This is a genomic window from Pseudomonas sp. Pseusp15 (genome assembly GCF_059492165.1).
On sequence record NZ_CP168523.1, the window covers coordinates 6,299,732 to 6,340,275 of the forward strand.

Consider the following 40,544-nt stretch of genomic DNA (forward strand, 5'->3'; position numbering starts at 1 on the left):
CCCCACGAACAGTTTGTTGCCGCGTCGCCAGAGGGGGAGGGCGTGGTGCTGGCGGATCAGTTTTTCGCTGACCAGCCCCTTGGGCTGGGTGTCTTTTTCCAGGCAGTTGAGGTCCAGCAGGGCCATGCCGAAATGCTCCGAAGCCACCTCGGCGACCTGCCAGCTTTTCAGCAGTTTGTTTTGCACCAGATAACTGACCAGTGAGACTCGATCGCGTTGGGCTTGCTGATATGCCTGTTGCGCACTTTGATCAGTGATCAGCTCGGCCAGCACCAATTGCTTGGCCAGACCGCTAAGGGCAATGTCATTCATTGGGATTCCGGACGCAGGCGGTTAATGACTTATAGCCTAGTCAAACAGTGGAACCAAACCAGCCGAGGTGAGGTGACAAAAAATGTCAGAAACTGCGGAATCTGGGAGTAGGAAAGGTCTTTGTCGTGATCCCGAGCCCAGTCTGCAGGGGCGCATACGACTTGGCATGACCTGTGCTGCACCCTGTACAGATCATGAGATTTCGACTCATGCATGGAGCCTGTCTATGAAAAATCAAAATGGTTTTACCCTGATCGAACTGCTGATCGTGGTGGCGATCATCGGGATTCTGGCGACGTTTGCGTTGCCGCAGTATTCGAAGTACCAATCACGGGCGAAGGTCACCGCTGCGCTTGCGGAAATCTCGGCACTGAAGGTGCCTTTCGAAGACATTATGAATCAGGGCACAGATCCTACCCTCGCTTTGATCGGCGGTACGGCGACTACAGGTAACTGCACGATTACGGCATCGGGTACCACCGCTACCGGTGTGGGCACTATTGCCTGCACGATCCTCAATGCTCCAGGGCCTGTGCTCAGCAAGACCATTACGCTTTCGCGTACCCTTGCCGGTGGCTGGACATGTGGCACCACGGTTGCGCCGGAGTACAGTCCAAAAGGCTGCACCGCCAGCGGTACCTGATTCACTTTGCCAGGCATACCCAGTGCCCCGTTCTCACGACACGGGGCATTTTTTTGCTCGTCATTTGGGGGCGATCCGATAATTCAGAAAACCCCCGACAATTCATGCCCTTAGGCAGGCCTGCGCTAAAACCCGCAACTTGCATGTAGATAATGTCGCACTCATGCATTTTGCATGATTTCGAAAAATGTAATTTTTATTAAGTTGTTGATTTATAGGTATTTATTTTTAGGTCGCTAGTTGGCACAGCGTTCGCACTCTCTCTGGTAACCCTGCTGACAAGACGACACGCAGCAGATTTTCCAGAAGAACAGGAGTTACTCGTATGAAAAAGTTCGCTATCGCTGCCGCTACTGCTACCGCGCTGACCCTGACGATGGCCAACGCTGCATTCGCCCAGACCAGCCATACCACCCAGGCTCCCATGACGCTGGCCGCCGGTGAAGTGACCAAAGCCAAGGAAGCTACTTCCGATACCTGGATCACGACCAAAGTCAAAGCAGACCTGGTGACCGAAAAAGGCATCCCGGGTACCGACATCAAAGTTGAAACCAACAAAGGCGTCGTGTCGCTGTCGTCCACAGTTGCGCTGACTGAAGCTCAGAAAACCACCGCCGTGGCCATCGCCAAGAAAATCAAAGGCGTCAAAGCGGTGTCCGCTGACGGCCTGAAAACCGAGTAAGGCAAGGCTTCTCGCCTGGACCGGGAGAAGATGCGGCAGGCGGGCCAGGTCATACGTCTGTCGCTTTTTGAGAGTTCATGCGAAAGGCCATATGGACGTGGCCGTTACAGGCCCCGACATTCGTGTCGGGGCCTGTTCTATTGGGAGCAACGCAAAAAACTGTGGGCGCGAGTTCAGTTACCGCGTTTGCTGGTGATTTGAACCAATCGGTTTCCTTCAAAGCGCAGGTACTGGTACATCCCGCTGTTGGGCCCGTAGGTCCATTCTTCGACCTGAAACTCTTCCCGTCGATTGGCGCTGCGCTTGTAGCCAAGCAGGTCGCGGGCGACGGGCTCTCCGCATTTTTGCAGCACTTCGCTGGACCTGTCCCCGACGCTGATCAATTGACTGCCGCAGCGCAGGGTATCGGCCGCCGCGGCTTGGCCGGCAGCCAATACCAGGGCCAGGCTTATAAGCCATTGCGCGCCCATCACTCGGCATCCAGATGCAAGGCCGTCACCACGCGGCCATCACTTTCGGCCTCACCGAGGTTGGCGTCGATGAAGTACACGCGGTCATCGGCCAGCTGCCCTTTGTCCACCAGGTAGTCCTTGATGCTGCTGGCCCGTTCCTGGCCCAGCTGACGCAACAGAACCTCGCTGGAGCTCCAGAAACCGATCACGCTTTCACGCATTTTTTTGTTGCGTTCTTCCTTGCCCAGATCCTTCCATTCCGCGGGCGGCTGGATCTTGAGGCGTGTGCGGTAGATTCCTTCGAGCAGCGGGCCTTTCTCGCTGTCCGGCACTTCCAGCATGGTGGCCTGGGCCGGCACCTTGTCACCGCGGCGCTGGAGCATTTTGTAGTAGTTGTACTGGTATTCCCGTTCCAGGCGTTGCTCGGCGAGCAGCGGGCCGTCGCTGCTCTTGGCGGCAGTGCCTTCGATTTCAAGACGCAGGGCCGGACGCTCCTTGAGTGCCTGGGACAATTTGATCAGTGTCGCTTCGGCTTCCTTGCTCAAGTCACTTGAACCTGGTGCAAACGCCACGGTGCCCAAGTCCTCTGAACCACCGCCGCTGACCAGCCCGCCAATCATTTTGAACGGTGCCGCGGCCGCCTTCACGATCAGATTGCGCAGGGTCTGCCAGATGATCGGCATGATGCTGAACTGCGGGTTGTTCAGGTCGCCGCTCACCGGCAGTTCGATGGAAATCTTGCCGTCGACATCCTTGAGCAAGGCAATCGCCAGTTTCAGCGGCAGGCTTACTGCATCCGGACTGTCGACTTTTTCACCCAGTTGCAGCTGCTCGACCACCACTTTGTTTTCGGCCAGGAGCTGACCGTTGGTGATCTTGTAATGCAGATCCAGATTGAGCCGGCCCTTGCGGATGCGGTAACCGGCGAACTTGCCGGAATAGGGCGTCAGGGTCGTCAGTTCTACCCGTCTGAAACTGGTAGCGATGTCCAGGCTGGCCATTGGGTCGAACGGGTTGACCGAGCCCTTGATGGTCACCGGCGCATAGCGGTCGACCTTGCCTTTGACGTCGACGTTGGCCGGTTTTACATGGCGGCTGTCGATGGTGCCGATGTTCCCGTTCAGTTGTTGGACGGCCGTGGCGAAGTTCGGCGTCAGGCTGAAGTCGGCGAAGTTTGCCGAACCGTCATTGATGGCAATGCCGCCGATGTGGATGCCCAGCGGTTTTTCTTTTCCGGCTGCCGGTTTGGCCGCGGCGGTCTTGGCGCCGGAGTCGGCCGGTTGCGGGATCAGCAGGTCATCGATGTTGGTGGTGCGGTCATCGTTGATCATGAAACGCGCATAGGGCTGGAACAGATTGACCTTGTCGATCGACAGGCTGTCGCCGTGCTGATAGTTCAGGCCTTCGAGCGCCAACTGTTGCCACTTGAGGAAGTCTCGGGTTTTCAGAGTGTCGAGGGTATGCAACTGGTCGATCTGGGCTTTGCCTGTGACGCTGAACGCCAGCGGCTCGGTGCTTTTCAAGTCGACCGCCAGATCACTGCCCAGCATGCCGCTACGCAGTTCGAGGCGAATGAACGGATTGATGTAGGACTGGGCGACGCGCAGGTCGATATCCCTGGTCTGCACGTTCAGTTTGGCGCTGATCGGGGCCAGATTGACCGTGCCGTCCGCCATGATCTTGCCTTGCTTGCCCACGCCCGTGTCGAGCTTGAGATTGAAAGGGGAGCCGTTGAGGCTGTCGAAATTCTGCAGGTCCAGGTTCAGCGGGCCGAGCTCCAGCGCTACGGCGGGTTGTGCCTTGCGGTCGGCCAGGTGCACCTGATAATTACGCAGTTGCACGTCTTTGAGCAGCACCTGCCAGGGCTTGCTCGGCGCAGTCGGTTCGGGCTTCGGTGAATCGGCTGCCGCGGGTGTGCTGGTGGGTTCGGCGTTGGCTTTGGCCGCCTGTTTGGATGGCTGGCTGGCGAACAGTTTTTGCCAATCGAGTTGCCCATCGGCTTCGAGGGCTGCCCAGGTTTCCAGTTTCTGGCTGCGGATCTTGCCGACCACCACTTGCTGCTTGGCCAGGTCCACGGTGGTGTCGCTGATGTCCAGACGTTCGAGCTTCGCCAGCGGTCGGCCGTCCGGCGCCTTGATGGCGAAAGGCGCGACGCTGACGGCGACGTTGTCCAGCAGCAGTTCGGTGCCTTTGTTCAGATTGAGTTTGTAGTCGGTGCTCAGGTTCAGGACGCCGTTTTCCAGGACCAGTGGCACAGCATCGCGCACATAGGGCCAGAAGGATTTCATCTTGCCATCGGTGATTCTCAGCTTACCTTCAGAGGCGATCGGGCTCAGGCTGAAATTGCCGGTCCAGTCGATCTGCCCGCCGGCCGGGCCGACCGCGACCAGGGTCATGTCGGCGTTGTCGTCGGGCAGGGTGCTGAGGTTCTTCAGCTCGAAATCGAGTTTGTCGTAGAGGAACTCGATGGGCTCGCTGGGCCGGGCATCTACGAAATGCAGGTAGCCGCCGGCCAGTTTGATCCGCTCCACGCGCAGCGGGAAGGGTTTGGCGTTCGGGTCGACCGGGGTCGGTTCGCTGGCGGGGATTTTGAACAGCCCGAGAAGATTGAGCTGGCCGTCCTTGCCGAAGAGTATTTCGGTCTTGGGTTTGTCCAGTTCGATATCCGACAGATGCAGCGCCTTGGTCCACAGGCTGTCGATCTGCAGGTTGGCGTACAGGCGTTCGAAGCCCACTTGTTCCTTGCCCGGCTCGCCGATGATCAGGCCCCAAAGGGTTACTTCAAGGCTGAACGGGTTGAGTTCGATCCGCGAAATCGTCGCGGGCGTCGTGGCGTAGTTGGCCAATTGCTGGTTGGCAACCCGCAACGCGATGCCCGGCAAAATCAGAAACCCCAGCAGGCTGTAAAGGGCCAGGGCTGTTAACAGGGCGCCGATAGCGCGGATCAATCCTTTGGGCATGTGTGGCTTCATCTGTCGGAATCGGAGTGCCTTGGAGTATGGCATGCGTTTGCGGTTCCGAAGCAATCACGCTTTATAGGATTTGTCTGATAACGGGTGTGGATTGTCAGAGCTGCAGGATCAGCGTTTTCAGCGGTGGCTGTTGATCCATTGACGGGAAATCGCCGCCCGGTTTCATCACTGTCCATTCGCGAACCGGACGACCAGCCTTCTCTGCGCAGCGCAAAACCTGTTCACGCCAATCGTCCATGCTGACCTTCGCCAGGTTGTTGCAGCAGATCAGCACGCCGTTGTCGGCGGTGGTCAGCAGCGCCGGTTTGAGCAGGCTCTGGTAGTCGCGCAACAGGTCGACCGTGCCGAAAGCACTCTTGGCCCAGGCCGGTGGATCGAGCAGCACCAGATCGTATTGACGCGGCTCCAGGCGCTGATAGCTCGGCAGTTTTTGCCCACGACGCTGGCTGATCGGCAGGCCGGCCAATTGACGAATCGCCGGGAAGTAATCGGACTGGATGAACTCCATGGTCGGCAATTGCGGGTTAAGCAGACCGTTCTCGCGGCCGACCGCCAGGTTACCTTCGGCAAAGTCCAGGTTGCACACCTCGCTGGCACCACCGGCCGCAGCGCAGAGACCGACGCCACAGGTGTAGGCAAACAGGTTCAGCACACTTTTGTTTTTGCTGTGCGCCTTGACCCAGCCGCGGGCATTGCGCAGGTCGAGAAACAGCAACGGATCCTGGCCGGCATGGCGCCCGCGAACCCGGTAGTTCAGCCCCCATTCGTGGCCGATCAAGTCTTGCAGGGCGGCCTCGTCGGCGCGGTACACAGTGTCTTCGCGGTCGATGCGCGAGTTGCCGCGGGAGCGGTCGTTGTAGACCAGCAGGCTATCGAGGCCCAGCTGTTGATTGACGATTTCGTGCAATTGCAGCAGGGCGTCACGCTCCAGTGACTGATGAAAGCTTTGCACCAGCAGTTGCGGGCCATAGCGGTCGATGGTCAAGCCGCCGGCACCTTCCTGGCTGCCGTGGAACAGGCGATAGCAATCGGTGCCTTGATGATGCAGCTCGGCGAGCAGGTCCTGGCGACGATCAAGGGCGGCGCACAGCGCCTGATTCAAGGAAGACATGCTGGGCGCCTTGCTGGAGGGAATTGGGGGCGCGGGAGTTTAACAGCTCTGGGCTTTGAGTTTGGGTGGCAAATGCGAGGGATGTGGTGACTGTGCCGCCGTCTTCGCGAGCAAGCCCGCTCCCACAGCGGATTTAGGTGAGGCACAATTTTCGTGTTCACTGAAGATCACCTATCGGAGCGGGCTTGCTTGCGCAACCCGCCGAATGGCTCGGCCAAACGGCGGTTGCGCGAGCGATCTACGAGTTCAGGCGTTTGTCGATCAAGCCCTGCACCACGCTCGGGTCGGCGAGGGTCGAGGTGTCGCCGAGGCTGTCCAGTTCGTTGCAGGCGATCTTGCGCAGGATCCGTCGCATGATCTTGCCCGAACGGGTTTTCGGCAGGGCCGGGGCCCACTGGATCAAGTCCGGTTTGGCGAAGCTGCCGATTTCCTGGCTGACATGGGCCAGCAGTTCTTTCTTCAGATCGTCGTTGGGGTCGACGCCGTTCATGGGTGTAACGAAGGCGTAGATCCCCTGGCCTTTGATGTCATGGGGGTAACCGACCACGGCGGCCTCGGCAATGCTGTCGTGCAGCACCAGCGCGCTCTCCACTTCGGCGGTGCCGATGCGGTGCCCGGAGACGTTGATCACGTCGTCGATGCGCCCGGTGATCCAGTAATCGCCGTCCTCGTCGCGGCGCGCGCCATCGCCGGTGAAGTAGTAGCCGGGGTAGGGTTTGAAGTAGGTTTCGACCATCCGTTTCGGATCGCCGTAGACGCTGCGGATCTGCCCCGGCCAGCTGGACTTGATCGCCAGCACGCCACTGCCGGCGCCTTTTATTTCCTTGCCTTGTTCATCGAGTAACACCGGTTGTACGCCGAACATCGGTTGGGTGGCGCAACCGGGTTTGACCCGTTGGGTGCTGACCAGCGGGCTGAGCATGATGCCGCCGGTTTCGGTCTGCCACCAGGTATCGACAATCGGGCAGCGTTGCTCGCCGACCGTATTGAAATACCACTCCCAGGCTTCCGGGTTAATCGGCTCACCGACAGTACCGAGTAAGCGCAGGCTCTCGCGGGATGTTTCCTTCAACGGCCCGGAACCTTCACGCATCAACGCGCGCAGGGCGGTCGGGGCGGTGTAGAAGATGTTCACGTGGTGCTTGTCGATCACCTGCCAGAAGCGCGAGGTGCTGGGGTAGCTCGGTACGCCTTCGAAGATCAGCGTGGTCGCGCCATTGGCCAGCGGCCCATAGACAATGTAGCTGTGGCCGGTGACCCAGCCGACATCGGCGGTGCACCAGAAGACTTCACCGTCGCGATAGTCGAGCACGTATTTGAAGGTCATTGCCGCTTGCAGCAGGTAGCCGCCGGTGGTGTGCAGCACGCCTTTGGGTTTGCCGGTGCTGCCGGAGGTGTAGAGGATAAACAGCGGGTCTTCGGCGTCCATCGGCTCTGGCGGGCAATCGTCACCGACATCGCGCAGGGCCTGGTGATACCAGAGGTCGCGGTCTTCAACCCAATTCACCTGGTTTTGGGTGTGCTCGACCACGATCACACTGCTGACGTGCGGACAACTTTGCAGGGCCTTGTCGACGTTCTGTTTGAGCGGCACGAATTTACCGCCGCGCACGCCTTCATCGGCGGTGATTACGGTGCGGCAGTCGGCGTCGAGGATCCGGTCACGCAGTGAGTCCGGGGAGAATCCGCCGAACACCACCGAATGAATCGCGCCGATCCGCGCACAGGCGAGCATGGCGTAGGCGGCTTCGGGGATCATCGGCATGTAGATGCACACGCGGTCGCCTTTCTTCACGCCACGGCTTTTGAGCACGTTGGCCAGTCGACAGACGTTGTGATGGAGTTTTTTGTAGGTGATCTGGATGGATTCGGCGGGGTCATCGCCTTCCCAGATGATCGCGGTTTGATCGCCACGCTTTTCCAGATGACGATCGATGCAGTTGTAACTGACGTTTAACTTTCCGCCGGCAAACCAGCTTGCGTCACCGGTTTTCAGGTCGTACCGCTGAACGGTCTGCCACGGCGTGCTCCAGTCGAGGAATCGTGTGGCCTGTTCGGCCCAGAAGGTGCTGGGATGTTCAATGGATTCACGGTACAGGCGCTTATAGTCGTCCTGACTCAACTGTGCAGCCCGGCGGACGGCATCGGCTTTGGGGAACGTGCTGATATCGAACATGACGGTTCCTTATTCTTGTTTTGCGACAAGAGGGGAGCTGCGCGACCCTCGTAGGGGCTGCCGAAGGCTGCGATCTTTTGATCTTGTTTTTACAACCAGGATCAAAAGATCGCAGCCTTCGGCCGCTCCTACAGTGATAGCGCACGCCACCGATTTTGCAGTAAACCCGGTGCCGTGGAACTGTCGGTGCTGCAAGTTGAAGGGGCGGGTAAACCGCCCCTTCAGCCTATCACCCGCGGTGACGACCGCGGAAGTAGTTGATCAGGCCTTGGGTGGAAGCATCGTCGGCCGGGGTTTCTTCGCTGCCGACCAGGCGGTTGTAGACGCCTTTGCCCAGCTCTTTACCCAACTCCACACCCCACTGGTCGAAGGCATTGATGCCCCAGACCACGCTTTGCACGAAGACTTTGTGTTCGTACAACGCTACCAGTGCGCCAAGACGCCGCGGGCTGATGCGTTCGAGCACCAGGGTGTTGCTCGGACGGTTGCCCGGGATCACCTTGTGTGCGGCCAGTTTTTGCACTTCATCCTCGGCCATACCCTTGTCACGCAGTTCGGCTTCAGCCTCGGTGCGGGTCTTGCCGAGCATCAATGCCTGGCTTTGCGACAGGCAGTTGGCGTACAGCCACTGGTGGTGGTCGGACACCGGGTTGAAACTGACGATCGGCACGATGAAGTCGGCCGGGATCAGTTGGGTGCCCTGGTGCAGCAACTGGTGGTAAGCATGCTGACCGTTGCAGCCAACGCCGCCCCAGATTACCGGGCCGGTATCGGTGGACACTGGCGTGCCGTCCTGGCGCACGCTCTTGCCGTTGGATTCCATGTCCAGCTGTTGCAAGTGCTTGGTGATGTTGCGCAGGTAGTGGTCGTACGGCAGGATCGCGTGGCTCTGCGCGCCCCAGAAGTTGCCGTACCAGACGCCGAGCAACGCCAGCAGTACCGGCATGTTCTGTTCGAATGGCGCGCTCTGGAAATGCTGGTCCATGGTGTATGCACCGGACAGCAGTTCCTTGAAGTTCGACATGCCGATGGCCAGGGCAATTGGCAAACCGATGGCCGACCACAGCGAGTAACGGCCGCCGACCCAGTCCCACATCGGGAAGATGTTCTCTTCACGAATACCGAATGCCACGGCCGCCGCGTTGTTGCTGGAGACGGCGATGAAGTGACGGTACAGCTCGGCTTCCGAACCGCCCTGAGCCAGGTACCAGGCGCGGGCGGCCTGGGCGTTTTTCAGGGTTTCGAGGGTGTTGAAGGATTTCGACGAGACGATGAACAGCGTGGTCTCGGCGCGCAGCTTCATGGTCAGTTCGTGGAATTCACTGCCGTCGATGTTCGCCAGGTAATGGCAACGCACGCCTTTCTGGGCGTAGGACAGCAGCGCTTCGGACACCAGCTCGGGGCCGAGGAACGAGCCACCGATGCCAATGTTCACAACGTCGGTGATCGGCTTCTCGGTGTAACCGCGCCACAGACCGTCGTGGATACGGCCCACGAGATCGGTGATCTGGTTCAGCACTTTGTGCACGTCGGGCATCACGTTGACGCCGTTGACCGACAGCTTGTCGCCCACCGGACGGCGCAGTGCGGTGTGCAGGGCCGGGCGTCCTTCGGAAGCGTTGACGATTTCGCCCGAGAACAGCGCTTTGATCGCGCCCTTGAGGTCGACTTCGTTGGCCAGGCCCACCAGCAGATTGCGGGTCTCGGCGTTGATCAGGTTCTTCGAGTAGTCGAGAAACAGGCCGCAGCTGCTGAGGGTGAATTGATTAAAACGCTGCGGATCGGCATTAAAGGCTTCGCGCATGCTGAAATCCTGCATGGCTTGGCGGTGGTCATTCAGCGCTTGCCAAGCGGGCAGAGCGGTAACGTCGTGAGGAGTGCGGTAATACGCCATCGCTGCGGTTTTCCTTTTACTTGAACGGCCTTTTGAACACTAAAAATCCCGGAGCGCTGTGGGTGGGCGTCCGGTCAACTGCGTCGACACGATTTCTGGCGCAGGGCGAATACAGTAAACCTCGCGCTGCAATCTGTCTTGACTTTGTCTGACCTGCTCCCGGTACTTTTTTAACATTTAACCAGGAGCGGTCCGACAAACGGAAAGCTGGCAGGGGGGGCGGTCCGGTCAGGCGACCTGAACCGGAATGGCATTGCTGGTGTGGCTCAGTTCGTTGCCCGGCGCCATGTAGAGCATGCGCGGCTTGAAGTTGAGCAGTTCGGCTTCGCTGTAGTGGGCGTAAGCGCAGATGATCACGCGGTCGCCGACCTTGGCCTTGTGGGCCGCGGCACCGTTGACCGAGATCATGCGCGAACCTTCTTCGCCACGAATCGCGTAGGTGGTGAAGCGTTCGCCGTTGTCGATGTTGTAGATCTGGATCTGTTCGTACTCACGGATGCCGGACAGGTCCAGCCATTCGCCGTCGATGGCGCAAGAGCCTTCGTAATCGAGTACAGCATGGGTGACTTCGGCGCGATGCAGCTTGGCCTTGAGCATGATGGCGTGCATGAGTGTTTCCCCGGGTCGGAATCGAACGGGGGGCAGTTTGCCCGAAGGCTTTGTGGGCGGCAATACAGTCTGGAAACGACGCAGATCTAATGTGGGAGCGGGCCTGTGGCGAGGGGGCTTGTCGGAACGCCGCACCGCCCCGTTGGGCTGCGAAGCAGCCCCAAAATCTCTGATGTACCAAAGATCTTGTGAGTGCTATGCACTCAAACGGGGGCAAGCCCCCTCGCCACAGGTTCGCTCCCACAGGGTTTTGCAGTGTTTATGCGGGTGTGTCGAGGTTCAGATGCAGGTTGTCGATCAACCGCGTCGTGCCGAGGAACGCCGCCACCAGAATCACCAGATCCCGATCTTGCGCTGTCGCCGGACGCAAGGTCAGCGCATGGCGAATTTCCAGGTAATCCGGACGCAGGCCAGCGGCTTCCAGTTGCTTGATCTGCTCGTTGATCAGCGTCGGGTAATCGCGCTCGCCCTGTTTGATCGCGTCGCTGATCCGGGTCAGGGTGCGATAGACCTCTGGTGCGATGGCCCGCTGTTCTTCGCTGAGGAAACCATTGCGTGACGACAACGCCAGACCGTCGGTGGCCCGTACGGTCGGTTCGCCGATGATCTGGATCGGCATGTTCAGGTCGTGCACCAGGGCGCGAATCACCGCCAGTTGCTGGAAGTCTTTCTGGCCAAAGATCGCCAGGTCCGGCTGGACCATGTTGAACAGTTTGCTGACTACCGTCGCCACCCCTTCGAAATGCCCCGGACGGCTGGCGCCGCACAGGCCTTCAGACAGTTGTGGAACGCTGACGCGGGTCTGGCCGGCCATGCCGTCGGGGTACATTTCTTCGACGGTTGGGGCAAACAGCAGATGGCAACCGGCCTGGAGCAGTTTCTCCTGATCGGCGGCCAGGGTCCGCGGGTATTTGTCGAGGTCTTCGCCGGCGCCGAATTGCAGCGGGTTGACGAAAATGCTCGCGACCACGAAATCCACCCGTTGGGTGGCTTTGGTAATCAGCGCGATATGCCCGCTGTGCAGGTTGCCCATGGTCGGCACAAAGCCGATGCGCTTGCCTTCGCTACGGGCGCGGGCCACCGCGGCCCGCAGTTCGCGTACGGTTTTTACGGTGTTCATGCAGAGAATCCGTGTTCGATGCCAGGGAAAGTCGCCGCTTTGACTTCAGTGACGTAAGCGCTCAAGGCTGCTTGAATGCTGGTTTGGTCGGTCATGAAGTTCTTCACGAACTTTGGCACGCGGCCGGTCATGGACAAGCCCAGCATGTCGTGCAGAACCAGTACCTGACCGTCGGTGCCACTGCCGGCGCCGATGCCAATCACCGGGATCTTCACCGCCTGGCTGATTTCTTCGGCCAATTCGCTCGGCACGCATTCGAGCAGCAGCATGGCCGCGCCGGCCTGTTCCAGGGAAATTGCGTCGGCACGCATCTGCCGCGCCTGGTTTTCGTTGCGGCCCTGGACTTTATAGCCGCCGAGGATGTTGACCGATTGCGGTGTCAGCCCCATGTGCGCGCACACCGGGATGCCGCGTTCGGCCAGCAGACGGATCGAGTCCGCGAGCCACAATGCCCCTTCAACCTTGACCATGTGCGCACCGGCCTGCATCAACAGGGCGCTGTTGGTCATGGTTTGTTCAATGGTGGCGTAGGCCATGAAGGGCAGGTCGGCGAGGATCAGGGCATCGGTGTTGCCGCGTTTGACGGCTGCCACGTGGTAGGCCATTTCAGCAGTGGTCACCGGCAGGGTGCTGTCGTGACCTTGCAAGACCATGCCGAGGGAGTCGCCCACCAGCAGCACTTCAACCCCGGCCTCATTGCAGGCGTGGGCGAAGGTCGCGTCATAGCAGGTCAGCATGGTGATCTTTTCACCTGTCTGCTTGAGGCTCTGGAGCGTGGTCAGGGTGATGGCTGGCATGAAAAAAATCCTCATTACAGGCGCTATGAAAACTACTGCGAGTAACGCGCGTGATTCGTCATTTATACAGGCGCACCCTCTTTCGTGGTGCTTGTAAGGCCTGGACTGCGCCCTTTAGCGCTGCGTTGGCGGCAGCGGGACGCCTATAGTCGTGAGGAGAACCCGGGAAGTCAATTGCATGTGTTACCGCATTGTTACGTGGGGGGTGTTACCGACGTTACTGATGCGATTCAGCAGATTTGCGATGGGCTTGTATCGTCAAAAGCGGCAACTCAGGCTGCCGGGAGGCGTTCCAGGCCGACGAACGGGCAGGCGGCGAGTAAATCTGCGAGGGTGCGGCCATCAGCCAGGCGCAAGTCCGCTGGTGCCAGTTCGGCCAGCGGATAGAGCACAAAGGCTCGTTCCTGCAGGTGATAGTGAGGGACTTTGAGGCGCGGTTCGTCGATCAGTCGATCGCCGAACAACACGATGTCCAGATCCAGCGTGCGCGGGCCCCAGCGTTCAAGGCGCTGGCGGCCTTGTCCATTCTCGATGGCTTGCAGGGCATCGAGCAGCTCCAGCGGCGCGAGGCGGCTGTCGAGAGCGGCGACCGCGTTGGTATAACGCGGTTGGCCGGGCAGCAGCGAGTCGCTTTGATAAAACCCGGAAACACCGACCAGTTCGGTCTGCGGCAAGCGTGCCAAGGCCTCGACAGCGCTGCGCAACTGTTCGGCAGGGTCAGCCAGATTGCTGCCCATGCCGATGTAGATGCGTTCCATGGCTTATTCGCCTGTCGTGCTCGAAGCGCCGGCAGCGCGTTTGCGTTTGGCGCCGCCACTGCGGCGACGTTTGCGCGGAGCACCGCTGCCGTCGTCCTTGCCGCTGAGTTCGCGGATCATGTCCCGACGTTCGCTGTCGTTGGCGTCCTGATAGTCGGTCCACCATTCGCCCAGGCCATCGGTCTGTTCGCCAGCGCTTTCGCGCAGCAGCAGGAAGTCGTAACCGGCACGGAACCGCGGGTTGTCCAGCAACAGGTCGGCCCGCTTGCCGCTGCGGCGCGGCAGACGCTCCTGCATGTCCCAGATCTCGCGGATCGGCATGGTGAAGCGTTTCGGAATCGCAATACGCTGGCACTGTTCGGCAATCAACTCGTGCGCTGCTTCCTGCATCGCCGGAATCGGCGGCATGCCACGTTCTTGCAAGCGCAGCACGCGGGCCGGCAGGGCAGGCCAGAGCAGGGCGGCGAACAGGAACGCCGGGGTGACCGGTTTGTTCTGCTTGATCCGCAAGTCCGTGTTGATCAGTGCTTCACTGATCAGCGTGTGGGTGTACGTCGGGTTGTATTCCAGCGCCTCGGCACTGGCCGGGAACAGCGGATCGAACAACTGCAGGTCGACCAGCATCTCGAAGGTGTCCGCAGCGTGGCCGGAGAGGAACAGCTTGAGCACTTCTTCGAACAGACGGGCCGATGGAATCTCGCGCAGCATCGGTGCCAGATCGCGGATCGGCAGGGCGCTGTGCTTCTCGATACCGAAATTCAGCTTGGCGGCGAAACGCACGGCCCGCAGCATCCGCACCGGGTCTTCCTGGTAGCGCTGCTTCGGATCGCCGATCAGGCGGATCAGGTGATTGCGGATGTCGTGTACGCCATTGGCGTAGTCGAGAATGCGCTCGCTGACCGGATCGTAATACAAGGCGTTGATGGTGAAGTCGCGGCGTTGCGCGTCTTCTTCCAGGGTGCCGTAGACGTTATCGCGCAGGATGCGCCCGCTTTCGTTGCGGGAAGACTGGTTGCTGTCTTCGTCCTCGTCGTTTTGCGGGTGATTGGCGCGGAAGGTCGCGACTTCGATGATTTCGCGGCCAAAGTGGATATGCACCAGTTTGAAGCGACGACCGATGATCCGCGCGTTGCGGAATTCGGCCCGTACCTGTTCAGGGGTGGCACTGGTGGCGACGTCGAAATCTTTCGGCGTGATGCCGAGCAGCATGTCACGCACACAGCCGCCGACCAGGTAAGCCTGGTAACCGGCGTTCTGCAAGCGTTCGACGATGTTGACCGCGTAACGGCTGAATTGCGCCTTTTGCAGCGAATGTTGGCCGCTATTGAGCACTTCAGGCGTGCTGCGGATGTGTTGCGTACGACGCAGGGGAGAACGGAATGACTGGAACAGCTTCTTCAGCATGGGATGCACTGTTTGAAGGAATGTTCGGCCATAACGAAGAATGACCGCATGATGGGCCGGGATTCTAGCATTTAGTCGGGGGATGGTGTAGGAAGCTGCGCAAGCGCTTGAAGGGAGATGTCTTGAGGGGCGGTTTTGTAGCAGCTGCCGAGCCTGCGTTCGGCGGCGAAGCCGTCGTAAAACCAGAAATTGCGGTGTGTCAGTAGGAACCGGTTGCCCGTATTAGCGACTGCTGCGCAGTCGAACGCAGCCTCGCACTGCTCGGCAGCTGCTACAAGGCAGAGAATGCCAAACGCCAGAAACCACAAGGGGAGCCGAAGCTCCCCCAGAAGTAGTTGCGTGCTCTATTTTTATTATTGGTTTCGGGCTTCTTGTTTTTGTTGAGCGCCCTCGCCATGAAGTTTTCCTTCATGACCCTCCCAATCGGGAGCCAAGAGCAAACGGATTGCTTTGGTCGCTGTGTTGCTATGATCGTGTGATCCAACCAGTTCAGGCACTGCCTAGGGACAGTTTTTTATTATTCTCGGCCTGGTTGCGGGGCAAGCCCCAAATGCAACGCCTCTCCAAAAGAATCAGTTAGCTACGCCTCTCGCCGTCTTGTTTTTATTGTGCGTGAGTCGATTCGTCTTATTTTTATTGTCTTGTGCATTACTTGTTATTGTTCTTGTACTGAACATATAGCAGGGTGCGTGCCAACTTTTGTGAGGCCCAGTAAAACAAGGGGTTAGGCGGGCTAATGGTGTTTTTCGAGGCCAAAAAAAACCGGGGCTTCGTTACCGTAAGCCCCGGCTTCTGTTACGTGAAAAAGCTGAGGTAACAGTTTTTCCACAATGTCACGTGTTACCCGCGCATCTGACAGGCGCGGTTCAGCTCTCGCTGGCCACCCCGGTTTTGCGCCGCGGGATGCCCAGGCGCTGACGGCGTTCCCACAAGCATTTGCGACTGACCCCGAGCTTGCGGGCCAGTTCGGTTTCGGTCATGTGATCCTGATGCTCGAGCACGAAGTGCTGGAAGTAGTCTTCCAGGGACAGATCTTCGGTCGGTTCGTGGCTGGTGTTACCGGCGCTGTTGCCCTGCTGGGGCGCGAGGCCGATGAAATCGTCGTCTTCCAGATCGCTGAGTTCGATGTCGATGCCCAGCAGCTCGGCGGAAATCTCCGGGCTCTCGCACAGAATCACCGCGCGCTCGACCGCGTTTTCCAGTTCGCGAACGTTACCCGGCCAGGAGTAATGCCGAATTGCTTGCTCGGCATCCAGGGCGAATTTCAGATCGGTGCGGTTGACCCGCGCGCTCTGCCGCGCCAGGAAGGCATTGGCAATTTCATTGACGTCCGCACCGCGCTCGCGCAGGGCCGGCAGTTTCAGGGCGATCACGTGGAGGCGGTAATACAAGTCTTCACGGAACTGGCCGATCTTCGCCAGGCTCTTGAGGTCCCGGTGGGTCGCGGCGATCAGGCGTACATCGACCTTCTGCGACTGGACCGAGCCAACCCGGCGGATTTCACCTTCCTGCAATACGCGTAACAGGCGGGCCTGGGCTTCCAGTGGCAGTTCACCGATTTCATCGAGGAACAAGGTGCCGCCGTCAGCCGCTTCCACCAACCCGGCACGCCCGGCGCTGGCGCCGGTAAACGCGCCTTTCTCGTGGCCGAACAGTTCGGATTCGATCAGGCTTTCCGGGATGGCTGCGCAGTTCACCGAAATCATCGGCGCCTTGGCGCGTTTGGACAGGTTGTGCAGGGCACGTGCTACCAGTTCTTTACCGGTACCGGACTCGCCCTGGATCAGGACATTGGAATCGGTCGGCGCGACTTTACGGATTTTGCTGTACAGGTCCTGCATCGGCGGGCAAGAGCCGATGATGCCGATTTCGCCGTTGCTGTTGTCGACACCACTTTTTGCTGCGGCGCCATTGGACGCTTTGCCGACAACCGGCTCACCGCTGGCTTGCGCCGATTGCCGGTCACGCAGGATTCGCGCGACGGCCTGGAGCATCTCGTCGTGATCGAAAGGCTTGGCGATGTAGTCCACCGCGCCCATTTTCATGGAGTCGACGGCCGAACGCAGGCTGGCGTAACTGGTCATGATCAGCACCGGAGTGCCCAGGCCGAGTTTGATCAACTCGGTACCCGGCGCGCCCGGCAGGCGCAGGTCACTGACGATCAGGTCAAACGTGGGAATGCTGAAACGCTCTTGTGCTTCCTGCACGGATCCGGCTTCGCTGACCTGGTACTGGTTACGTTCCAGCAGACGGCGCAAGGCGGAGCGGATAATTGTTTCGTCTTCGACGATCAAAATGTGCGGCATTGATTCGATACTCTCGACGGTCTCAGTTCACAGCGGACGTCGCTTCGACATGACGCGGTAAGGTCACCCGGATACGGGTGCCGCGTTGGCTTTGAACATCAGCCGGGCTGTCGATGGTGATTTGTCCATAATGCTCTTCAACGATGGAATAGACCAGTGCAAGGCCCAGACCGGTGCCTTCGCCAGGATCCTTGGTGGTGAAGAAGGGTTCGAACAGTCGGTCCATGATGCTCGAGGGAATACCGCTGCCTTCGTCTTCGACGATCAGATCGACCGTGTGTTCGCCGGCTTCGCTCTTGACGCGCACTGCACTGCCCGGAGGCGAGGCGTCACGGGCGTTTGAGAGCAGATTGATCAATACCTGGGCGAGCCGCTGCGGGTCGCCTTCGACCCAGTGATCGGGGTCGCACAGGTTGTAGAACTGTACTTCGAAATTGCGCCGGTTCAAGGCCAGCAGGCCGATGGCATCCTGGGCCACTTCCGCCAGACAAACGGGCTCGTCGCTGTGCTGATGAGCGCCCGCGTGGGCGAAGCTCATCAGCGACTGAACGATGCGTGACACGCGTTTGGTCTGCTCGAGGATCTGCCCGCTGATTTCCGTGAGTTCGGCGTCTTCTTCACGTTCTTCGCGCAGGTTCTGCGCGAGACAGGCAATGCCGGTGATCGGGTTGCCGATTTCATGGGCCACGCCGGCCGCCAGTCGGCCAATGCTGGCCAGGCGCTCGGAGTGCACCAGTTTGTCTTCGAGCATCTGGGTTTCGGTCAGGTCTTCCACCAGCAGCACCAGGCCGCTGTTACCCGGTGCCAGCGGTTCGTCGATCGCCGCTTTGTGCAGGTTCAGCCAGCGGGTCTGGCCATCGAGGGCCAGGTGCTGCTTGTGCAAGTGTTCGTCCGGCAGATTGATGAAACCTTGCAGCAGCTCTTTCCATGGATCGGCAATGGTGCTCAGGCGCGAACCGACCACACGCTGCGCGGCAATCCCGGTCAGCTCCTCCATGGCTTTGTTCCACATGAGGATTTCCTGATCCTTGGCCAGCGAGCACACGCCCATCGGCAATTCCTGCAGGGTTTGGCGGTGGTAGCGACGCAGGGCATCGAGTTCGGCGGCAAGGCCGGTGAGGCGCGAGTGGTAATCCTCGAGGCGACTTTCGATGAAGTGGATGTCTTCGGTGACGTAGTTTTCGCCGCCGGCCTTATAGGGCAGGAAGGTTTCGACCATGTCCTGCGCCACGCTCGGGCCCATCAAACCGGAGAGGTTGGCTTCGATACGGTCACGCAAACGACGCAAGGCGTAAGGCCGGCGTTCGTCGAACGGCAGATAAAGGTCACGCAGCGCTTGTTCGACTTCTTTCTGCGCCGCCTTGGCGCCCAGCGGTTTGGCCAGTTGCGTGGCGAATTCCTGAGGCGAGGCGGCATGCAGTTCGCGGCGTTGCGGGCGGCGAACATTGTCCACCGCGCAGGCTTCGGCGGCGCTGGCCTCTTCGGGGCTGGCGTTGGTGAACAGTGAGATCAGAGTGAACATCAGCACGTTGGCGGCCAGCGAGGCAATCGCCGCCATGTGCCAGCTGGTGTCGTCCAGCACGTAAATCATGTTCAGCAACGGAATGTAGAAGCCTTGCAGATTGCCGACCAGTGGCAACAGCATGGTCACCAGCCACACCAGAATCCCCGCCAGGAGGCCGGCGATGAAGCCGCGACGGTTGGCGGTCGGCCAGTACAGCACCGACAACACGCCCGGCAGGAACTGCAACGTGGCGACGAAGGCGACGATGCCGAGGTTGGCCAGGTCCTGTTCCGCGCCCAGCATCAGGTAGAAACCGTAGCCGGCCATGATGATCGCGACGATCAGTGCCCGGCGGGTCCATTTCAGCCAGCGGTAGATATTGCCCTCGGCCGGCGGCTGATAGAGCGGCAGCACCAAGTGGTTCAGTGCCATCCCGGACAGCGCCAGCGTAGTAACGATGATCAGCCCGCTGGCTGCCGACAATCCACCGACATACGCCAACAGTGCCAGGGCTTTGCTATTGGCGGCGATGCCGATGCCCAGGGTGAAATATTCCGGATTGGTGGTGGCACCGAGTTTCAACCCGGCCCAGAGAATCAACGGCACTGCCAGGCTCATCAGCAGCAGGAACAGCGGCAAGCCCCAGCTCGCGCTGACCAGCGAACGCGGGTTGAGGTTTTCGGTAAAGGTCATGTGGTACATGTGCGGCATGACGATCGCCGAGGCGAAGAACACCAGCAGCAGCGTGCGCCATGGGCCTTCCTGCAGTGGCGTGTGCAGGGCGGCGAGGGCGGTCTGGTTTTGCAGCAGCCACAGTTCCAGCTGTTGCGGGCCGTCGAACACGCCATACAGCGCATACAGGCCGACGCCACCAATCGCGATCAGCTTGATCACCGACTCGAAGGCGATTGCGAACACCAGGCCTTCATGTTTCTCACGGGTGGCGATGTGGCGCGAGCCGAAGAAAATCGTGAACAGCGTAATCAGCGCGCAGAAACTCAGGGCCACGCGATGTTGCACCGGCTCGCGGGTGAGGATGCCGATGGAGTCGGCCACCGCCTGAATCTGCAACGCCAGCAACGGCAGCACGCCGACCAGCATGAAAATCGTCGTCAGCGCACCGGCCCAGGTGCTGCGGAAACGGAACGCGAACAGGTCGGCCAGCGATGAGAGTTGGTAAGTGCGGGTGATTTTCAGGATCGGGTACAAAAGCACCGGCGCCAGCAGAAACGCCCCGGAAACCCCGAGGTAGCTGGACAGAAAACCGTAGCCGTACTGATAAGCCAGGCCCACCGTGCCGTAAAACGCCCAGGCACTGGCATAAACGCCCAGCGACAGGGTGTAGGTCAGCGGGTGGCGAATGATCGCCCGGGGGATCATGCCCCGTTCACTGATCCAGGCCACACCGAACAGCACCGCCAGGTACGCGGCGCTGATCAGGATCATCTGGGTCAGGCTAAAGCTCATCGGCATCTTTTTGGCTCTGCAGGATGAAGGTCACGACGATCAGAATCAGCCAGAGCAAATAAGGGCGATACCAGGCGCCAGTGGCGTCGATCCACCAATCCATGATGGCCGGGGAGAACAGATAAATCCCCACTACCAGGAGCAGGACCAAGCGATAGATGTACATCCCGGCCTCTCTCTTTTATGCGCGTGCCCGAAAACGTGCGGCGATGGTAACGGATGGGTGCGCCACTGCAAGTGGCATCACTGCAGTTGCGCTTCAGGCAACGTCAGTGTGCGCGGGATCAGCGACGCATCCCAGTGGGCAATGCCCCAATTCAGCACTTCCCGTGGCGTGGCGTCATTGAGTTCGATAACGGGAGTGTGCCCCAGCGCCCGCAATGCGCGCAGCAACAGCGGCGTGGCCTGATCTTCGGTGAGTGGCGGCGAGCGATAGGACTTTCCGAGTTTGTGGCCGTCCGGCTGGGTAATCAACGGGATGTGCAGGTAGCGTGGTTGCGGCAGGCCGAGCAGTTCTTGCAGATAGAGCTGGCGTGGCGTGGAGTCAAGCAGGTCGGCGCCGCGCACGATATCAGTGATGCCTTGCCAGGCATCGTCCAGCACCACCGCCAATTGATAGGCGTAGAGCCCGTCACGGCGACGAATCACGAAGTCACCCACCTCGCGGCCCAGGTGTTGACGGAATTCGCCCTGCACCCGGTCGATGAAGTGGTATTCCAGCTCCGGTACACGCACGCGGATTGCCGCATTTTCAGTGCCGTGCCCAGCGTTGCGGCAGAACCCGGGATAGATGCCGTGATACGGCTCCAGTTGCTTGCGCGAGCAGGTGCATGCGTAGGCCAGGCCCTGGCTGAACAGGCGATTGAGGACTTCAGCGTAGGCCGCGTGCCGGTCACTCTGTCGGACCATCTCGCCATCCCACTCGAAACCGTAGCTTTCCAGCGCCTTGAGAATCGCCGCCTGAGCGCCGGGCTCCTCGCGTGGCGGATCTAGATCCTCCATGCGCACCAGCCAGCGCCCGCCGACCGAACGGGCGTCGAGGTACGAGGCCAGCGCTGCAACCAGTGAGCCGAAGTGCAGATGCCCGCTGGGCGTGGGGGCGAAGCGCCCGATGTAGGCGGAAGAGGCGATGGCGGTCATAAGGGTGATGTCAGGCTGTCCAATCGTATTGAGCACGGCTTGAAGCCGCCTTCACGAGCAAGCTCAGCTCCTACAGGAGATTGCGCCAGCCTTTGTAGGAGCGAAGATTGTTCCGGGCGGCGATCCGACGAAGGCGATTTCGAAGTCGCAGCAAATATCAGCAAATATCAGAAACAAAAACGGAGCGTTCGCACGCTCCGTCTTTCGTTCAAGTCGAGATTACTTGCCGACTTGCTTTTCCTTGATTTCCGCCAGGGTCTTGCAGTCAACGCACATGTCGGCGGTAGGACGGGCTTCCAGTCGCTTGACGCCGATTTCGACGCCGCAGGACTCGCACCAACCGTATTCTTCGTCTTCGATCAGTTGCAGGGTCTTGTCGATTTTCTTGATCAGCTTGCGCTCACGGTCGCGGGCGCGCAATTCGAGGCTGAATTCCTCTTCCTGGCTGGCACGGTCTGCCGGGTCAGGGAAGTTGGCCGCTTCGTCTTTCATGTGATCAACGGTACGGTCGACTTCCTGCATCAAGTCCTGTTTCCACTTGTTCAGGATCTTGGTGAAGTGAGCACGCATGGGTTTACCCATGTACTCTTCGCCCTTCACTTCTTTGTAGGGTTCGAAGCCGCTGATCGACTGATTTTGCTGCTTTGCTTGGGTGGGCATGAAATGGACCGCCTCTACTCTTGTAATCCATTGCGCAGGATTGCTCCATCACCGACACCTGCCGGCCCTGCGGCTGCAAGCGGGCGAACTTACCAGATCAAATCGGACCGCGCTACTCCCGGATGTCGAGCCCGCGGCCCGTGGTGCTTGCAAAAGATTGCAAAGCTTCGTCTGGTGGCTAGGGAGACCTGATCAATTATTGATTTTAGCCAAACCTGAGACATACGCTTGAATCGATTGAGACCAGCATTACATGGCTCTGACCGCTTTAGGCTCTCGCTCGTTCCTGCGCTTGGGTAGAATCAATTCTTTTCCCCGTTGTAAGGAAGGCTAATGGCTCTGTCCTACAGTGCGCGCAGTCGCGCTATCGAACCGTTCCACGTTATGGCCCTGCTGGCGCGGGCCAACGAGCTGCAAGCGGCTGGCCACGACGTGATTCACCTGGAAATCGGCGAGCCGGACTTCACCACCGCCGAACCGATCATCCAGGCCGGCCAGGCCGCGCTGACGGCGGGGAAGACCCGTTACACCGCCGCTCGCGGCATTCCTGAGCTGCGTGAGGCCATTTCGGGTTTTTATCAGCAGCGTTACGGGCTGAACATCGATCCGCAACGCATCCTGATCACGCCTGGCGGTTCAGGCGCATTGCTGTTGGCCAGTGCCTTGCTGGTGGACCCAGGCAAGCACTGGCTGCTGGCCGACCCGGGTTACCCGTGCAACCGGCACTTCCTGCGCCTGGTGGAAGGTGCGGCGCAACTGGTGCCGGTCGGCCCGGACGTGCGTTATCAACTGACCCCGGACCTGGTCGCGCGTCACTGGGATCACGACAGCGTCGGTGCCCTGGTCGCATCGCCGGCCAACCCCACCGGGACCATCCTGACCCGTGATGAGCTGGCCGGGCTGTCTGCGGCGATCAAGGCTCGCCACGGTCATTTGGTGGTCGACGAGATTTACCACGGCCTGACTTACGGCACGGACGCGGCCAGCGTGCTGGAAGTCGATGACAGCGCGTTCGTCCTCAATAGCTTTTCCAAGTATTTCGGCATGACCGGCTGGCGCCTTGGTTGGCTGGTCGCACCTGAAGCAGCGGTCGGTGAACTGGAGAAGCTCGCCCAGAACCTCTACATCAGCGCACCGAGCATGGCCCAGCACGCGGCATTGGCCTGCTTCGAGCCCGCCACCATCAGCATTTTCGAGGAGCGCCGCGCCGAGTTCGGTCGACGTCGCGACTTCCTCCTGCCAGCCCTGCGGGAATTGGGTTTCGGTATCGCCGTAGAGCCGGAAGGCGCGTTCTATTTGTACGCCGATATCAGCAAGTTCGGCGGCGATGCCTTCGCGTTCTGCCGGCACTTCCTCGAAACCGAGCATGTTGCAATTACTCCGGGCCTGGACTTCGGTCGTCATCAGGCCGGGCATCATGTGCGGTTTGCGTACACCCAAAGCCTTCCGCGCTTGCAAGAAGCAGTCGAGCGGATCGCCCGCGGTTTGAAGAGCTGGCAAGGCTGATGCGTTTTCATCCTCCCCTTGAAGAGGGGCGCTTGATTCGTCGTTACAAGCGTTTTCTTGCCGATATCGAAACCGTTGGCGGCGAGTTGCTGACCATTCACTGCCCGAACACCGGCTCGATGCTTAATTGCCAGGTCGAGGGCGGGCAAGTCTGGTTCAGCCGCTCCACTGACCCCAAGCGCAAGTTGCCCGGCACTTGGGAAGTTGGCGAAACCCCACAGGGGCGGCTGTTCTGCGTGAACACCGGGCGCGCCAACGGCTTGATCGAGGAGGCGTTGCAGGCCGGCGTCATCACCGAGTTGAACGGCTTTACCGAACTGAAGCGCGAAGTGGCCTATGGTCAGGAAAATAGCCGCATCGATTTTCGTCTCGATTACCCGGGCGGGCCGGCTTATGTGGAAGTCAAAAGCGTCACCCTGGGCTTTGATGGCTCGGCGGTGGCGGCATTTCCTGACGCGGTGACCCAGCGTGGGGCCAAGCATTTGCGCGAACTGGCGCATTTGGCCAGGGACGGGATTCGGGCAGTGCAGTTGTATTGCGTGAACCTGACAGGGATCGACGCGGTGCGTCCTGCCGAAGAAATCGATTCGGCCTACGCAGCTGCGTTGCGTGAGGCGGTGGCGTGTGGAGTCGAAGTGCTGGCGTATGGCGTGCGCTTGACTCACGAAGAGATGGTGGTCGATCGGCGACTGGATGTGCTGTTGAACGGTTAGAGCGTGACCCAGATTCCTTGCTCATCTTCGTGGCAGGGGATGCTGGTCAGGGATTGTCCGGTGCAGGGGCCGGCGACGCATTCACCGTCCTCGATCAGAAACAGTGCGCCGTGGGTCGCGCACTGGATCAAGCTGTTGCTGGGGTCGAGAAACTGGTCGGGCTGCCATTCCAGCCCGACGCCCCGGTGCGGGCAGCGATTTTCATACACATACACCCGACCGCCCCGGCGTACGGCCAGGAGCTTCTGGCCGTTGACGTCGAAACCGCGACTGCTGGCGTCAGCCAATTCGGCGCCTGTGCAAAGAAGCTTCATGTCTATCCTCAAGTCCTGCGGCTCGTGACCCGGTATGTCCGAGCTTGACGTTCAAATGCAAGCAATTATCAAATGACGGCTCGCCCGCAGGGCGATTACCGGATGCCGAGAATACTTGGCCTGTCATAACTATGCCCGGGAAACCTTTGAAGGAGGCTGTTTATGCACCTGTTCGATCCCGGTACGACTGGCCAATGACCCTTCTGATTAAACCTCGTGCGTTGTTCATTGGCTTAAGCCTGTTGTGTTTGCTGGCGATCTGGTTGTCGCTGGCGTTGGGGCCGGTGAGTTTGCCGTTGTTCGACACCTTGCGTGCGGCGCTGCGCTTGGTCGGCCTGCCGATTGCCGCCGACGGGTTGGAGCAGGCCGAACTGATCCTCGGGCAAATCCGCCTGCCGCGAACCTTGCTCGGTTTGGCGGTGGGCGGGGTTCTGGCGCTGTCTGGTGTGGCAATGCAGGGGTTGTTTCGCAATCCTCTGGCCGATCCGGGCCTGATAGGGGTGTCGAGCGGCGCGGCATTGGGCGCGGCTATCGCGATTGTCGGCGGCTCGGTATTCGGTGGACTGCCTGAATCCTTCGGGCCATATCTGTTGTCGGTGTGCGCGTTTCTCGGCGGGTTGGGGGTGACGGCGCTGGTCTATCGACTGGGGCGACGCAATGGCCAGACCAACGTCGCGACCATGCTGCTGGCCGGGATTGCATTGACTGCCCTGGCTGGTTCGGCGGTCGGGCTCTTCACTTATCTGGCGGATGACGCGACCCTGCGCACCCTGACGTTCTGGAACCTGGGCAGCCTTAACGGCGCCAGTTATGCGCGACTCTGGCCATTATTGCTGGTGAGTACCGGTGTGGCACTGTGGTTGCCGCGTCGGGCCAAGGCCTTGAACGCATTATTGCTGGGGGAGTCGGAGGCCGGCCACCTGGGTATCGACGTCGAAGGACTCAAGCGCGAATTGGTGTTCTGCACGGCGTTGGGTGTCGGCGCGGCGGTAGCTGCGGCGGGGATGATCGGGTTTGTCGGCCTGGTGGTGCCGCATCTGGTGCGGCTGCTGGTCGGCCCCGATCATCGGGTGTTGTTGCCGGCGTCGGTGTTGGCGGGGGCCAGTCTCCTGTTGTTTGCTGATCTGGTGGCGCGGCTGGCGCTGGCGCCGGCTGAGTTGCCGATCGGGATTGTCACGGCCCTCATCGGCGCGCCGTTCTTTCTGTATTTATTGCTCAGAGGGCGTGCCTGATGTTGCGAGCGCAGAACCTGCAAATCCGTCGCGGTCGAAAAGTTGTCCTGACGGACATCACCCTTGAGCTTAAACCGGGCGAAGTGCTCGGCGTGTTGGGGCCTAATGGCGCCGGCAAAAGCACGTTGCTCGGCGCCCTGTGCGGAGAATTGCCGGCGGACCATGGCAGCGTCTGGCTCGATGAGCGTGAGTTGAGTCATTGGAGCGGAGCGCAGCGAGCCCAGCGTTTGGCAGTGTTGCCGCAAGTGTCGACCCTGGACTTTGCCTTTCGCGTCGAAGAAGTGGTCGGCATGGGCCGCCTGCCTTATCAAAGCGGTCGGGTCCGGGATGACGAGATTGTCGCCGCCGCGCTGCAGGCGGCCGATGCGGGGTACTTGAGTGGTCACAGTTACCTGGCGTTGTCTGGTGGCGAACGTCAGCGGGTGCATTTGGCGCGGGTGTTGACGCAGCTTTGGCCGGGCGAGGCGGGGCAGACGTTGTTGCTCGATGAGCCGACGTCGATGCTCGACCCGCTGCATCAGCACACCACTCTGCAAGCGGTGCGTGAATTCGCCGATCGCGGTGCGGCGGTGCTGGTGATCCTGCATGATTTGAATCTGGCGGCGCGTTATTGTGATCGCCTGTTACTGCTTGAAGGTGGGTGTCCTGTGATGCTGGACACGCCGGAACAGGTATTGCGCCCGGAACCGCTCAAGGCAGTGTTCGGGCTGGAAGTATTGGTGCAACCGCACCCGGAGCGTGGGCATCCGCTGATCATCGCCCGCTGAGGTGTTTTAGGGATGAAAACACGCGTGATGGTTTTTCTGGCCGCGCTGTTACTGAGTGCTTGCCAGCATGTAGCGGTGCCGCCGGTCAGCGGCGAAATCCGGGATTTGCGCAGCGGTCAGACCCTGACCGCGCAAGAACTGCTTGCACGGTTGGCGGAACCTTCGCGGTTGATCGTCGGCGAGCAGCATGACAATCGTGATCACCATCAACTGCAATTGTGGTTATTGCAGGCACTGGGTGAGCGACGGCCTCAAGGCAGTCTGCTGCTGGAAATGTTGACGCCGGCTCAGCAACAGCGCGTCGATGACGTTCGGCATACCTCACCGCTGCCGACCGATTTGTCCGGGGCATTGGCCTGGCAGCCGGGATGGGACTGGAATCTTTACGGGCCGATCGTTCGTTTTGCCCTGACTCAGCCGTACCCGTTACTGGCGGCCAATCTGGACACGCCTGAAGTCCGTACTGTCTATGCCAAACCGCCAACATTGAGCGGTGCGCGTTCCAACGCTCCGACGGTCAGGAACGAGTTGCTGGCACAGATCAGCGATTCCCACTGCGGCTTGCTGCCTGAATCACAGATGCCCGCGATGCTGGCCGTGCAGCAGCAGCGTGACCGGCGGATAGCCGAGCGATTACGGGCGGCACCGATGCCTTCACTGTTGTTTACCGGCGCGTTCCACGCCCGCAAGGATGTCGGGGTGCCGATCCATGTGCTGGACCTGGGGGAGCCCAAGGCACCAACGGTATTGATGCTGGCGGAGCAGGGCGCTGAGGTCACGTCGGCCATGGCCGATTACGTCTGGTATACGCCCACCACGCCACCGCAGGATTACTGCGCGCAAATGCGCAAGCAGTTCGGCAAGCCGTCAGGCCAATAAGATCACGCGAGTTTTCCACAGGCAAAAAAAGACCCGGCAAGAGCCGGGTCAAATAACCGTGATTAGCCTGATGAGGAGATAATCTGAGAGTCCGAACCAAGGGCTTTTCAGAATATCGACCAGTCTCGCGACCAGTTGTGATAATCATAGCGATTCTCATTACCAAGTCAACCGCTGATTTCTCGTATTCGTGAAACACGTCATTCCTTCGCTGGAAAGCCTCGTAATCATTGGGTTTCAGGCTGTGCGTTCGAGTGAAATTATCCGTTCAATTCTTGTGGCGAGACGAAATAGCATCCAGCTGTTTGTTCAAGGCTTCCTTGCGCTCGGCGGGAATGTCGTTCCAGTGGACATCCATCAACGCGCCTTCAATCGCATACAACAACACCTTGGACGCCCGAAAACCGCGTGTGCGCACGGCCCGATAAGCGTCCACAGCTCCCAGCCGACGCAAGTCCGAGGCACTGTGGATGCCCACGGCATGCAGCCATTGCGCCGACGTCTTGCCAAGATTCTTCAGGTGTTGCAGTTCATCATTCATCAAGCCTCCTTGCGACAGCCGAATGGTGCGTGGGCGAGCCTCTCAGCAGTGTAGCCATCAGTAGGAAAAGCGTGATTGTTTGGTCGGTTTCGACGCAAAAGCTTCTAAGAGGAAAACTCAAGAAGCGGCGTGAAAAGGCGGAGCATGTAGTCCGAGGGCGTGTGGGAAATTGAGTTTTCGAGCAAAAAAAGTACAACGTCCAGCGCAAGGCGGGGGCGCTGGACTGGGTGAGACGTCGCTTTTAGCGGGTGCGATAACGCAGGCGTGTACCGAAATTCATCGACATCAGGATCTCATCGGCACTCAGCTCCGGCGGGAAGTAGGCGCCGGAGATCTGCGCGTGGGCCAGGCTCGCGCCTTCCAGGGATGAGTTGCGAAAGTCGACGCCGCGCAAGTCGGCAGAGCGAAAGTAGGCATCGGTGAAGTCGATGCCGTCGGCGTTCAGTTCACGCAGATCGAGCCCGCGGAAGTCACCACCGACCATGTCGATAGGTCCATCTTTCGGGCGTTCATTGTTGAAGCTTGTGATGTCGTCTTTGTGCAGCAAGGCATAAAGCGGGGTGTCGAGAAGTTTTGGCTGGCTCATGTCACATCACCTGATGGTTTTATGACGCCAGTATAGTGCCACTATTTGACAGCCGTGAAGCCGGTGAGGGCTTCACGGTTGAAATAGTTTCTTACAGACCAGGCAGGCGCTGGCGAATCTGCGCAACGACCGTATCGAGGGTGCCACTTTCATTGGTCTGGACGCGCTTGCTGCAGAGGATTTCTGCTGGCGTCAGTGCCTCGCGGCTGGCTTGCTGGGCGGCGATAACAGCCAGGTTGGCGTCGGACGGATCGTTGTTGTCCGCCTGGCGTTGCTTCAACCAGCTCTCGATCACCGCTTGTGGAGCGTCGCAATCGAGGATCAGGAACGGCGCGCCGGTGGCCTCGGCGATTTTTGCCGCGCTGTCGCGTTGGTCGCGCTTGAGATAAGTGGCATCGATCACCACCGGGAAGCCGGCACGCAGAATTACATTGGCAACCTCATGCAGGCGGGCATAGGTGGCGACGCTGGCGTCGGCGCTATAGATGCCGGCCTGCGGGTCGTTCGGTACGGTCTGTTCGCCGAACATGCGCTTGCGCTCGACATCCGAACGCAGGCGAATGGCACCCAATGCTTCCACCAGGCGCATGGCCACATGGCTTTTGCCGACGGCGGAAACACCGTGGGTGATCGCCAGGAAACGCGAAGGAATGGTGCTGTAGCTTTCCGCCAGGTTGGCGTAGTTGCGGTACTGACGCAGAGTGGTAGCGCGCTGCACCGGGTCGGCCTCGGCCGGCATGCTGAACAGGCTGACCTTGGCGCGAACCAGGGCGCGGTAGGCTTTATAGAAGTTCAGCAGCTCAAGACCCTGGTAGTCGCCGGTCAGTTCCAGGTATTGGCTGATGAAACGGCGCGCCAGGCTCTTCAGGCCGCGGTCTTCCAGGTCCATTGCCAGGAAGCCGGTGTCGGCGTAAACGTCGGTGAAGCGGAACGGTTCGTTGAACTCGATGCAGTCGAAGATCACCACTTTGCCGTCGATCACGGTAGCGTTGCCCAGGTGAATGTCACCATGGCATTCACGAATGAAGCCGTCGGCCTTGCGCTGGGCGAACAGTGGCTTGAGGCGCTCGAAGCTGCTTTCGGCCCAGGCTTGCAGTGCCTCGAGTTGCAACAGATCGGCCTTGTCGCTGAGGAACGGAAGGATCTGTTCGAAGTTCTGCCGTACCGGCGCCATGACGCTGTCCGGCGTGCCGGCTTCGTGTTCGGCAGGCACTTTCGGCGCACTGAGGTGGAATTGAGCGATCTGCGCGGCCATCGCGTCGATGTGCGTGGTGGTCAATTCGCCGTTGGCTTGCAGGGTGCTGAGCAGTTGGCTTTGTGGGAACTGACGCATTTTCAGGGCGTAATCGACAACCGGACCATCGCCGCCCAGTTGTGGCGCCTCGGCGCTGCCGGTGATCGGTAGCACTTCAAGATACAAGTCATGGGTCAGGCGCTGGTTCAGGCGCAGCTCTTCGCCGCAAAAATGCTTGCGAGCTTCGAGACTGGTGAAATCGAGGAAGCCGAAATTCACCGGCTTCTTCACTTTATAAGCATAGGGACCGGTGAGTATCACCCAGGAAATATGGGTCTCGATGACCTGGAACCCTTCTACGGGATGCGGGTAGAGGGCCGGGTTTTGCAGGGCAGCGATCAGGGACTGGCTCACAGGCGATCCTTCAGAGTCTGGGGGAAAATTCAAGGTCGTCATTATGGCTGCAAGTCCGTCCGACGCAAACCTCAGAGGGCTCCTGTTGAGGATGAATAAAGTGCGTATAATCCGCCGCCATGACTCGAACTCGATCCCCCCGCACCCCTAAAAAACCACCTTCCAAGGGCATGCGCCCCTGGCTGGGCTGGACCCTTAAACTCAGCCTGGTCGGCCTTGTGGTGCTCGCCGGGTTCGCGGTTTACCTCGATGCCGTGGTCCAGGAGAAGTTCTCCGGCAAGCGCTGGACCATCCCGGCCAAGGTGTACGCGCGCCCGCTCGAGCTGTTCGTCGGACAAAAGCTCAGCAAGGACGACTTCCTCACCGAACTCGATGCCTTGGGCTACCGACGCGAAGCTGTCAGCAACGGCCCCGGCGCGGCGGCTGTCAATGGCAATACCGTCGACTTGAACACCCGAGGCTTCCAGTTCTATGAAGGCATGGAGCAGGCGCAGCCCGTGCGCGTGCGGTTCTCCGGCGATTACGTGGCCGAGCTCTCGGCGACCAACGGTTCGAAGCTTTCCGTGGTGCGACTGGAGCCGCTGCTGATCGGCGGGATTTACCCGAAAAACCTTGAAGACCGCATCCTGATCAAGATCGATCAGGTTCCGCCGTATCTGCTCGAAACCCTGGTTGCTGTAGAAGACCGGGATTTCTACAGCCACTGGGGCGTGTCGCCGAAGTCGATTGCCCGAGCTATCTATGTCAACACCTCGGGCGGCAAGATGACCCAGGGCGGTAGTACGCTGACGCAACAGTTGGTCAAGAACTTCTACCTCACCAGTGAACGCAGCCTGACCCGTAAGCTCACCGAAGCCATGATGGCGATGTTGCTTGAGCTGCATTACGACAAGAGCGAAATTCTTGAGGCTTACCTCAATGAAGTATTCGTCGGCCAGGATGGTCAGCGCGCGGTGCACGGCTTCGGCCTGGCCAGCCAGTTTTTCTTCGGGCAGCCATTGTCCGAGCTGAAACTGCATCAAGTCGCTTTGTTGGTGGGCATGGTCAAGGGGCCGTCCTATTACAACCCGCGCCGCAACCCTGAGCGGGCTCTGGAGCGGCGCAATCTGGTGCTCGATGTTCTGAAGGAGCAAGGCGTTGCCAGCGCCGAACAGGTTGAGGCGGCGAAGAAAATGCCACTGGGTGTGACCACTCGCGGCAAGTTGGCCGACAGCTCGTTCCCGGGCTTCCTTGATCTGGTTAAACGTCAGTTGCGCGAAGACTACCGCGACGAAGACTTGACCGAAGAAGGGCTGCGAATCTTCACCAGTTTCGACCCGATCCTGCAGATGAAAGCCGAAGCCTCGGTCAACGACACGTTCAAGCGCCTGGCCGGGCGCAAGGGTTCCGATGACGTGGAAGCGGCGATGGTCGTGACTAACCCGGAAACCGGTGAGGTCCAGGCCATGATCGGCAGCCGTCAGGCGAGTTTTGCCGGTTTTAACCGTGCGTTGGACGCGGTGCGACCGATCGGCTCTTTGATCAAGCCGGCGGTTTATCTGACCGCTCTTGAAAAGCCGAGCCAGTACACGCTCACCAGTTGGCTATCGGACGACTACTTCTCGGTCAAAGGCGCGGACGGTCAGATCTGGAAACCACAGAACTATGATCGCCGTTCCCACGGCACGGTGTTCCTGTACCAAGGGTTGGCGCATTCCTACAACCTGTCGACCGCGCGTCTCGGGTTGGCGGTGGGCGTGCCGAATGTCTTGAAGACCCTGGCACGCCTGGGCGTAAGTCGCGAATTCCCGGCGTTCCCGTCGATGTTGCTCGGTGCCGGCGGTATGACCCCGATCGAAGTGGCGACGATGTACCAGACGCTGGCCAATGGCGGGTTCAATACGCCGATGCGCGGGATTCGCAGCGTACTGACTGCCGAGGGCGAGCCGCTCAAGCGTTATCCGTTCCAGATTCAGCAGCAATTTGATCCGGCGTCCATTTACCTGATCCAGAACGCCATGCAGCGCGTCATGCGCGAAGGTACCGGTAGTTCGGTTTATAACGTGTTGCCGAAAACCCTGACCCTGGCCGGTAAGACCGGTACCAGTAACGATTCGCGGGACAGCTGGTTCGCCGGTTTCAGTCAGGATCTGCTGGCCGTGGTCTGGCTGGGGCGCGATGATAATGGCAAGACACCGTTCACCGGTGCCACCGGCGCGTTGCAGGTCTGGACCAGTTTCATGCGCAAGGCCGATCCGCTGCCGCTGGATATGCCGCAACCGGACAACATTGTTCAGGCCTGGGTCGATTCGCGCACCGGTCAAGGTTCCGAAGCCAACTGCCCAGGTGCGGTGCAGATGCCGTATATTCGCGGCAGTGAACCGCCTCCCGGTGCTGCTTGCGGTGGTGAAAGCCCTGCAGAATCGGTGATGGATTGGGTCAAGGGCTGGATGAATTAAGCAAAGAGGATTTGAAGTGAACAAGTGGTTGATTCCAGCGGTGACTGCCGTGGCTTTGCTCAGCGGCTGCTCCACTGTGCAGCGTGGTTCGATCCCGGTTGAGGATGCCGGCACTGCCGTCTCCAACAGTGAGCGGATTTCGGCGAATGGCGGTTTCCGTCAATCGACGGTGAAACGTCCTGTACAAGCTCAGACTCAGGCGATCCCGCAAGGTGACACCGGGGTCGTGGTGATGGTCCCGGGTGGTGGCGCCGTCTCCTCGGCACCGATCAGCACTTCGCCGATTACCCCAGGCCCGATTACTCCGGGGCCGATTGATACCTCGCCGGTTCAGTCGGCGCCGATCAATCAGGGTAGCTACAGCATGCCGTCGACGCCCAGCGGGATTCCTTCGGCGAACTCCGGCGGACTGTCCGCCGATGAACAACTGGACGGTCCGGTCCTGGCATTGTTGACCACCGCCCAGCAGCAACAGGCCAGTGGCGACCTTAATGGTGCATCTTCCAGCCTCGAACGTGCCCAGCGCGTTGCACCGCGCGAGCCGCAAGTACTTTATCGCCTGGCCCAGGTGCGTATGGCTCAAGGTGATGCGGCTCAGGCCGAGCAGTTTGCCCGCCGTGGCCTGACGTTCGCCAATGGGCGTCCGGATCTTCAGGCCAGCCTGTGGGAATTGATCGCCCAGGCCCGAGAGAAGCAGGGTGACCCGGCCGGTGCTGCGTTGGCTCGTCAGAAGGCCAAGGTTTCGCTGTGATGGATATGCGCTTTCCGAAGATTGCCGAACAGTTGCTGTTGATCGAGCGCGAGCTGCGCGTTCAGGGCTGGTGGGATGAAGTACCGCCGTCTGCTGAGGCGCTCTCCAGCGTTGAACCGTTTTCGGTGGATACGCTGGATTTCGAGCAATGGCTGCAATGGGTCTTCTTGCCAAGGATGAAGTCGATCCTGGAGCAGGATCTGCCATTGCCCAACGCATCAGGGATTCAGGAGATGGCCGAAATGGTCTTCGCCTCCCGCAATGTCCAGGGCAAGGATCGGCAGCTTCAGGTCTTGCTCAAAGAGTTCGACGCGTTGATCACCGTCTCCCGCTGAATCGGAAACTGCCAGTGCTTACTGGCAGTTTTTCGCAATCTGTTTCTGTGCTTCGGTGAGGCGCTCCTGACGTTGTTGGTCGGTCAGGCGGCGCGTCTCGCCGTCGACTTCCTCCCGCAATCGCGGATTGTTCTGCAGTTGAGCCAGGTTCGTCCGAGCTTGTTCACAGAACACTCTTAGCTGGGCCTGCTGCTCGGCGACCTGCTTTTTCACTTTGTGATCGATGGCCTTTTGATCGCCGATGACGTTGCTGCGCGGTAGCGCGCCCGGCTTGCCGACGGGCGGGGAGGGCGTGACCATGACGGTGGCCTCCCGGCCTTGGGGCGGCTGCGCATCGAAATGGGTGACGCCCTGGGCATCGACCCATTTATAGATCTGACCCGCCATGCACAAAGGGCTCAGGCTGATCAGCAAGCTGGCGGTGAAGATGAGTGTTCTCATGCCATTTCCTTGTCAGGGGTGCGCAATTGAAGCTAACACAGTTGCGGTTTAAAGGTTTTTTCTTGCGTTCTCATGCGCTTAGTTCAATAAAGCACATTGACGGCTTGACTTGCGCTGGGCGAAACAGAAGAATCCAAAGTCCGCTGTAGAGGGACTGCCAGAAGCAGACCCACTCGGCAGATCATGAGGCGCACATCCGCGCCGACCTGTTACACCCGCAACGCGTTACCTCGCGCTGGGTGGGAAAGGCCCGCAACACTTGGGACGATCCCAATACTTGCTCAGTCAGTGCTGACGTAGTCGGCGACCACCGTCGCTCATGCTCTGCCGAGAAGTAAACCTATTAAGACCCGTCCTCTTGTATGTGGGCGGTATTCTGGCGTTTTAGAGGTGAACAACGTGGAGCTTTTATCTGGCGGTGAGATGCTCGTCCGCTTTTTGCGTGACGAAGGCGTCAAATATATCTACGGGTACCCGGGTGGTGCTCTTCTTCATGTCTATGATGCCCTGTTCAAAGAACCGGAAGTGACCCACATCCTGGTTCGTCACGAGCAGGCTGCGACTCATATGGCTGACGGCTATGCCCGTGCCACCGGTAAAGCCGGCGTGGTACTGGTGACGTCCGGCCCGGGCGCAACCAACGCCATCACCGGTATTGCAACGGCCTACATGGACTCCATTCCGATGGTGGTCATTTCCGGCCAGGTGCCTAGCACCATGGTAGGCACCGATGCGTTCCAGGAAACCGACATGATCGGTATCTCCCGGCCGATCGTGAAGCACAGCTTCATGATCAAGCACGCCTCGGAAATCCCGGAAGTCATGAAGAAGGCGTTCTACCTGGCGCAATCCGGTCGTCCTGGTCCGGTCGTTGTCGATATCCCGAAAGACATGACCAACCCGGCCGAAAAGTTCGAATACATCTTCCCGAAAAAAGCCAAGCTGCGTTCCTACAGCCCGGCCGTTCGCGGTCACTCCGGGCAAATCCGCAAGGCAGCCGAAATGCTTCTGGCGGCCAAGCGCCCTGTGTTGTATTCGGGCGGCGGCGTGATCCTCGGTGGTGGCTCTGCGCCGCTGACCGAGCTGGCGAAGATGCTCAACCTGCCAGTGACCAATACCCTGATGGGCCTGGGTGCCTACCCTGGCACCGACCGTCAGTTCATCGGCATGCTCGGCATGCACGGCAGCTACACCGCCAACCTGGCGATGCACCATGCCGATGTGATCCTTGCAGTCGGCGCGCGTTTCGATGACCGCGTGATCAACGGCCCGGCCAAGTTCTGCCCGAATGCCAAGATCATTCACATCGACATCGACCCGGCTTCGATTTCCAAGACCATCAAGGCAGACGTGCCTATCGTTGGCCCGGTCGAGAGTGTCCTGACCGAAATGGTCGCGATCCTCAAGGAAATCGGCGAGACCCCGAACAAGGAGTCCGTTGCCAGCTGGTGGAAGCAAGTTGATGAGTGGCGCGGTGACCGCGGTCTGTTCCCTTACGACAAGGGCGACGGCAGCGTGATCAAGCCGCAGACCGTGATCGAAACCCTGTGCGAAGTGACCAAGGGCGACGCCTTTGTGACCTCCGACGTGGGTCAGCATCAGATGTTCGCGGCGCAGTACTACAAGTTCAACAAGCCGAACCGTTGGATCAACTCCGGTGGCCTGGGCACCATGGGCTTCGGTTTTCCGGCGGCCATGGGCATCAAGCTGAGCTTCCCGGATGACGATGTCGCCTGCGTAACAGGCGAGGGCAGCATCCAGATGAACATTCAGGAACTGTCGACCTGCCTGCAATACGGTTTGCCGGTAAAAATCGTCATCCTGAACAATGGCGTGCTGGGTATGGTTCGCCAGTGGCAGGACATGAGTTATGGCAGCCGTCACTCGCACTCCTACATGGAATCGCTGCCTGACTTCGTCAAACTGGCAGAGGCCTATGGTCACGTTGGCGTGCGCATCACCGACTCGAAAGATTTGAAGTCGAAGATGGAGGAGGCGTTCGCCATGAAAGATCGCCTGGTGGTTATCGATATCTCGGTTGACACCAGCGAGCACGTCTACCCGATGCAGATCAAAGACGGCTCCATGCGTGATATGTGGTTGAGCAAGACGGAGCGTACTTAATCATGCGGCACATTATTTCCCTGCTTCTGGAAAACGAACCGGGCGCTCTGTCTCGTGTAGTCGGCCTGTTTTCGCAGCGCAACTACAACATCGAAAGCCTGACCGTGGCGCCAACCGAAGACCCGACTTTGTCGCGTCTGACGCTGACCACTGTCGGCCATGATGAAATCATCGAGCAGATCACCAAGAACCTGAACAAGCTGATTGAAGTGGTCAAACTGGTCGACTTGTCGGAGAGTGCTCACATCGAGCGCGAACTGATGCTGGTCAAGGTCAAGGCCACCGGCGCCCAGCGCGCCGAGATCAAGCGCACCACCGATATTTATCGTGGGCAGATCGTTGATGTCAGCGCCAGCGTGTATACCGTTCAATTGACCGGTACCAGCGACAAGCTCGACAGCTTCATTCAATCGATCGGCACTGCCTCGATTCTGGAAACCGTACGCAGTGGCGTCACCGGGATTGCCCGCGGCGACAAAGTACTGAGCATCTAAACCAAATTAGCGAATGGCCTGAGGGCCAGATATAAAGGGGAAATTCATGAAAGTTTTCTACGATAAAGACTGCGACCTGTCGATCATCCAGGGCAAGAAAGTTGCCATCATTGGTTACGGCTCCCAAGGCCACGCTCAAGCGTGCAACCTGAAAGACTCCGGCGTTGACGTTACCGTTGGCCTGCGTAAAGGTTCGGCCACCGTTGCCAAAGCTGAAGCCCACGGCCTGAAAGTGACTGACGTTGCTTCCGCCGTAGCAGCTGCCGACCTGGTCATGATCCTGACCCCGGACGAGTTCCAGTCCTCGCTGTACAAGAACGAAATCGAGCCGAACATCAAGAAAGGCGCCACCCTGGCCTTCTCCCACGGTTTCGCGATCCACTACAACCAGGTTGTTCCGCGCGCTGACCTCGACGTGATCATGATCGCGCCGAAAGCTCCGGGCCACACCGTGCGTTCCGAGTTCGTCAAAGGCGGCGGTATCCCTGACCTGATCGCTATCTACCAGGATGCTTCGGGCAACGCCAAAAACGTTGCACTGTCCTACGCTGCCGGCGTTGGTGGCGGTCGTACCGGCATCATCGAAACCACCTTCAAGGACGAGACCGAAACCGACCTGTTCGGCGAACAAGCCGTTCTGTGCGGGGGTACCGTTGAGCTGGTAAAAGCCGGTTTCGAAACCCTGGTTGAAGCTGGCTACGCGCCGGAAATGGCCTACTTCGAATGCCTGCACGAACTGAAGCTGATCGTTGACCTCATGTACGAAGGCGGTATCGCCAACATGAACTACTCGATCTCCAACAACGCTGAGTACGGCGAGTACGTGACAGGTCCGGAAGTAATCAACGCCGAATCCCGTCAGGCCATGCGCAACGCCCTGAAACGTATTCAGGACGGCGAATACGCCAAGATGTTCATCAGCGAAGGCGCCACCGGCTATCCTTCGATGACCGCCAAGCGTCGTAACAACGCCGCTCACGGTATCGAAATCATCGGTGAGCAACTGCGCTCCATGATGCCGTGGATCGGTGCCAACAAGATCGTCGACAAAGCCAAGAACTAAGTCACGAGCTTGTACGGAAAACGCGGCCTAGGCCGCGTTTTTTCGTTTGGATCCGCCGGTTCTGGTATAAAGCTGCATCGTTTGCGGTCGAACCGTCGTCCCAGACACCTGTCGAAACTTTCCACCCCGTTGCAAGGTAATGTCCATGAGCGAACGTCCCGAAGAGCCAAAGCAGGCTTCTGACGCCGAAAGCCTTCTGCCCATCGATGAGCACATCGAAGAAGGGCATGACGCTGAAGGCCGTAAAGTCCGGCATCGTGGTATCTATCTTCTGCCGAATCTGTTCACCACTGCGAACCTCTTCGCAGGGTTCTATTCCATCATCAACTCGATGAGCGCCCAGAGCGCCTTGAGTGCCGGTGATGCAATCGGCGCGAGCAAGTATTTTGCGTTTGCCGCGATCGCGATTTTCGTCGCCATGGTGCTCGACGGCCTCGACGGTCGCGTCGCTCGCATGACTAACACCCAAAGCGCCTTCGGTGCGGAGTACGACTCGCTGTCGGACATGGTTGCCTTTGGCGTCGCGCCGGCTTTGCTGGCATTCGGCTGGGCCTTGGGCGATATGGGCAAAGTCGGCTGGATGGTCGCCTTCATCTATGTGGCGGGTGCGGCGTTGCGCCTGGCACGCTTCAACACGCAGGTCGGCACCGCCGACAAGCGCTACTTCATCGGTCTGGCCAGCCCGGCCGCGGCCGGTGTGGTCGCGGGCATTGTCTGGGCGTTCAGCGATTACGGCATTCAGGGCTCCAAAATGTCGTTCCTGGTTGCGCTGATGGTTGCCGCCGCAGGCATGCTGATGGTCAGTAACATCAAGTACAACAGCTTCAAGGAGCTGGACTTGAAGGGGCGCGTTCCCTTTGTCGCGATCCTGGCAGTGGTGCTGGTATTTGCCGTTGTATTCAGTGATCCGCCGCGCATCCTGCTGCTGGTTTTCCTTGCCTATGCGGCTTCCGGGCCGGTGCAGTACCTGCTGCGTCTTCGTCGGCACAAAAAAACCGAGTGATGTAATTTCCCTCATACTCCGCAGTCTATGGGTGCATCTGTCCTCCAATGCTGCGGAGTTGCCATGCTGATCAAAGTCCCCAAAGCGTCTGACTGTCATGAGTCAGACGTCACGCCTGAATCTCTCTACCTTTCTCGTCGCAATGTATTAGGCGCGGCCGTTGCCGGTTTGGCTGTGAGTACGCTGCCGCGCTGGGCGAGTGCCGACGATGCTGCGCGTTATGCCGATGTCGAGCCTGGCAAGGCGCCGTCCTGGTTTGCCGAAAAACTGCCTTCCACTAAATGGGGGGCGGTCAACGTCAAGGATGAAGCAATCACGCCTTTCAAGGATGCGACCCACTACAACAACTTCTATGAGTTCGGTACCGACAAAGGCGATCCTGCGGCCAACGCCGGTGCGCTAAAAACCGAACCGTGGAGCGTGGTGGTAGACGGGGAGGTGGGTAAGCCGGGGCGGTATGCGCTGGAAGACTTCATGAAGCCTTATCAGCTGGAAGAGCGTATTTATCGTCTTCGCTGTGTGGAGGCCTGGTCGATGGTCATTCCGTGGATAGGTTTTCCAATTTCGGCTTTGCTGAAGGAAGTAGAACCGACGTCCAAGGCCAAATTTATTCGCTTTGAAACCCTGCAAGATCCCAAGAGTATGCCTGGACAACGTTCTGGCTTCGCCTTGATCGACTGGCCATATGTAGAAGGGCTGCGTCTGGATGAGGCGATGAATCCGTTGGCGATTCTCGCTGTAGGCATGTATGGACGTGAGTTGCCCAATCAGAACGGTGCGCCGCTACGTCTGGTGGTGCCGTGGAAATACGGCTTCAAGAGCATCAAGTCCATCGTGCGAATCAGCCTGGTCAGTGAGCAGCCGAAAACCACCTGGCAGAGCATTGCCTCGAATGAGTATGGCTTTTATGCGAACGTGAACCCGACAGTCGACCACCCGCGTTGGACGCAGGCACGGGAAAGGCGTTTGCCGAGCGGTCTGTTCAAGCCCAATGTGCGGGACACGCAAATGTTCAACGGCTACTCGGATGAAGTCGCTTCTTTATATGCAGGGCTCGATCTGCGGAAGAATTACTGATGCGATATCTGTTCTGGCGTATTGGTGTCTTTATCGCCGCAGCTGTTTGGCCGCTGCTTTGGTTGTATCAAGCCTGGGCGGATGTGCTGGGACCTGATCCAGGAAAGGTGCTGGTTGATCGTCTAGGGTTGGGGGCGCTTGTCCTGCTGCTCATTACGTTAAGCATGACGCCATTGCAGAAGCTCACCGGTTGGTCGGGGTGGATAGCTGTCCGACGGCAGTTGGGGTTGTGGTGTTTCGCCTATGTGGTTTTGCATTTGAGCGGTTATACGGCGTTCATCCTCGGCTTTGATTGGTCACAACTGGGTATCGAGTTGCGCAAGCGGCCGTACATTATCGTCGGGGTGCTGGGGTTTCTCGGTTTGTTGGCGCTGGCGGTTACCTCCAATCGTTACAGTCAGCGGCATTTGGGCGTTCGCTGGAAAAGACTGCATCGGTTGGTCTATGTGATTCTCGGGCTTGGGTTACTGCATATGTTGTGGATCGTTCGCGCCGATCTGAGGGAGTGGGCGATCTACGCTTCTATAGGTGCGTTGTTATTAGTATTGAGATTGCCGCCTGTAACCCGCCGAATTCCACGTTTAATCGTTAAAAAGGCACCTTCTGCAAGAAAGGCGTAATTAGA

37 protein-coding genes (1 of these 37 cut by a window edge) are annotated in these 40,544 nt (G+C 59.3%); 16 read left to right on the plus strand and 21 right to left on the minus strand.

Annotation, left to right across the window (positions count from 1 at the left end; genetic code table 11):
• Positions 1-312, minus strand: partial view of a type IV-A pilus assembly ATPase PilB gene (gene pilB, locus ACEN8R_RS28570; protein WP_495624511.1) — the 5' portion only. Its footprint begins 1,389 nt before the window's first position; the window shows 312 of its 1,701 coding nt (coding positions 1-312); the start codon lies at positions 310-312; the stop codon falls past the left edge of the window.
• Between the two features lie 226 nt (positions 313-538).
• Here pilB and ACEN8R_RS28575 point away from each other — a divergent pair, with 226 nt between their 5' ends.
• Both ACEN8R_RS28575 and ACEN8R_RS28580 read left to right on the plus strand, forming a co-directional pair.
• Positions 539-955 carry a pilin gene (locus tag ACEN8R_RS28575; RefSeq protein WP_018930190.1) on the plus strand — a complete coding sequence of 139 codons (417 nt, stop codon included), beginning with the start codon at positions 539-541 and terminating at the stop codon, positions 953-955.
• Between the two features lie 325 nt (positions 956-1,280).
• Positions 1,281-1,637, plus strand: a complete 357-nt coding sequence (locus ACEN8R_RS28580) for a BON domain-containing protein (protein ID WP_018930191.1) — start codon at positions 1,281-1,283, stop codon at positions 1,635-1,637.
• Between the two features lie 173 nt (positions 1,638-1,810).
• Here the strand turns inward: ACEN8R_RS28580 and ACEN8R_RS28585 are convergent, their stop codons facing one another.
• The 15 genes from ACEN8R_RS28585 to dksA form a co-directional block, all read right to left on the minus strand.
• Positions 1,811-2,107, minus strand: coding sequence for a DUF2845 domain-containing protein (locus ACEN8R_RS28585; RefSeq protein WP_258612689.1), 297 nt, complete (start codon positions 2,105-2,107; stop codon positions 1,811-1,813).
• Positions 2,107-5,094, minus strand: a complete 2,988-nt coding sequence (locus ACEN8R_RS28590; RefSeq protein ID WP_258612688.1) for a DUF748 domain-containing protein — start codon at positions 5,092-5,094, stop codon at positions 2,107-2,109. The genes ACEN8R_RS28585 and ACEN8R_RS28590 overlap by 1 nt, the downstream gene beginning before the upstream one ends.
• Positions 5,095-5,155: 61 nt before the next feature.
• Entirely contained in the window at positions 5,156-6,172 is a 1,017-nt protein-coding gene (locus ACEN8R_RS28595) for a class I SAM-dependent rRNA methyltransferase (protein WP_018930194.1), read from the minus strand.
• A 238-nt stretch (positions 6,173-6,410) separates the two neighbouring features.
• The gene (gene acs / locus ACEN8R_RS28600) at positions 6,411-8,348 is read right to left on the minus strand and encodes an acetate--CoA ligase (RefSeq protein WP_018930195.1); all 1,938 of its coding nucleotides are present in this window, start codon (positions 8,346-8,348) and stop codon (positions 6,411-6,413) included.
• Positions 8,349-8,577: 229 nt separating this feature from the next.
• Positions 8,578-10,242 carry a glucose-6-phosphate isomerase gene (gene pgi, locus ACEN8R_RS28605; protein ID WP_018930196.1) on the minus strand — a complete coding sequence of 555 codons (1,665 nt, stop codon included), beginning with the start codon at positions 10,240-10,242 and terminating at the stop codon, positions 8,578-8,580.
• 228 nt (positions 10,243-10,470) lie between these two features.
• Positions 10,471-10,851, minus strand: coding sequence for an aspartate 1-decarboxylase (panD, locus tag ACEN8R_RS28610; RefSeq protein WP_008153310.1), 381 nt, complete (start codon positions 10,849-10,851; stop codon positions 10,471-10,473).
• Between the two features lie 259 nt (positions 10,852-11,110).
• Positions 11,111-11,971 carry a pantoate--beta-alanine ligase gene (panC, locus tag ACEN8R_RS28615; protein ID WP_018930197.1) on the minus strand — a complete coding sequence of 287 codons (861 nt, stop codon included), beginning with the start codon at positions 11,969-11,971 and terminating at the stop codon, positions 11,111-11,113.
• A complete protein-coding gene (gene panB, locus ACEN8R_RS28620; RefSeq protein ID WP_018930198.1) occupies positions 11,968-12,768 on the minus strand; it encodes a 3-methyl-2-oxobutanoate hydroxymethyltransferase in 801 nt (266 codons plus the stop codon). The genes panC and panB overlap by 4 nt, the downstream gene beginning before the upstream one ends.
• 272 nt (positions 12,769-13,040) lie before the next feature.
• On the minus strand, positions 13,041-13,526 hold the full coding sequence (gene folK / locus ACEN8R_RS28625; protein WP_018930199.1) for a 2-amino-4-hydroxy-6-hydroxymethyldihydropteridine diphosphokinase: 486 nt from the start codon (positions 13,524-13,526) through the stop codon (positions 13,041-13,043).
• 3 nt (positions 13,527-13,529) lie between these two features.
• Positions 13,530-14,930 carry a polynucleotide adenylyltransferase PcnB gene (locus ACEN8R_RS28630; protein WP_018930200.1) on the minus strand — a complete coding sequence of 467 codons (1,401 nt, stop codon included), beginning with the start codon at positions 14,928-14,930 and terminating at the stop codon, positions 13,530-13,532.
• Between the two features lie 866 nt (positions 14,931-15,796).
• Entirely contained in the window at positions 15,797-17,236 is a 1,440-nt protein-coding gene (locus tag ACEN8R_RS28635) for a sigma-54-dependent transcriptional regulator (protein WP_018930202.1), read from the minus strand.
• Between the two features lie 22 nt (positions 17,237-17,258).
• Complete coding sequence (locus ACEN8R_RS28640) at positions 17,259-20,213, minus strand: sensor histidine kinase (protein ID WP_026286733.1); 2,955 nt, start codon at positions 20,211-20,213, stop codon at positions 17,259-17,261.
• Positions 20,197-20,373 carry a hypothetical protein gene (locus tag ACEN8R_RS28645; RefSeq protein WP_003176118.1) on the minus strand — a complete coding sequence of 59 codons (177 nt, stop codon included), beginning with the start codon at positions 20,371-20,373 and terminating at the stop codon, positions 20,197-20,199. The genes ACEN8R_RS28640 and ACEN8R_RS28645 overlap by 17 nt, the downstream gene beginning before the upstream one ends.
• A 77-nt stretch (positions 20,374-20,450) precedes the next feature.
• Complete coding sequence (gene gluQRS, locus ACEN8R_RS28650) at positions 20,451-21,347, minus strand: tRNA glutamyl-Q(34) synthetase GluQRS (protein ID WP_018930204.1); 897 nt, start codon at positions 21,345-21,347, stop codon at positions 20,451-20,453.
• A 219-nt stretch (positions 21,348-21,566) separates the two neighbouring features.
• Positions 21,567-22,007, minus strand: a complete 441-nt coding sequence (gene dksA, locus ACEN8R_RS28655) for an RNA polymerase-binding protein DksA (protein WP_007902025.1) — start codon at positions 22,005-22,007, stop codon at positions 21,567-21,569.
• 333 nt (positions 22,008-22,340) lie between these two features.
• Between dksA and ACEN8R_RS28660 the strand changes: the two genes are divergently transcribed.
• Positions 22,341-23,513, plus strand: a complete 1,173-nt coding sequence (locus ACEN8R_RS28660) for a pyridoxal phosphate-dependent aminotransferase (RefSeq protein WP_018930205.1) — start codon at positions 22,341-22,343, stop codon at positions 23,511-23,513.
• Complete coding sequence (gene sfsA / locus ACEN8R_RS28665; protein ID WP_018930206.1) at positions 23,513-24,226, plus strand: DNA/RNA nuclease SfsA; 714 nt, start codon at positions 23,513-23,515, stop codon at positions 24,224-24,226. Before ACEN8R_RS28660 ends, sfsA begins: the two co-directional genes overlap by 1 nt.
• Here the strand turns inward: sfsA and ACEN8R_RS28670 are convergent.
• The gene (locus ACEN8R_RS28670) at positions 24,223-24,540 is read right to left on the minus strand and encodes a Rieske (2Fe-2S) protein (RefSeq protein ID WP_018930207.1); all 318 of its coding nucleotides are present in this window, start codon (positions 24,538-24,540) and stop codon (positions 24,223-24,225) included. The two genes, sfsA and ACEN8R_RS28670, sit on opposite strands and share 4 nt — an antisense overlap.
• Before the next feature lie 248 nt (positions 24,541-24,788).
• Between ACEN8R_RS28670 and ACEN8R_RS28675 the strand changes: the two genes are divergently transcribed.
• The 3 genes from ACEN8R_RS28675 to ACEN8R_RS28685 are packed head-to-tail and all read left to right on the plus strand — an operon-like array spanning position 24,789 to position 27,418.
• Positions 24,789-25,772, plus strand: coding sequence for a FecCD family ABC transporter permease (locus tag ACEN8R_RS28675; RefSeq protein ID WP_167331204.1), 984 nt, complete (start codon positions 24,789-24,791; stop codon positions 25,770-25,772).
• Positions 25,772-26,539, plus strand: a complete 768-nt coding sequence (locus ACEN8R_RS28680) for a heme ABC transporter ATP-binding protein (protein WP_495624512.1) — start codon at positions 25,772-25,774, stop codon at positions 26,537-26,539. Before ACEN8R_RS28675 ends, ACEN8R_RS28680 begins: the two co-directional genes overlap by 1 nt.
• Before the next feature lie 12 nt (positions 26,540-26,551).
• Positions 26,552-27,418, plus strand: coding sequence for a ChaN family lipoprotein (locus ACEN8R_RS28685; protein WP_064620352.1), 867 nt, complete (start codon positions 26,552-26,554; stop codon positions 27,416-27,418).
• Positions 27,419-27,686: 268 nt separating this feature from the next.
• Here the strand turns inward: ACEN8R_RS28685 and ACEN8R_RS28690 are convergent, their stop codons facing one another.
• The 3 genes from ACEN8R_RS28690 to ACEN8R_RS28700 form a co-directional block, all read right to left on the minus strand.
• Entirely contained in the window at positions 27,687-27,959 is a 273-nt protein-coding gene (locus tag ACEN8R_RS28690) for a TfoX/Sxy family protein (protein WP_009050884.1), read from the minus strand.
• A gap of 241 nt (positions 27,960-28,200) precedes the next feature.
• On the minus strand, positions 28,201-28,545 hold the full coding sequence (locus ACEN8R_RS28695) for a pentapeptide repeat-containing protein (RefSeq protein WP_018930211.1): 345 nt from the start codon (positions 28,543-28,545) through the stop codon (positions 28,201-28,203).
• 91 nt (positions 28,546-28,636) lie between these two features.
• A complete protein-coding gene (locus ACEN8R_RS28700) occupies positions 28,637-30,193 on the minus strand; it encodes a bifunctional aminoglycoside phosphotransferase/ATP-binding protein (RefSeq protein ID WP_064620349.1) in 1,557 nt (518 codons plus the stop codon).
• 119 nt (positions 30,194-30,312) lie between these two features.
• On the opposite strand from ACEN8R_RS28700, the gene mrcB reads away from it, so the two are divergent.
• The 3 genes from mrcB to ACEN8R_RS28715 are packed head-to-tail and all read left to right on the plus strand — an operon-like array spanning position 30,313 to position 33,717.
• Positions 30,313-32,631 carry a penicillin-binding protein 1B gene (gene mrcB, locus ACEN8R_RS28705; protein ID WP_495624513.1) on the plus strand — a complete coding sequence of 773 codons (2,319 nt, stop codon included), beginning with the start codon at positions 30,313-30,315 and terminating at the stop codon, positions 32,629-32,631.
• 16 nt (positions 32,632-32,647) lie between these two features.
• Entirely contained in the window at positions 32,648-33,382 is a 735-nt protein-coding gene (locus ACEN8R_RS28710; protein ID WP_018930214.1) for a tetratricopeptide repeat protein, read from the plus strand.
• A complete protein-coding gene (locus ACEN8R_RS28715; protein WP_018930215.1) occupies positions 33,382-33,717 on the plus strand; it encodes a YqcC family protein in 336 nt (111 codons plus the stop codon). The genes ACEN8R_RS28710 and ACEN8R_RS28715 overlap by 1 nt, the downstream gene beginning before the upstream one ends.
• Before the next feature lie 18 nt (positions 33,718-33,735).
• Here the strand turns inward: ACEN8R_RS28715 and ACEN8R_RS28720 are convergent, their stop codons facing one another.
• Entirely contained in the window at positions 33,736-34,158 is a 423-nt protein-coding gene (locus ACEN8R_RS28720; RefSeq protein ID WP_018930216.1) for a DUF4124 domain-containing protein, read from the minus strand.
• Between the two features lie 399 nt (positions 34,159-34,557).
• Between ACEN8R_RS28720 and ACEN8R_RS28725 the strand changes: the two genes are divergently transcribed.
• From ACEN8R_RS28725 to msrQ, 6 genes are all read left to right on the plus strand, one after another.
• Positions 34,558-36,282 (plus strand): acetolactate synthase 3 large subunit, encoded by a 1,725-nt coding sequence (locus ACEN8R_RS28725; RefSeq protein WP_026286735.1) that lies wholly within the window; start codon positions 34,558-34,560, stop codon positions 36,280-36,282.
• A 2-nt stretch (positions 36,283-36,284) separates the two neighbouring features.
• Positions 36,285-36,776, plus strand: coding sequence for an acetolactate synthase small subunit (gene ilvN, locus ACEN8R_RS28730; RefSeq protein WP_003205610.1), 492 nt, complete (start codon positions 36,285-36,287; stop codon positions 36,774-36,776).
• Between the two features lie 46 nt (positions 36,777-36,822).
• Positions 36,823-37,839: a ketol-acid reductoisomerase gene (gene ilvC, locus ACEN8R_RS28735; RefSeq protein ID WP_003228216.1), complete on the plus strand. Its 1,017-nt coding sequence runs from the start codon at positions 36,823-36,825 to the stop codon at positions 37,837-37,839.
• Between the two features lie 145 nt (positions 37,840-37,984).
• Positions 37,985-38,842, plus strand: coding sequence for a CDP-diacylglycerol--serine O-phosphatidyltransferase (gene pssA, locus ACEN8R_RS28740; RefSeq protein WP_018930218.1), 858 nt, complete (start codon positions 37,985-37,987; stop codon positions 38,840-38,842).
• Between the two features lie 63 nt (positions 38,843-38,905).
• Positions 38,906-39,919, plus strand: a complete 1,014-nt coding sequence (msrP, locus tag ACEN8R_RS28745) for a protein-methionine-sulfoxide reductase catalytic subunit MsrP (RefSeq protein WP_018930219.1) — start codon at positions 38,906-38,908, stop codon at positions 39,917-39,919.
• Positions 39,919-40,539 carry a protein-methionine-sulfoxide reductase heme-binding subunit MsrQ gene (msrQ, locus tag ACEN8R_RS28750; RefSeq protein WP_018930220.1) on the plus strand — a complete coding sequence of 207 codons (621 nt, stop codon included), beginning with the start codon at positions 39,919-39,921 and terminating at the stop codon, positions 40,537-40,539. Before msrP ends, msrQ begins: the two co-directional genes overlap by 1 nt.
• Positions 40,540-40,544: the final 5 nt, after the last annotated feature.

What these genes read in the sequence shown, in the direction of transcription:
- ACEN8R_RS28575 (WP_018930190.1), top strand. Translation starts at nt 539, where the DNA reads ATGAAAAATCAAAATGGTTTTACCCTGATCGAACTGCTGATCGTGGTG.
- ACEN8R_RS28580 (WP_018930191.1), top strand. Translation starts at nt 1,281, where the DNA reads ATGAAAAAGTTCGCTATCGCTGCCGCTACTGCTACCGCGCTGACCCTG.
- ACEN8R_RS28585 (WP_258612689.1), bottom strand. Translation starts at nt 2,107, where the DNA reads ATGGGCGCGCAATGGCTTATAAGCCTGGCCCTGGTATTGGCTGCCGGC.
- ACEN8R_RS28590 (WP_258612688.1), bottom strand. Translation starts at nt 5,094, where the DNA reads ATGCCATACTCCAAGGCACTCCGATTCCGACAGATGAAGCCACACATG.
- ACEN8R_RS28595 (WP_018930194.1), bottom strand. Translation starts at nt 6,172, where the DNA reads ATGTCTTCCTTGAATCAGGCGCTGTGCGCCGCCCTTGATCGTCGCCAG.
- acs (WP_018930195.1), bottom strand. Translation starts at nt 8,348, where the DNA reads ATGTTCGATATCAGCACGTTCCCCAAAGCCGATGCCGTCCGCCGGGCT.
- pgi (WP_018930196.1), bottom strand. Translation starts at nt 10,242, where the DNA reads ATGGCGTATTACCGCACTCCTCACGACGTTACCGCTCTGCCCGCTTGG.
- panD (WP_008153310.1), bottom strand. Translation starts at nt 10,851, where the DNA reads ATGCACGCCATCATGCTCAAGGCCAAGCTGCATCGCGCCGAAGTCACC.
- panC (WP_018930197.1), bottom strand. Translation starts at nt 11,971, where the DNA reads ATGAACACCGTAAAAACCGTACGCGAACTGCGGGCCGCGGTGGCCCGC.
- panB (WP_018930198.1), bottom strand. Translation starts at nt 12,768, where the DNA reads ATGCCAGCCATCACCCTGACCACGCTCCAGAGCCTCAAGCAGACAGGT.
- folK (WP_018930199.1), bottom strand. Translation starts at nt 13,526, where the DNA reads ATGGAACGCATCTACATCGGCATGGGCAGCAATCTGGCTGACCCTGCC.
- ACEN8R_RS28630 (WP_018930200.1), bottom strand. Translation starts at nt 14,930, where the DNA reads ATGCTGAAGAAGCTGTTCCAGTCATTCCGTTCTCCCCTGCGTCGTACG.
- ACEN8R_RS28635 (WP_018930202.1), bottom strand. Translation starts at nt 17,236, where the DNA reads ATGCCGCACATTTTGATCGTCGAAGACGAAACAATTATCCGCTCCGCC.
- ACEN8R_RS28640 (WP_026286733.1), bottom strand. Translation starts at nt 20,213, where the DNA reads ATGCCGATGAGCTTTAGCCTGACCCAGATGATCCTGATCAGCGCCGCG.
- ACEN8R_RS28645 (WP_003176118.1), bottom strand. Translation starts at nt 20,373, where the DNA reads ATGTACATCTATCGCTTGGTCCTGCTCCTGGTAGTGGGGATTTATCTG.
- gluQRS (WP_018930204.1), bottom strand. Translation starts at nt 21,347, where the DNA reads ATGACCGCCATCGCCTCTTCCGCCTACATCGGGCGCTTCGCCCCCACG.
- dksA (WP_007902025.1), bottom strand. Translation starts at nt 22,007, where the DNA reads ATGCCCACCCAAGCAAAGCAGCAAAATCAGTCGATCAGCGGCTTCGAA.
- ACEN8R_RS28660 (WP_018930205.1), top strand. Translation starts at nt 22,341, where the DNA reads ATGGCTCTGTCCTACAGTGCGCGCAGTCGCGCTATCGAACCGTTCCAC.
- sfsA (WP_018930206.1), top strand. Translation starts at nt 23,513, where the DNA reads ATGCGTTTTCATCCTCCCCTTGAAGAGGGGCGCTTGATTCGTCGTTAC.
- ACEN8R_RS28670 (WP_018930207.1), bottom strand. Translation starts at nt 24,540, where the DNA reads ATGAAGCTTCTTTGCACAGGCGCCGAATTGGCTGACGCCAGCAGTCGC.
- ACEN8R_RS28680 (WP_495624512.1), top strand. Translation starts at nt 25,772, where the DNA reads ATGTTGCGAGCGCAGAACCTGCAAATCCGTCGCGGTCGAAAAGTTGTC.
- ACEN8R_RS28685 (WP_064620352.1), top strand. Translation starts at nt 26,552, where the DNA reads ATGAAAACACGCGTGATGGTTTTTCTGGCCGCGCTGTTACTGAGTGCT.
- ACEN8R_RS28690 (WP_009050884.1), bottom strand. Translation starts at nt 27,959, where the DNA reads ATGAATGATGAACTGCAACACCTGAAGAATCTTGGCAAGACGTCGGCG.
- ACEN8R_RS28695 (WP_018930211.1), bottom strand. Translation starts at nt 28,545, where the DNA reads ATGAGCCAGCCAAAACTTCTCGACACCCCGCTTTATGCCTTGCTGCAC.
- mrcB (WP_495624513.1), top strand. Translation starts at nt 30,313, where the DNA reads ATGACTCGAACTCGATCCCCCCGCACCCCTAAAAAACCACCTTCCAAG.
- ACEN8R_RS28715 (WP_018930215.1), top strand. Translation starts at nt 33,382, where the DNA reads ATGGATATGCGCTTTCCGAAGATTGCCGAACAGTTGCTGTTGATCGAG.
- ACEN8R_RS28720 (WP_018930216.1), bottom strand. Translation starts at nt 34,158, where the DNA reads ATGAGAACACTCATCTTCACCGCCAGCTTGCTGATCAGCCTGAGCCCT.
- ilvN (WP_003205610.1), top strand. Translation starts at nt 36,285, where the DNA reads ATGCGGCACATTATTTCCCTGCTTCTGGAAAACGAACCGGGCGCTCTG.
- ilvC (WP_003228216.1), top strand. Translation starts at nt 36,823, where the DNA reads ATGAAAGTTTTCTACGATAAAGACTGCGACCTGTCGATCATCCAGGGC.
- pssA (WP_018930218.1), top strand. Translation starts at nt 37,985, where the DNA reads ATGAGCGAACGTCCCGAAGAGCCAAAGCAGGCTTCTGACGCCGAAAGC.
- msrP (WP_018930219.1), top strand. Translation starts at nt 38,906, where the DNA reads ATGCTGATCAAAGTCCCCAAAGCGTCTGACTGTCATGAGTCAGACGTC.
- msrQ (WP_018930220.1), top strand. Translation starts at nt 39,919, where the DNA reads ATGCGATATCTGTTCTGGCGTATTGGTGTCTTTATCGCCGCAGCTGTT.